The organism is Gottfriedia acidiceleris (assembly GCF_002128425.1).
Taxonomy (GTDB): domain Bacteria; phylum Bacillota; class Bacilli; order Bacillales; family Bacillaceae_G; genus Gottfriedia; species Gottfriedia acidiceleris.
The window spans coordinates 1-55,593 of the sequence record NZ_NESS01000019.1; the positions used below are offsets into that span (position 1 = coordinate 1).

The following is a 55,593-nucleotide window of genomic DNA, read 5'->3' on the forward strand; positions in this document are numbered from 1 at the left end:
CAAACGGAGAAACAGGAGCAACCGGAGCGACAGGCCCAACGGGAGCGACAGGCCCGACAGGAGGAACAGGGTCAACCGGAGTAACCGGGCCGACAGGAGCAACAGGAGAAACAGGAGCAACAGGAGTAACCGGGCCGACAGGAGCAACGGGAGCAACCGGAGTAACCGGGGTAACGGGAACAACCGGGCCGACAGGAGAAACAGGAGCAACAGGATCGACAGGAGAAACCGGAGCAACGGGAGCAACCGGCCCAACGGGAGCGACAGGAGTAACAGGAGCGACTGGCCCAACAGGAGCAACAGGCCCAACGGGAGCGACTGGCCCAACGGGAGCAACCGGCCCAACGGGAGCAACCGGAGCGATAGGGGTAACCGGAGCGACAGGCCCAACGGGAGCAACCGGAACGACAGGAGCAACGGGAGCGACAGGTGTAACTGGAGCGACTGGCCCAACGGGAGCAACCGGAACGACAGGAGCAACGGGAGCGACAGGTGTAACTGGAGCGACTGGCCCAACAGGAGCGATTGGCCCAACAGGAGCAACAGGCCCAACGGGAGCAACCGGAACGACAGGCCCAACGGGAGCAACCGGAACGACAGGAGCAACGGGAGCGACAGGAACAACAGGAACAACCGGAGTGACAGGAACAACCGGAGCAACAGGAGCAACAGGCCCAACGGGAGCGACAGGAACGACAGGAACGACGGGAGAAACTGGAGCGACAGGAGTAACCGGAGCAACAGGCCCAACGGGAGCAACCGGAACGACAGGCCCAACGGGAGTAACAGGTCTAACGGGAGCAACGGGAACGACAGGAGCAACAGGCCCAACGGGAGCAACCGGAGCAACAGGTCCAACAGGAGTCACCGGCCCGACGGGAGTAACAGGGTCAACCGGAGCAACGGGAGCGACAGGTGTAACTGGAGCAACCGGCCCAACGGGAGCAACCGGAACGACAGGAGTAACCGGAGCGACAGGGGTAACCGGAACGACAGGCCCAACAGGAGCAACCGGCCCAACGGGAGTAACAGGGTCAACCGGAGCAACGGGAGTAACAGGAGCGACAGGAAGAACCGGAGCAACTGGAACAACCGGGGCAACAGGTGTAACCGGTGTAACTGGTCCAACAGGTCAAAGACCAACTCTGACATTTGCAGAAAATGCAGGATCGATTGCGGTATTCCCTCCACTCAATACTGAAGTAACTCTTGTAAGTATCACTCAAGCCGTACTTGCAAATCAGCAGCTTAAAATTGACTATGCAACTGCAATCGAGTTAGTGGTAACTGCAAACTGGTCAGTGGTTTTTGAATTACGACTGTATAGAGATGCCACGCTTATAGATACTAGGTTAATTAATAGAAGCCAATCTACAGCAGGTACTCAAAGGTTTCAAATTGCAAGCACTCAAGTTAATATAGCACCTGCAAATGCAACTTCAACCTATAGTCTTAGAGTAATTTTTACCGCTGCATCGAATGTTACTTCAGCATCGGCTATTAATAGAGATATGAATATAATTACATTTACACCGTAGTAAGTGTGAATAGATTTTTAGACTAATCCCCCCATATAATAGACAGTTAGAATAGATTTATACTGTCTGTTATATGGGGTTTTTATATTTAATGATAATTTATAAATAGATAAAGAAATGGTGTACGAGTTTAATATTCAACTAAAAGCATTTTATTTATTTTCACATACTTTAATAAAAGCAGAATATTAAGGATGTGGAGAATTTGAATCGCTTTAATGGCCATCAAGTCGCTCAATTAAAATTCGATATTGAATATAGAACCCAATTTACTTTTATAGTAAATGATGATACTTTAAGTTGCATTTTAAGAGATATTGCTAACGATTCTGTAAATATTGTTGGGATTTTACAAACAAAAAGTGGTGAAAACAATAATTTCGTTAGACTTGTACCTGGTACAACCGAATCGGAGAATAAACGAGATCTAAAAGTAGTTAGAAAAGTACTTGCAATTTTTAATGTTAAATATAAAGAAGAAACAATTATCGCTATATTAAATATTCCACCTGGAATTCCTGGAGTATTTAGTAAATTTTACGCTAGCTTATGGTGTAAGGTTGGCGTGAAATCATTCTATATAGGAGAAAAAGATAGTATTTTTTTAAACGTATCAAATATAAAGAAAGCAACAGAAATTTTAAAGAATGATAACTTAGTACAATGTGAAAATCATTGTGAATAACTTTGTTACAGTTTTTTTGTAGTTTTAAAACAGGTGTGTTAAATAAAATAAGCTTATTCATTATTTAGAATAGTATATTTCTGCAATAATTTTTGACCTAATTTTATTCCATTTTCTGTTAAATAAACTGATTTTGCACGATTACTAAAAAATATGAGATTATTATCAGATAATTTATTCAGTGTATCGAAAGGATATCCTTTCCAACTTCTGAGTGTAGTTTCACCTAATACCGTATTTTCTTCAAATGATGTTAAATATAAAAGCAATAAAGTTAATTCATCTATCTGTTCTTGCATTTTAAATAGTTCCTTTCGAATTTATATTAAAAAAAATAAGAGGAAAATTTTATTAGTAAAAGTTTTCCTCTTATTTTTTTTAAATAAACTTATTATTAGTACAATTAGTTGTAAAAAAAGTAAATTAGTAATTTAATCATTTATGATAGTCATTCGATCTCTATACCCACAAACGGGACAAGTTACAAACCGTTCATTTACCTTACCGGTTTTAAATGCTAATGCAAAATTTAATTTAGATAATTTAAAACGACTGCTACAAAGAGGACAAACAAAATGAGTAGTTCTTGTGCGAATTTCTGAATATTTATAGACAAACACAAATACTAAAATTAATATAAGAATCGATTGAAAAAGACCAGAAAAAAATTGATTCATATTGTTATCCCCTCTTTCTTTTTTATTGATAAATCATACTCCTAAACCATAATGTTAAGCCATCATAGTAAATTTTAATATTATTTCTTATGTTTGCGATTTATAGAATGTTACCTTTGTAGTTTTTGATTTCAAGTAGTAACTATAAATTACAATCTAAAATAATAAGTTAAAAAAGAAAAATTAAATTGAAGGAAATTCCAAAAATAGGAAACAATAGAAACTAATTAATAAAATACATAAATAAAAACTGAACTACATACGAAAGGAGAATTTTATGAATATAAAATTCTTGTTTATATTAAATGATTATATACCTACAGAACCGGCTTATGTTGCCAATACTGGAAAATATATAGATGGGTCATTAAATATCTATTTAAATGATACTTTATTTTTTCATGATCCGAATTTAAATCTTACAGAGTTTGCAAGTCAATTAAGTGAATGGGTCCTAAAGGTACAAAATGGAGTAAGAGAAAACATGAATTATGAATCGATTAATCATAATGAAGATCTTATGAATTTTCTTTATAAAGGAGACGATAAATGGGGAATTTATTCAGTGTGGCAAATGTTTAAACCCACGGAATACATTAATACAGAGACATTAGTTAAATCTGTAAATAGTTTTCTTACTGCGTTAAATGATGGACTTATTGAAATTAATTATGATTTTACGCTCGATAAATTTAATCAGTAATTTTTATTATAAATAAATGCTTTTTGACTAAAAAGAGTTGCATGAGTAACTCTTTTTTTAGTACTTTTGGTTCCCTTCTAAGTAACGATTTACAGCAATAATAACCCATCATTTGTAAATTTAATCATAAAAATGCATCCCTAATATTAGACTGTGTCTAACATTTGGGGTGCACTTCATATTTGTCCTTTTGTTTTTTTATAAATCTAATTAAAAAATCACTTTTATCATGATGATAAAAGTGATGTGCACCTGTTTGCCAATGCCACCAAGAAAACAAGGTTAATACAGAGTATGTTATGAAATAGAAATAGTTCTTTTTTCTCATATGGTAATAATTTCCTTGTTAACTGAATGTGGAAACTGGTGAATATTTTTAAGGTTGAGGATTATGTTGGGCATTGAGATCATTATTTTTATCAAGTAAGTATCTAATTTTCTAACTTATCTGTTAAAATAATTAGTAAGATTAATCGCAAAAGGAGAAATCAACCTATGATGAAAGTATTTTCTAAAAAGATCATACTATTAGTCACCTCATTGATGATTTTATTAATGATTAGTGGAGCGTTAATTTCTTTAACTTATATACCTCAAAAAGTCAAAGAAAACCAAGAGAAAAAGAAATTTATAGAAAGTCACGGATATAAGTTAAAAGAAGACAAATCATTTTAAACTAAAAAGCTCTGATTCAGGGCTTTTTGTAATTTAGAAATTAAAATCATGTTACTAAGGACTTATTTAAATTGAAGCTGGAGGGAATTTATGGTGAGTCAAAAAAGAATAAGAGATTATGGTGTTAATATTGGGTCCCTTGAAACAGGGGAACTTAATTCTATTACGGATGTTGAAGGGGTTACAGTAGGTCATGTTACGATCAGCGATCATGACATCCAAACTGGTGTTACAGCAATATTTCCTCATCAAGGGAATCTATTTAAAGAAAAGTTAATTGCATCATCTCATGTCATTAATGGGTTTGGTAAGTCGATGGGAACGATTCAGATTAATGAATTAGGAACAATCGAAACGCCAATTATATTAACAAATACGCTAAGTATTGGGACAGCTGCAGACGCTTTAATTGAATATATGTTAGAACATAACCCAGAAATAGGTCGTACGACAGGAACTGTTAACCCAGTGATATGTGAGTGTAATGACATGCTTTTAAATGATGTAAGAGCTAGATTTATAACGAAGGATCATGTTTTTCAAGCATTAAGTAACGCTTCTTCAAATGTGAAAGAAGGTACTGTAGGAGCTGGAACGGGAATGCTTTGTTATTCTTTAAAAGGTGGAATCGGTACAGCTTCTCGAGTTATGAAAATAGAACATGGTACATATACAATGGGTGTTTTAGTATTATCTAACTTTGGAATTTTAAGCGATTTAAAGGTAGATGGAAAGCCTGTTGGAAAAGAATTGAGAGATTTTATTTTAAAGGAAAGAGACGAACAAGATAAAGGTTCAATTATTATGATTGTTGCAACCGACCTTCCCGTATCTGAAAGGCAGCTAAATCGGATCATTAAAAGAACAGTTACTGGTTTATCAAGAACAGGCTCAATTATTACAACGGGAAGTGGCGAAGTGGTTATTGGCTTTTCAACTGCAACAAAAATACCCAATGAAAAAACATCGCACTGCATTATGGTTCCGACTATACATGAAGAAGATATTGATCTAGCATTTAGAGCAGTAGGAGAAGCAACTGAAGAAGCGGTTTTAAATTCGTTAGTAACAGCAACACATGTTGTTGGGAGAGATGGGAACGAAAGACCAGCTTTTAAAGATTTGCTAAAGAAATATAATATTAGCTTAATATAGTTTATAGTTATAGAAAACTTGAAAGAATATAGTTATATAAAGTTCTATTATGGTAATAACTTTCATAAACTACTCTTAATCTTAAAGTTGGACAAGCATTAAGTTAGGAGGCTATTATGAAAAAATTTGTATTTCTGATTTCTACATTTGTTATTTGTTTAGGTGTTAATTTTATGGCTTTTTATCAAATTAGTTTAAAAAAGACTAACTCAACACTAAAAGAAACTCAAAATAAAGTCATAGCTGATAAAAATATAAATATATTGAATTTACCCCTGCCTCATACTGATCAAAGAAAATATAATGTGAAAAAATTACCGATCAATGGCAGTCAAAACGAAATTAAAAAATTAAATAATCTATTTTAATTACGTAATTGGTTATAGTGAAAATTAGTCAAAAAAATGACAGACCACAACACATTAATGGTCTGTCATTTTTTAATTAAATACTTTATTAAGATGCTTGGAATAAAATGGTTATATGCAGTACGGTTTTGATTACGTAACCTCTTTTGTTTCATTAAGGGAGGATTATTTAACATTCCTAATTCATCTATCGCATCTTACTCCCATAGTAGTTACACAAGGAATTATTTATTTATTTATTTATTAGGTCACCACCGATAGTAAAATGATGCTTTCCATCTAATTGATTTAAATAACCAACTAATTGATAACTTGGATCATCAATTGCTAAAGAAGTTTTATCTAGTCCTTCATATGGCATATATACATTTAATATTCTAACTTCTCCTGGTTGAATGTCTAACTTGTTTCCCTTTGCCTCTACTTTATAATCGTTGCCTTTGTGTGCGTTTTGAGTTATTTCTATTGGAAATGAAACATATACATTATTTTGTTTAATTATAAAATCACTCCCATTAATCAATTTAAGGGTATATAGTTTTCCTTCTTTTATAGTTTCTTCTTGTATTAATTCAACTTTTATTTTCTTTATATCACTGGTAGAAATCGTTAATTTAGTTTTACTACAACCTGGTACTAGAATAATCATTATTATAATTAAAGATAAAAATTTAATCCTCATATAACACCCTTCCTACTTTGTTATTTTTTTCCATTTTATCATTTAATTTAATTATTTGATTCTTAAATCAAACTTTTTTATCACTTACTGTTCAAAAATTTAATAAAAAAACCTGATTACTTAGCAACTCGTGATATTTATTGTATTAATTAAGAGGATAGTTTGGTTTTTATACTAGTCTGTGTACACAATTCATATACAGAAAATTTCAAATTATGCTATGTTTGCATTAACTAATATAAGGAGTTTAAAAAAATGAAAGAAAAGAGTATACATTTTAGAATGAATGAAAGTTTTTTAGAGCGATTTGAAGAAGCACTAAAGTATGAAGGATTAACAAAAACAGAGGTATTAACTCATGCGATTCAAAATTTTTGTGTAGCTGTAGAATCACAGAAGATGAATGATATTAAAAGACAATATGAGGTAAGTAGCCATTTACAAATCCGTATTGATACTCATGCAAAATATGAAGAAAAACGTGTAGATTTAGATAAGATGGTAATAGAAAAACTTCAATTAACAAAAAATGAAAAAATTCTCGATATAGGATGTGCAACGGGAGACTTTTTAATTTTTTTAAAGGAAAATGGTCATAATGGTCATCTGACTGGATATGATCAGTCTACCGAGATGATATATGATGCAATAAAAATTTCAAAACAAAAGAATTTAACTATCGAATGGTTTGTTGGAGACGCAAGAAAACTTCCTTTTACTACTAATGATTATGACTGGGTAGTTGCAAGGCATATGCTGTACCATGTACCAGAAGTAAAAAATACAATAAAAGGATTTAAGAAAGTTATCAAACCAGATGGTGGTTTCATAGCTACCACAAATTCATGTTTTTCATTACCACGAATACAAGAACTTTGTAATAATATGCTAATAGAATTTGGTTTTCCTGAAAGAACATCTCCAGCTTCTCCGTTTTGTATAGAAAACGCAAAAGATATTTTAAGTACTACTTTTGAAAATATAGTTGAAGTAATTATCTCTAATGCATTGATCTTTCATCATCCAGAACCAATCGTTAGATATATCACTAGTATGTTCCCATCTTTAGATATACCTGACGATAAGGAACTATATTTAGATATGCAAAAATGGCTACAAGTTGAGACTGAGAAGATAATATCTAATATAGGAGGAATATGGCGAGATCCAAAAAATGTAGGTATCTATCGATGTAACTAGGTACCAAACTAACGCTGTGCTTTAGTTGAACAACTTGATCGGCTGTTTAGTCGATTTTTTTTATTCAACAAAATGGCAGTATAGTTTTAATGAAATGACTAATATCGAATAAATATAATTCATAAAAAGGAAAAAATTATCTTTGAGTGGAATAGAAAGTAATGTATATAAAAACTAAAAGGAGATATTATGATTAAATTTTTAGTAATCAGCTTAATTTTTATTCCAATCGTCATCATCATTTGTAATCTGAATCCGGATAACTTGTGTGTTTGGATGTTGGTAATATTATCTTTACAAACCACTGTTTATACACTTTGGGACTATATTAAAAAAAGAAAAACTGATAAGACACAATACACTTAACACATGCGTTAGATCTAAAACTAAAATTAAAATATTAAGTATGATCGTGGTATGAATTTTTTTACAAGGGGGATTAGCATTGAATAAGAATTTAAGAAAGTCTTCAAAAGATAAATCGATATCAGGGGTATGCGGTGGTATTGCTGAATATTTCGATATCTCATCTTTTTTTATTAGAATTTTATTTATTCTTTTTTTACCTGCTAATTTAATTATATATATCATACTTGCTAATACTCTTCCTGATAGTCCTACATCTCTATGATTTTATTATTATCAATCAGTTTTCACAGGTGGAGTAGCTTACGTTTCTAATAGTGAATAGTAGAAGATAAGCAAAATAAAAAAGCCGCATAATGCAGCTCTTGTTCTTTAACTAATAGTTCAATAAGGAATTATTACAATTCAGGTGGAATTTTATATGTAACTTTTCCCTCTCCATCTAAAAATTCCATACGGGGAATATCATTTTCATCGACTACCATTCTGATTCTAGGTTTTCCTTTACGATCAGATAATTGAACTGTTACTTCTCCATTTGAATTCTTTCCCATAAAGGCACGGGGGGTATTTCCTTCCCATATATTTTCTAACTCTTTATTAATTTCTTTATCGGCTAGTTCAGCGTTTTGTATTTTATGTGTTCTTTCTACAAGATCTGGTAAAGGCGTATTAGGTCTATCATAAATTGAAATTCCGTAATTTCTTTGCCCGTTTTCATCAGTATAATGCATTTGTACGACTTGATCTTGTTTATACTGATCAAATGTTAATGATGCGTATGATTCATATTTTCCTAAATCATCTTTTTTACTTCCATATATAAGTCCTCCACACTCATCACCTTCTCCATTATAAAACATTAATCCAGCAATAGGATCTTTCTGCCTATGACCTGGAAGAAAATCTTTTCCATCCATAATTGCTGGTGGAATGTTATCATTATTAAAAATTCTCATTCGTACTGTTCCATCTTTATCAACAATATTTATATTTTCAACATTAATACTTTTGAATTCAGACATAAAAATTCCTCCTATATAGCTCTATAAAGGAGATTCTATATAAACCCATTATTTTCCTTTTACTAAACGTCTTTATAGAATCCATATGCAACTAATCTTTTAGTTAATGAAGATTAACAATCTACTTTAACAGAACCTATTTCTAAAAAAAGGTAGGATTATAATAAAACAAATAGAATAAGTATTTAAAAGGAATATAGAGTGTCGTGGAGGGAAAATAATGAAAATTGCTTTTCTTATTGTTGATATGCAAAAAATCTTTTTAGAGGATAAAAAAGAAACATTGAATGTAGAGGGTGCTTGTGAATATATTAACTATGTTGCTGACAGTATCCGATCTAAAAATCATTTAGTCATACATGTTCAAGATATTGAAGGAGCAGATGAAATAAACACTGAGTTACTTTCTTTTATCCCGGAAATTAAAGTAGAAGAACAAGATATTTGTGTTTCTAAAGAACATTCAAATGCATTTTGGAATACTGAATTAGAGCAAATTTTGAAAGGGAATGACGTTGAGTTAGTTATAATAGCAGGATTTGCAGCAGAACATTGTGTTCTATTTACTTATAATGGCGCTAGTGAAAGAGGATTCAAACCAGTCTTATTGCAAAATGGGATATTAAGCACAAAAAGTGATGTAATAACTCAAACATATCGTGATCGAAACATTATATCTTACAGCGTTCTCCCGTATATTATTTAGAAATAACTTTTAGATAAATGGATTAATATCATAAAAAAGGTCTCATAAGTCATAGTACTTTGAGGTCTTTTTATTAATTTTAAAAAAATATACAAAAAAACCACAAGGTAAAATTAATTATCTTATGGTTCTAATCTTATCTATTGGAAATTTAGTCAACTTTCTTCATATTCTTCTAATGGATACGGATTAGTTCATAAATATCAGAGTCATATCGAATTCTTGTATGCTTGGATTCAATACGTTCTATTTCTTCTATTTCTTCTCGTAACTCTCCAAACCACCAAAATTTGATTTCAGTTAATAGATTAGTAAGCATTTTATTCCCCCTAGTTTGAATAATGCCTTAACACTATTAGATTATAAATCCATTTTTTTAAGCCAAGATTAATCTGATGTAAAAGTTAGAAAAGTTTTTACTTAGTAGTGTTTTAGATTTAATTTTAAATAAAGTTGAATTAATGTGAAGGAAAATTATGGATGGATATAGAATAGTAATCTATACCTCAAAGATTTATCCTTTAAGAATAAATCCCAAAAAGGAGTTGGTAGGCATGTCTAAATTTAGATTAATTCCATACAAGCTGGAAGAAGTTAAAGATCGTACAAAGGAAGTACCACCTGGAGTTCTTTTAATTGAAGCTAAGTCTATTTGGGAAAAAGGGTGTCAAGGGGAAGACGTGGTTGTTGCAGTTATTGATACAGGCTGTCAGACAGACCACCCTGATTTACAAGAGCGAATTATTGGTGGATATAATTTTACTGAAGATTACGGCGGGGATCCTAACGTATTCTTAGATAATAATGGTCACGGTACACATGTTTGTGGAACGATTGCAGCTTCTGAAAATGGAGAAGGGGTAGTAGGAGTAGCTCCAAAAGCAAAACTTCTCGTTCTAAAAGTGCTATCTGGTGCTGGGGAAGGAAGCATTGAATCAATTGTACAAGCTATTGATTATGCGACAAATTGGAAAGGCTCTAATGGGGAAACTGTTCGAGTGATTTCAATGTCATTAGGTGGTCCAGAGGATGATTCTTCGTTACATGAAGCGATTCAAAGAGCGGTTGAGCAAAATATAGCCGTCGTATGCGCAGCTGGTAATGAAGGTGACGGGGATGGACGAACCAATGAATATAGTTATCCAGGTGCTTACGATGAAGTAATTGAAGTAGGTTCCGTAAATCTTGAAAAACGATTATCCAATTTTAGTAACACAAATAATGAAATTGATTTAGTTGCTCCGGGTGAAAAGATTCTTTCAACGTATCCGAAAAATCAATATGCTGTTCTTTCTGGTACATCAATGGCAACGCCGCATGTTTCAGGGGCAATTGCATTGTTAATTCAACAATATGAGTCTGAGAATAATGAGAAAATCACTGAATCAGACTTGTTCGAACTTCTAATAAGTCATACAGTACCACTCGGATACAGTACATTTGAAGAGGGGCATGGACTTTTAAATCTAGGCATAAATGTTCCCGCAAAATCTCAGAATATAATATAATAATAGGTAAAGTCCCGATCGTGTTGCTAAACTAATCGGGACTTTTTTTAGTGGGTAGAAAAAAGCTAAAAATAATAGAGGTGAAATTGATGTTTAAAAATCAAATAACTGAACTTTTAAATATAGAATATCCAATTATTCAAGCTCCTATGGCAGGTGGAATCACCACTTCAAATTTTGTAGCTCAAGTATCAAATTGTGGAGCTTTAGGTACAATCGGAGCAGGCTATATGACTCCTTCACAAATACGTGAACAAATCAGAGAAATAAAAAAGTTAACTAATAATAGCTTCGGAATTAATTTATTTGTCCCAAATGAATTTATAGTTAACGAGAATGAAATTTCAAAAGCCAATGATTTATTACAACCTTTTAATGAAGAACTAAATATAGAACAAAATGGTCTTATACAAGTTCAAAATTTTAAAAGTTTTAATGATACATTTCATGAACAATTAAAAGTGATCATTGAAGAAGGTGTTCCTATTTGTTCATTTACATTCGGTATACCTTCAAAGGAACTGATAGAAGAGTTAAAGCTTCATAATATTATTTTGATTGGAACAGCAACTACTGTAAATGAAGCGATTGAAATTGAAAAATCTGGAATGGATCTAGTTGTCGTTCAAGGTAGTGAAGCAGGTGGACATCGAGGTAATTTCTTAAGTGATAATGAAGAAAGTTTAATTGGATTAATGTCGCTAATTCCACAAGTAGTTGATCATGTAAGTATTCCTGTAATTGCGGCAGGAGGAATTATGGATGGACGAGGTTTAATGGCGTCTCTTTGTTTAGGGGCTAAAGCTGTTCAATTAGGTACCGCTTTTTTAACATGTATCGAAAGTGGGGCTCATGAAGTACATAAAAATGCTATTTTAAATTCTACCGAGGACCAGTTAGTTTTGACCCGTGCATTTTCAGGGAAATGGGCAAGAGGAATCGAAAATAAATTTATTGTGGAAATGAAAAAGCATGAGGATGATTTACCACAGTTTCCTGTTCAAAATACGATTACCCAAACGATGAGAAAAGCATCCTCCGTACAAAATAATAAAGAGTTTATGTCACTTTGGTCGGGACAAAGTCCTAGATTATCTAAAAAGGAATCTGTAGAAAACTTAATAAATGAAATAATGGAAGAAGCTAAAAAAACAATTCGCGAATTGTAGTAAAAAACTTATAAATTGTTTAAGAAAAAAGCTAATAACTAAAAATAGGAATGTAATATTTTAGTTGAACTCTAAATATTTAGGAGGATTTATGAATTACTGTGAAAGTATGAGAGAAAAGATTGGAAATGCTCCTTTAATTATTGTTCGTCCAAGCGTTGCCATCTTAAATTCTGAAGGTGAAATCTTACTTAATCGATACGGAGGAGGCAATTGGGGTATACCAGGCGGGATTTTACAATTAAACGAATCGGTTGAGGAATGCATTAAGCGATCTGTTTTCGAAGATATAGGGCTTAAGCTAAATTCATTATCAGTATTTGGTGTATATTCTGGTGCAGAATTAATAAATAAAGTTGAGGGAAGCGGAGATGAATATCATACAGTAGCAATTGGTTATATTTGTACAGATTTCGAAAACGAAATTAGTCCGGATCAAAATCAATCGATTAAAGCGCAATTCTTTCATTTAAATCAACTGCCTGAAGAAATTGATCCTTTTATAAAAAGTCAGTTAAAAAAATTAAAATTTTAGACAAGCAAAAAAGGTTCTAATAAGGTTTTTTTGAAACCTATAAGAACCTTTTATTTGTATAGTTAAATAAAAATTACTCAGTTACTTTAAAAGCATACGATCAATATACGATTTTATAGCTTCAATATTACCAGATACTTGTTCTTCTCTAAGTTCATCTTTTTTTATTTTATCTAATGATTTTTCCAAAATCGTTTTTGATTCCGATTGAGGGATTACAACTACTCCATCTGCATCACCAACAATGATATCACCAGGGTTAACCGATGTACCTCCACAGGATATTGGAACATTTATTTCGCCTACTCCAATTTTTCCACTTGCAGCTACAGTTGTTCCTTTACAGAATACTGGGAAATTTAATTTTTTCGTACCGCTTATATCACGGATTACCCCATCAACAACTATTGCACAAACACCCATTGTTTGAGCCATTCCAACAATAAAGTCTCCTGCAATTGCCCGGTATTGATCTCCTTTTGCATCAATTACGATGACATCGCCTGGATTTGCTTCACGTATTGCCTTCAATACTGCTAAGTTATCACCAACAGGGATTTTAACAGTCAGTGCTCTTCCAGCAAATCTATATTCTTCCTTTAAAGGCTTTATGGACGGATCCATATTATTTAGTCCATCCATTACATCTGAAATACAAGTTGTTGGTATATTTTTAAATTGATTAATAATAGAAATCACTCCCTTATAAATCATTTATTTAAAGATATTATATAAATAATTTGTTCACATGAGAATTTCGAAAAAATTATTAAGCTTGATAAAAAATAATTATTGAATTAGAAAGGTAGCAATCGATTAATATCGAATAAAATAAGTTGATAATAAAAAATAGTGTAATCTTTTAATATCTTGTAAATAACGATTTGATTTAAGTAATAATAAAGTTACTTTCATAAACAGTTTATGAAGACAATAAAAATTAATATTTTACATTAGAAAATTTATAGACTAGTCCTATTTCAATTAAGAGAAAATGTCAAACAATGTAACAAGATTGACTTTATTATTTAATACATAGATTTAGCCTTGTATAGTAACATTTAATTAAGGAGTTGAGGTGCTTGAGAAACAAAACTAAATATGTCTATTTAACTCACAAGGTTAAAATAGAATCCACTGAAAAACTGGAAAAGCTATCCCAACTTACAGGGAAAACTAGTGCAGAATTAATCGAAACAATGATAGAAGAGATGTATGACCTTCATATAAATCCAATAGGAAATGAAGAAGATCTTAATGAAGTTCTTAACGACGAAAATTTATTTGAAGAAATTACAGACCAAGAAATAAGAGATGCAGAGCAAAGATGGCGAAACTCAAAAGAAGGTATTAAAGATTTCAGTCAAAGAATGGAAGATTGGAAGAAGGAAGAAAAAAGGAAAAATGCTGAGAAAGCAAAAGAATATAAAAAGAAAATAGTTGATTGGGCTAGAGTCTGGGAAGAATATTTAAGAAATTACTCTACTTCTATTAAGAAAAATAAAAAACATAATTTCAAGTATTTCAATCCTAATGATAGTGCTGAAGAATGGAAGAAACAAATGAGGGAATATACAAAGCTTTGGCACCCCGATTATGCACCGGACCATGGAAATCCTCAAAAATTTGGAGAAATGAAAGCGGAATACGATATATTAAAAGGCAAAATTCCGACTGAAGAATATAGTCTATAAATTTATCGATAATACATAAAAAGTAAGTTCGGTTCGATCTGATAAAAATACTAAATGTAGTGGAACTAATTTCGTTCCACTACTCACTTTATCTACTGTATCTATTCTTCTTTTGCACTATCCTCAGCAATCACTCTTAGTTCTTGATAAAAAAGGTCATGATTACATTCTGGATTTTCAGCTTGTTTATATTTGTCCACTATTTCAAGTAATTCACCAGTATCACCTTTTGCATTGATAATTTCTAATATTTGATTCATATCATCAGTATATTCATCTTCTTTTTTCATAATTTACCCTCCATTCGCAATTAGATGGTAATTATTATTCGCAAGCTTTATGAAAAAAATAGATTAATTTTTGAAATATATTTCTTTAATAAAGGATACTTTGAATGTTTATCCTTAAATTTCAATTATTTGTAGTTTCTAATATTCTTTTAATAGCTCTTAAATCTTTCATATTTGCTCTTTTCATCATCATGGACATAAAAGGGGTAACAACTTTAGAGAATCCTTTTGGAATTCCTTTGTTTCTCAAAGTCATTAGAGTAGAATAATCGTTTACCTTTGACCATGTGTATGTGGTTTCCATTGGAAAAGGACCAGTAGCTGTTTTCATTACTAGTTTTTGCCCTGAAGCATATTCAATGATCTCATATATATATTCTAGTTCTTTACTTAAAAACTGTGCTTTAAAAGCAATCTTTGAACCGACTCGTAAAGGTTTTTCCGTTTTCCATTCTACTAAATTAATATTTACATACCATTTTGAAGCGTTGTCTGGATTCGATGCATACTCGGATACTTTTTCTAAAGGGCAATTAATTGTAATTTCAGTTTGTACATCTACCATTCTTTATGTTAACCTTGATGCCAAACAGCAGGATTTTTACCTTCAACATATTGTTTTAAAATATACATTAAAGTACCCCACGTGGTATTAATCATTGCATAAGGACCTTCCATTGATTCAAATCCAGAATGATTAAAATTTAATACTGTTGCACCATTTTCATTCATATTTAATTCAAAACGAATTTTTGTGCCTTTCCAAGCAGGCATATCATGTTTTGCGCTCCACTCTAATAATTTCCCAGGTTCAAAATGATCAACTTGTAATTGGAACACAGCTTGACGATTATAAAAAGCGACTTCGGTAGTACTGCCTAATTGTGGCTCAGCCTTCGCATCCGTTGACCACCAAGATTTGATACCTTCAGTTGTTGTAATTGCTTCAAATACTTTCTCTGGAATTTCATTAATTGTAATTTGATGTGGCATATTTACCATTTTATATTCCTCTTTTCATTTTTGTTTATTATTTAAAAAACTCGTAAGCTTCTCCTCTAAGAAACTTGTCCAACCATGTGTATGATTTTTTGCCTCTTCTTCATTCGGAAGATTTGTATGAGTTACGATTACTTCAGTTTTTCCATCTTTCTCAAGAAAATCGACAGTTACATTTGTAACAGGAAAATCAGCTTGTTGTTCCCATTGCCATGTGAAAACTAATTTTTCATTTGATAAAATTTCTACATATTGTCCATATACAATATGTTCAATTCCATTTGGTGATTTCATAATGAATTTATAATTACCGTGTACTTCAACATTCATTTCTACTATTTTTGTTGTATAGTCTTGTGGACCCCACCATTTTTCTAATAGCTCTGGTTTAGTCCATGCTGCAAATACTTTTTCTTTCTTTACAGGATAAACATGATTAAGTTTTAAAGTGAAGTTTTGTGGATTATTCATCGTGATCATCATCATTACCTCCATTTTCTTCAGATAATAAAAATTGCTCCAAACTTGATAGCTGTTGCTCCCATAAGGACTTTAATTCATTTAGCCAATTAGATGCAGATGAAATTGCACTTGGATGAAGATAATAATACTTAAATCTCCCAACTTTCTTAAAAGAAACCAAACCAGCATTTTCTAAAACCTTCATATGCTTTGAAAAAGCAGGCAAAGACATATCAAATGGTTCAGCTAATTTTTTAACTGTATTCTCTCCTTTAGATAGCTCTTGGATGATTGCTCTCCGTGTTGGATCTGATAAAACTGAAAATACTTGATCAAGATTGTCATTATAATAGTTAACCATGTGGTTAACTATAAAATAAAAATTTATTAAAATCAAGCACTTGTATTATTCATTTTTTTCCAATTGATTATTAATGATTTAGTTGCTTCGTACATTAAAAGTCTTATTTTTAATTGAATTTTCTAGCGGAATAGTATAATTTGGATATAAATTATGTTTACGAAAATACTATTGATTAACTATATACCAGAATATAAATAGTAAAATCTTAAGCGTAAATGATCGAAAATGGTGGGGGAATTAAAATGAACTTTAACTTTTCTGAAGAACATAATAGAAAAAATACTAATAGTACTAAGTGGGATTCACTTAATCGAGTATTTGGATGTACGGATGTACTACCTTTATGGGTTGCCGATATGGACTTTGCTTGTGCGCCTGGGATTATAGAGGCTATAACGAAACGAGCACAACATCCTATTTATGGATATGGACATATTCCAGAAGAATTTTTTACATCTGCAATGAATTGGGCAAGTAAACGTTATAATACATCGATAAAAAGAGAATGGTTAACAAATGTACCGGGTGTGGTCCCAGCCTTGAATTTAGCAATTGATGCATTCACAAAACCTGGTGATGATATCATCATCCAGCCACCAGTATACTTTCCTTTTTTCAGTACAATTAAAAATAATGGAAGAAATATAATTGAAAATTCTTTAATTGAAGAAGATGGTTATTATTATATGGATTTAGAAGATTTAGAAAATAAAATTACTTCTAAAACTAAAATGATAATTCTTTGTAGCCCTGCAAATCCTGTAGGAAGAGTCTGGACGAAAGAAGAATTATCAGGTTTGATGGAAATATGTAAAAAGAATAAAATTGTTGTAATCGCAGATGAAATTCATGCTGATTTAGTTTACAAGAAAGGTACTCACACACCTTTTTATTCTATAAGTGAAGATGCAGCAAATATGAGTATTACATTTATGTCGCCAAGTAAAACATTCAATATCGCAGGCTTATTTTCGTCACTTGCTGTTATTCCAAATCAGGATTTGTTTACAGAGTTTTCTCATGCGATTGCACGTTCGAGTTTAGAAAACTTAAATATTTTTGGAATTGAGGCAGTTATAGCAGCTTATAATGAAGGTGAAAAATGGCTTGATGAATTATTAATTTATTTAAAAGGAAACGCGGAGTTTATACATAATTACTTAAAAACAAATATTCCGGAAGTAAAAATGAGAGTTACAGAAGCGACCTACTTAGGATGGCTTGATTTTAGAGATTTAGGCTTAAGAGGTGACCAATTAAACGAATTTATGATTAATGATGCGAAATTAGGTTTAAATGAAGGTCGCGGTTTTGGGATCGATGGAGATGGTTTTATGAGATTGAATTACGCATGCACACGTAAAACATTAGAAGAAGCCATGTCACGTTTAGAGAAGGCTGTAAAAGCTATTAAGAAATAGATAAGGGAGATGGCATTTATGACGTTAAAAATTACACCATGTATTGTTATGAGTGGGAATGCTAAAGAAGCAGTTCATTTTTATGAAAGAGAACTTGAAGCAGAGGTTCTTAATTTACAAACATACAAAGAAATGCCAATTCCTTGTCCTGAAGCATTAAAAAATAGTGTTGCAAATGCAATTTTAAAAATCGGAGAAAGTGATCTTATGTTATTTGATGCGCCAATTCAATCGAATCCGAACAAAGACTTTCAACAAAATACACCTAATTATGAAAATAAAAAAGTAGAGGTCACGATTAATCTTTCGATCGATAGCATAGAACAAACAAAGCGCATTTTTAGCTCATTACAACAAGATGGACATGTCATCGCACCATTAGAAGCGGTGCCATTTAGTCCTGCCTTTGGAACTGTTACAGATAAGTTCGGCGTTACGTTTATATTGATTACCGAAAAGTAAAATACAAATAATTTATTAGTTTGATAGCAAAAATTAGGGAGATTAAATGGATAAAATAAATGTTGAATTAGTAAAACAATTAATTATTGAACAATTTCCAATTTGGTCTGACTTAGAAATAAAGCCTGTAAAATTAAGTGGTAATGATAACAGAACGTTCCATTTAGGGGATAATATGAGTGTAAGATTACCAAGTGCGGAATGCTATGTTCCTCAAGTTGAAAAAGAGCATAAATGGTTACCCATATTAGCTAATAAACTAAGTTTACCAGTTTCTAAACCGATAGCAAAGGGAAGTCCTAATAAATACTATCCATGGCCGTGGACGATCAATGAATGGATTGATGGAGAGTCATCAAGTAAAGAAAATATAAGTGATTTAAGTCAATTTGCAAAAGATTTAGGGCAGTTTTTAAAAGAGTTCCAGTCAATTAATGTTAGCGGTGGGCCGCTTGCAGGAAAGCATAATTTCTTTAGAGGTGGGGACTTAACAGTCTACGACAAAGAAACTAGAGATTCAATAAATCAAACGAAAGAGTTTTTTAACAAGGATTTACTTACAGATATTTGGCAACTAGCTCTTAGTTCCAAATGGGAGCGAGAACCAGTATGGGTACATGGCGACATTGCTCCAGGAAACTTACTTGTTAAAAATGGAAAGCTATGTGCAGTCATTGATTTTGGAATCCTTGGAGTAGGTGATCCATCATGTGATGCTGCAATGGCATGGACATTTTTCGATACCAATAGTAGAAACGTTTTTAAAAATGTTTTAAACTTTGATGAAAATACTTGGCATAGAGCAAGAGGCTGGGCTTTATGGAAGGCTTTAATTACATTTAATGCGAATAAAGAATATGATACAAAGATAAGAGAAGAATCGTTTAATACGATTAATGTAATCATGAACGATTTCAAATCTTAAAATAAATAAAAAATTTACGAGTTGCTTACTTGCGGCTCGTATTTTTTGTATTTTAGTACTTTAGTGAGAGTGCAAATAACAAAACCGCAATTTTAAAAGTGAAATCCGCAATTAAAAAAGTGTATTCCACAAATAAGGCTACCAATTATGAATAAATAGAGTGAAAAACACAAAAATAATAATAACAAAATAGATTTTAAAATCGATCAGAACAATCAAATATACAAAAAAATAGCTTAGAGAAGCCTAGAAGTCCTTCTCTATTTTTATGTAGTTAAAAAAATATCAAAAAATAAAATAGCACTTGTGATTGATTTATTAGGGAAAAACATGAAAGTACTGAATCTTGTTCATACTAATGTTGGGAGGAATCCAACTATGTTTCAAAAATTACTAGCTAGTTTTTTATTATTGACACAATCGGTTGAACTACCAGATAGCTTAACTGTTAATCAACAAGGTCACCCGATTGCCGTAGTTAATCGCGAAGATTTTACTATATCACTTCCGGGTACACCAATGATAAACGAAAAAAAATTTAATCAATTTATTGAAAAACTTGATCAACAAATTTACCGTAATCCAATAAATGCGACAATCAATGAACAAGGTAGGATTGTACCAGGTCAAGTAGGTTACAGGCTTTATAAAAAAGAGTTCAAGGATAAATTTACTACTTATTTTTATAGTAAAGGTCCATCTAAAATTGAAGTACCAGAGTTGGATATTTATCCAAAAGTTGATAGTGAATTATTAGCTCACATTAGAATTCAACAAATTGGACAATATGTAACCTACTTTAATTCAAATAATAAAAGTCGAGTACATAATATTTCACTCGCAGCAAAAGCAATTGATAATTACGTAGTTTTTCCAAATGAAGTTTTTTCCTTTAATAAGGTAGTAGGAGAGAGAAGTGGGGCAAAGGGATATAAACGTGCACCGATCATTGTAAGGGGGGAATTGTCTGAAGGAGTTGGAGGAGGAATATGTCAAGTCTCTTCTACACTATTTAATGCAGTAGATCGAGCTGGTCTAAAAATTATTGAAAGATATTCCCATAGTAGACGAGTACCATATGTACCAGCAGGACGAGATGCTACTGTTAGTTGGTATGGTCCAGACTTCCGTTTTCAAAATAAATATAATCAGCCAATTTTAATTCGAGCAAAACAATATGGTGGAAGTATGATTGTCACGCTTCATTCTTCTGATGTAATCAATTATGAAGTGAAAAATGTCCCTATAGCGCCAACTCGTTTACCAGAAGAAATAAATACAGAAGATGACAAACATTCTTCAAACCCTTCTAGAAAAGGAAAAATTGTACCACCCCATAAGACTGTAGGGGATTAAATAATACATACAAAGTAAACCCCACAAGGAAAATAATGATCCTTGTGGGGTTTTTTGTGTTTTTCATGAATTAGGATCATTATGAAACAATTTCTAAAAAATAATCAAAGTCTAATCTTTTCAGCACTAGACTTATAGAAACTAAGGATTTAGAATTATAAGAAAGATTTGAAGACAAAGGAGAATTGCATGACAAAAACAACTGTTTTATTTGATTCGAAGGATATGGAACGCAATACATTACCTTATTACTACGATTACGGAAAGATCATTTCAACTATTCAAAATAAGCTATTTGAGTCATTTGGGGTAGATTTCCAAATGTACTCAGATGAAGATACTACAAATGAAATCTGGGAAATTCTAGAAGAAGATCTGAAAGAAGAATCGATTGAGGTCCAATTAATCAGCCATATTTATAATGAGCTTGAAACAAAAACTATTTCTTCGAATCACACTGATAAAAAAATGGAACTCATCATTAAACCAAGGGTTGAAAATGGATTATATTATTATCCGAATTATGGAGTAGCTTTATCTAAAGCGATGATATTTGAAGCGGATAATCAATATAATAGAGACCTGATTTTTGCTAAAAATGATTCATGTCTTTCATCCTTTTTTCAATACGTACTGAAAAGAAAACGAGATTATATTAAAAATTATGTAACAGTCTATACAGATACTGATGACGGTGTCGAAACATCAATTGAAAATATAACAAAAATGGTTAATAGAGAAGATGTATTTTTAGAGGAATCATTAAAAAGAGAAATTTATCGATCAATTGACCATTTCTTTAATGAAGGTCGAGATTTTTTTAAAACATATGATATCCCATATAAACGTGGATTTTTATTATATGGAAATCCGGGAAATGGTAAAACAACATTAGTAAAATCAATTGCAAGTAGTATTAACGCACCGGTTGCATATTGGCAAATTACTGAATATACATCAAGTTACACAATTAAAGAAGTCTTTAGTTCAGTATTAAAATTAACACCAATGGTATTAGTTATCGAGGATATTGACAGTATGCCTGCTTCAGTTCGCTCAGTATTCCTAAATACAATAGATGGTGCAACTTCTAAAGAAGGTTTATTTTTAATTGGAACGACTAATTATCCTGAAAGAATCGATCCGGCTTTAATGAATCGCTCTGGTCGATTTGATCGTGCATATGAAATTAAGCAACCAACAAAAGAAATGCGTTCTGACTATTTACTGAAGAAAAGATTAAATCGAATTTTAAATAATCAAGAATTACAACTTTTAATCGATTCAACAAATGACTTCTCCTATGCTCAATTAAATGAGTTATATATTTCAATCATAATTGAGTGGGATTGTGAACAAAAAGTAGATATCATTCGACTATGTGACGAAATGAGATCAATTTTACGTAAACAAAAAAAGCAAAAGTGGGAAAAGGAACAAACTGTGGGATTTTCTTTTGAATAATTGAGTTTATTTTTTCATGTACTAGTTATGAGTAAGTTACTTTCAAACTTTTGGTAGTTTAGATCCTAAAGAGCTAGATAGAATATCCATCATTATAGCTCTGAAAAGATAGAAGCAAGGGCTTCTATCTTTTTTCTTTTTGGCTCTGTTAAAATAGATTGTTGAGTTCCTTATTCAAGTAAATGGCTGAATAGTGCAATAATGAATAAGTAAAAAACAGTAGACAAATAAGACAGAAAAGTTATAATAATATAAAAATAAATTAAAAAACTTTGAAGAGAAGAGTAAATAGAATTCATTCATCTTAGAGAACTCCAGTTGCTGAAAAGGAGTATGAATGATCCATTGAAGCAAGACTCTGAGTTTCATATCGGAACCAATAATGGCGATGGTATGACAGGCGCTCCTGTTATAGAGCATGAGTATATTTAAAATGTACTTAATGAGGTTAATGTGATGACATATTAACAAACTGGGGTGGCACCACGAAACGATAGGTAAACTCGTCCCCAAGACTACGGTCTTGGAGGGCGAGTTTTTTTATTTGTACAAATTAAAAATATTAATTTCGAGGTGTAAAATGAAAAAAAATAAGATGTATATTACTTGGAAAAACCCTTTGCTTTTACTATTTGGAATAGGCGTTTCAAATATTGGAGATTGGATTTATTTAATCGCACTAAATCTAATTATTTTTGATATGACGAAATCTGTTTTGGCTGTATCCACTCTTTATGTCTTGAAACCTCTTGCAACACTCCTTACTAACTTATGGGCAGGTAGTTTAATTGACAGATTTAACAAAAGGAATTTAATGGTACTTTTGGATTTTTTGAGAGGATTATTAATATTCTTATTACCAAGTATATCATCCGTCTATCTGATCTTTGTCATCGTATTTATCGTTAATATGGGAAGTTCAATGTTTTATCCAACATCAACAACTTATTTAACTAAATTAATTCCACAGAATCAGAGGATTCGCTTTAATGCTTTGCGTAGTTTAGTTCAATCTGGAGGATTCCTAACTGGACCGGCGATTGCAGGTCTACTTTTTATGATTGGCACACCTATGTTCGCTATTAATATTAATGCGATCTCGTTTATTATTTCAGGAGTTGTAACAGCTTGTTTGCCTAATTTGGATAAGGTAGCAGTGCGAAATGTAAAATATGAGAAGCTCTCTATCAAACTAATTAAGAAAGATTTTACAGAGGTTTTAAAATTCAGCCGTAAATCAAGTTACGTTATAATAATTTATTTTTTGTTTAATAGTATATTAGTTTTAACGGCTGCTGTTGATTCATTAGAAGCAGTATTTTCAAAGAGCGTACTTCATTTGAGTAATACAGAATATGGTGTTCTAGTAAGTATTGCTGGTGCAGGAATTGGTATAGGTGCAATTATTAATACAATTTTTGCAAAAAGACTACATCCTTCTTGGCTTATGGGGATTGGAACAATTTTTCTATCATTAGGATATATCGTATATTCATTTTCTAATTCTTTTTCAATGGCTGGGTTCGGATTTTTCTTATTATCATTTGCGTTGTCTTTTGCAAATACGGGATTTGATACATTTTACCAATCCAACATAGATGTTAAGATAATGGGAAGAGTTGGAAGTATCTATGGTTTTGTTGAGGCAATATTAGTGATAGTTTCAACTATGCTAATCGGATTTTCTACTCACTATGTATCGGTTAAAATGTCAGTGATTGCTGGTAGTTTTATTATGCTATTTTTAGCGCTATTTTTAAGTGTATTTATTATCCGACCTTCAAGCGAAAACTATTTCAGAAGCATTGGATATAAATAAAATTTTTAGAATTTAGTAAAATATTTTCGTTCTTTTTTCAACCAACGCAATGTAATGCGTTAGTTTAAGATCTTGAGTCGCTAAATGTGGCTCGTTTTTATTCAACATAATGACTGGATAGTTCAATAAAATGAATTTTATGCCTAAAAAGGGTTAATCACTCTAAACATTTAATATCTTTATACTAGGACTAATGTTGGAAGGTGTGTTCATAATTATGGCTGTAATTGAAAAGAAAAAGGGAACCAGTTTTACAGTTCTTTTCATATCTATAATTTTTATTATTGGGATTATAGCTGTATGTTTTCCTACAATTCAAAATACATATAACAAAATTAGGATTAAAAAGACAAAGATAGAGACCAGCGTTACTAAAACACTAACTAAAGATGAGATTTATAAACTCGAACGGAAGCAAAGAAAATCAGCTAATAAATACAAGAAAAATAACGAATGGTTATGTAAAGAAATCAAAAAAGGAGCAACGATGATAGAGTTAATATGTAGGTGAAATCTATGGAAAGAACGCACGAAACAGAAACGCCTGAAAACAATGTTTGCACGAATAAACAGAAAGTATTTTCACCAATAGAGGATCTTCAAAAAATGGAAGGCACTAAACCTTTTAATAGAGGCAGTTTAGACGTAAGTAGAAAGCCAAAATTAATAAGAAGTTAGGATATTTTTTTATAGCATTTATCGTAATTACAATGGTATTTGGTTTAGCTGCAAGTTTCTATGACTAAATAAATATTAAATTTAGGGAGATGCAAAATGAAAAATCTTATTTTTGGTGCAATAGGCGTTTTAGCTAGTATTCTCTTGTTTGGATCAACACTCATTTCAGCATCAATTTATACATTTTATTTATCTAAACCAGGCGGAGCTGGATGGGATTCGAATTTAGGAGTTTTTGGAACAGCTTTATTTAACATTGGAACCATCCCATTACTAATTAGTCTAGTATTCTTCTTCGTTGGTGCAAGTTACGTATATAAAGGGATGAAAGATTAACAAACATAAGAAGGAGTTAAATTGGAAAACCTATTGTTATTTACCCCAATAATTGTTTGGTTACTAATCTTTGCTACTATGGTCTATGGAGTCTACTTTTTTGCAAAAAAAATATTGAAAATGTAAGCTGTTTTTACTTTGAAAAGTTTTTTGGAGGGCTTCATATATGTTCATAGGAATATTACTCCTGATATTTGGAGTTTTTCTAATAGTGAATCCTGAAGCATTTTGGGTTGTGACAGAAAGCTGGATATCCGATGGTCAACAGAACCATCTTCTTTTTATAAATGGAGCAAACGCTTTGGAGGAACAATGTGCGTTTAGTTGGCACTACTAGTATCATCGTGTCAACGCTATAATACAAGCAGTACAGATCACAAATATTGTGGTCTTTTTTGTGCAAATAAAAAAGAATGAGGTTTTAATCCTCATTCTAGAAAAATAGGAATCTATTAGTTCTGATTTCCCTTTAGACATATGTATTGGTATGATCCAAAGTTATTTAAACTTATTACTTTGGATTAAAAAAAATTTTGATATTTCATCGTAAAATAATAAACAAAAGTTAAGAGAGCTAAAATCGAAAAGTTATAAAAGCTAAACCTTATAAGGTACATTTTACTATTTTGTGGATCTCTCTTTATAAAAAGTTTAAATGAAATTACACTTGCGAGGGAAGCAACAATCGTACCAAGTCCACCTAAATTCACACCTACTAATAAAGGCTGCCAATTCGCGGAGAATTTTGATAAAAAGATCGCAGCGGGTACATTGCTTATCAATTGGCTTAAAATTATGGAACTGAAAAAGATTGATGTGGGACCTTTGAGATTTTCGCTGGCAAATGTGTGTACTACCTTTAATTCCGATATGTTTCCTATAAATATAAAAAAACATATAAAAGTAATAAGCAATAAATAATCAATTTTCTTCAATAATTTTATATCAAGTATACTTGCGGTTCCTAATGCAATGATAAACGCAAGTTTGTAGTTTAAAACCCCTAGTATGGATGCAGATATGATGCCAAATAGTATTCCCCATACTGTTGCACTTTTTTTATTTTTTATAGGAATATACGGAAGTTCCATTTCCAATGTTTTACTATTCAATCTTTGATTAAAAAAGAACAACAGAACAATTCCCAAAACCACTAATAGAAGAATTGTTGTGAAAAATTGTATAGGCCTTATTCCGTAATTAGTAAATATGAAAAGATTTTGTGGATTTCCCATTGGAGTTAGGCTGCTTCCAATGTTAGCTGCAATTGTCTCTAGTATAATAGTATCTAACATAGAAGTTTGTATAATCTTACTAATTATAAGTGTTAATGGTACAAATGTTATTAATGCCACATCATTCGTTACAAGCATGGAACTAAAAAAGCATAATAAAATTAGGATTGCTGAAACGCTTTTACTATTATGACATTTACTCAGTATAGCAATGGCGAACTTATCCAATAGTTTAAGATCTTCCAGAGCCTTAACTACGAGCATAAGATTAAATAAACTGACTAATACTTTAAAATTTATATAATCTAGTTTCGGTGCATGGAATAAACAGCTTCCTATTGCTAACAAGAGTGATATGGTAAGTACAATGTCTTTTTTTAAAATTCCAAATTTCAATTTGATTTTTTTTTCGTTTTCCACATAAATATATTCTTTCATCAATTCCCCTCCAGTACTTTCTATTCTACAACACACCTCTGATTCTTGCATTTGAAACTTCAATGCACTAAAAAATACCATAATCCCATTAAATCACAGAAAAAATGGCGTTTTTTCGTTATGAGGGTAATGATTTGTCTTAACTTGATAGGTATATGGCGCTATCAATTAACTAGTTGAATAAGTGTTCAAAAATCAACATTTTAATTTACAGAGCCTTCTTTTTATTTAATCTGCTCCCAATAATTTTCTTGTATATTACGGATTCCACTTAGCTTTTTAATTTCAATCAATTAATTAAGTGAAGGTAATAAATCAAAAATTTTAATACTTTTAATTCCATTTTTGAATAAAGTTAAACGAGGAAAATAGTTAATTTTCAGAAAAAACAATTGAAAAACGACACTAGTGTCGTTATAATGAAATAAAAACGACATCAGTGTCGGTTTTAAGGGGGTTAAGCAAGATGAAGGGTCTAAGGAATAATAAAGGTTTTTTTACATTAATGGTTGCACAAGCGATTTCAAATATTGGTGATTGGCTAAGTATTGTCGCAATCATTACGCTAGTAGGGATAAAATGGAATGCGTCGCCAATTGAAGTATCATTTATTATTTTATGTCTTGCGGTTCCGATGGCTTTATTAGGTCCTGTTGCAGGGACGATAGCAGATCGGTTCAGTAGAAAGCAATTGATGGTTTTATCTGACATTGTTCGTGCTGGTTTATTTGTTTTGCTTGCATTAGCAAATACTTTATGGATGGTCTATATTTGTTTGTTTACGATTGGACTGTTTTCTGCTGTTTTTAATCCTTCAAAAAATGGCAAGTTAAAAGAACTAGTTCCGAATGATGAAATCAAGAGCGCTATGTCAATTACAACTATGATTGACTCAGCTACAAAAATTTTTGGACCGATTTTGAGTGGGATCCTAGTATCGGCAGCTGGAACAACGCCAGTATTTTATATTAATTCAGTATCATTTATTATCTCTGCGATCTTAATTTTCTTATTACCAAAAGTTGCAGAGCAAATTAAAGAAGAAAAAGTGAAAGATAAAGCTAAATCTTCCTATAAAACTGAATTTATGGAAGGCGTTACATTTATTAAATCCAATACTCAAATTTTAGTAGGTATGTTATTTTTAGGTTTTAGTCTCTTAATCTTGCAGTTATCAGATTCGCAAATTATAGTTTTAATAAGGGAACTTAAACATGCATCACCAGGTTTATTTGGCTATTTAGTAACTGGATCTGGAGTAGGAATGTTTTTTTCAAGTTTAATATTAGCTAAAAAAACTAATTATCGTGCCTATAATTTAATGCTAATTGGAGTTTGTGGAATTGGAATTGGTTTTGGTATGATGGCTTTATTCACACATATGAATCTTGATGTTTCAATTGTTTGGGCACCATTATTAGGGTTGTTTGCAGGATTTGCAGCAGGCTTAGTATTTGTTCCATTCCAGGCATCTGTTCAAGTCGAAACGCCTGTTGAATTAACTGGTAGAGTATTTGGTGTAATAGGAAGCGTTACCACAACTGCAACGATTATCGGACCTTTATTAGGTGGATGGCTATCAACAGTAATAGGTGTTATTCCAACATTTATTATATCTGCATCACTTTTAGTATTTGTATCACTTATAGGATTCCTAACAAAAAATAGAGTAGAGCGGGGGAAGAAAGATGTCTCCGAAAGTCAGCAAGGAGCACCAACAGCAACGTCGAACTAAAATATTAGAAGCAGCAAAACAAGTGTTTATCGAAAATGGGTATGAGAGAACGACAATGAAGCATGTGATGGACGCATCGAATGTTAGTAGAGGTGGCTTATATCAATATTTTGCTAATAAAGAAGAAGTGTTTGAAGCACTTTTATCTGAATCGCTATCGAGAGTGTCTCATGAAACAAGTGAATTATTGAATCAAAATGTTGATTCGTATTGGGAATTACTTTTATTAAGGATGTTCGGTGAAAAAAGAGTGCCAAACGATCGAATGGATCCTTTGGCACCAGTTACTTTAGAGTTTTTCATTACAGGTAGGAACGATGACAGAAGAAAAAAGTATGGAAAAGAACGGTATTATTATGGTATTAAAATCTTTTCTGATGTTATTAAAGAAGGTCAAAAAAACAAAGAATTTAGTAATAAGTATGATAGTGAAATTTTAGCAAGAATGATTGTTTCTTTTATTGATGGACTTGCATTAGACTATGCAATACTTTCAGGAAAAGAAATAATGATAAAAGAACAATCGATTTTGTTCGTACAGTTTTTAAAATTTGCTCTAGAGGTTGAATAAGAATTCCGGATTGTTATGGAATGAACAACACGATTAAATAAGCTGATTATTTATTTAACATATTCCAAGTCTTTTCTCCAACAATCCCGTCCGGTGTTAAACCATTATTTTGTTGAAATAGTTTTACGGCATTTGCAGTCTGAGTACCGAAATGACCGTCTGGCGTAATGGCTAAAAGTTGTTGAATGGTAATGACATAAATGTTTGAATCTCCCAGTTTAATAACATGACCAGGGTATTTTAATGAGTGATACAATAAATGCCCTACATTTGTTTTGAAATGATCAAAAATCTCCCTATATTTTACAAACGGGTATGGACACGGTTTTCTAGTAACATCATAATGGCGTACGACATCTTTTGGATTTAAATTAAACATTGAACACAAATCATTCACAACCATTACTGTTCGAATAATCGTCGTATATGAAATACGATTATTCTTTTCAACACACATTTCAACTGAAATTGATAACAAATTGGCATTTGGCTTTAATGCTTCAACTCCACGAAATGGCACATCATTCACATAAGTATACTTTTCATTTGCATGAAATGTGACCTCATTTAAAGGTATAATACAAATAGCCTCTTTTGGATCCACAAAAATATGTGCCGATGCATAAGTTGGTTTACGCCACTGACTAACTGCTTCCGAATTTTTTAGCGGGCAGAACCTCACTGAAATATTGGTAATGACCGTTAGCAGTCGCAACCGGGATTTGCAGTCCAATGTATGACGATTTTTTAACTCCATTTAATTTTTGCCCTGATCTTGTATATTGATTAATCGGTATGAATTTATTCTTCCAGCTTGCCATGAAACAACCTCCTTTTAAGAACAAATTAAGGAGTTGTTTAAGGTGTTAAATACCATAAATCACTAATATAAAATTATGACTCTTAAAATTTTTCATGTGGAGAATAAATAAATTATTTGGGAGTTTGGAATGAGTTCTCGGTACGAGCCTTGGAAGGTTATGAAATTGGATTCTTTACATGACATAAAATTGAAAACTAATAATATGGCTATACTAGTACTGAACAAAGGAGTGATTATATGAATTTTCGAACGAAGGAACAAATTTTAACGGAACAGCCATCAATAGAAAGAAAAATAGAATTTAGAGGGAATAAATACAAATTAGTTGATACAGTTCATGATGTTTCACACGGTGGGTTTAATGACCTTACATGTTATACATACCGAAATGAAACAGAAAACGCAGAATTATTCCTTTATGTACAAAAAGGAAAAATCGTAATTGTTGGACCTTAAGAATAAGTTTAAAGACTGTCTTATACTACAGGCAGTTTTTATTTATTTTAAGATAATATGAAGAAATTAAGAGATATGTAGCAAAATAAAGCGATAGATTTCAAAAAATGAGGTGGCATATGGATTGAAAAAAATTATTCTTTTATTCTCAATTATTTTCTTAACTGCTTGTTCGCATAACGGTGCAGTTGAATCATTAAAAAAAGAATATCCAAAAACTATAAAACAAGTAGTAGATCAATTACCTAAAGATGTCCAAAATGAACTAGTTGTACCAGAAAAGATACCGTTTAGAGCAAATGAGGTCTCGATGGATATAAAAAAAAATCAAGGAAATGGAACTATTAATGCTACCTCGTTTAATTACTCAAATGAAGAAAGAGAGGTAGAGATGTTTGTCATCACTTATCATAATAAAAAACCCACCTTCTCTGATGTTCAACAACCATTAAAAACAACCAAATTAAATGATGGTACAAAAGTCTTGATTGTTGCTGATGATGATAATACGAAAACAATTCGCTGGAAGAAAGATGGGCTTTATCATTCAATCTCAATCCTTTTTTCAGAGGAAACTGGTAAACAATACTCTATTAGAGATTTAGTAAAAACTGCAAATTCGATGAGTAAATAACATTTTTATTGTTAATAAAAAATGAGACCGTCAAAAAGATGACGGTCATTTTTGGCATATGAAAGTATAAATTGGCGGAGAAGAAATTTCAAACTTCCTCAAAGCCTTGCCAATTGGAGAGTTTTCTTTATTGATTTTTAACTTCATTAAGAGCTTCAGTATTTGATTTACTTGGAGCAAAATAACCTTCTGAATTAACTGCAGCAGGTATAGGTTGCCCTTTATTTTTGTTTTTCTTTTTAACATGTGGATTTTGATTATGACCCATCAATATCACCTCCAAATTTAGTATGTGCTACAATTCAAACTTACTTTCGAAATTGTTATTAACAATAAGTGGGAAGAATTTTGCTATGCAATTTTCTTCTCTTTTTGGCTATTCCTTTTAGACCGGTTTAGAATTAGTAAAGCTAAAATTGAAAAGAAGATTGGACCTGCTATCATCCAGATTGTTGAGTTATAATCACCTTCAATAGCCGGTTGAATAATCGTAAAAAAGTTTGCAAATCCAACTACTAAAATAACGAGAATGCTCGCAAATAAAGCAGATGAATTTGACTTTAAAATTTGAAATGGCTTATCGACTTGATCATTTCTTTTAAACATTGGATACGCAATACCTAAAAATATATAAGGTAAAGTCATTGAAACATTCGTCATTAAAGTTATTTTATTAAAAAATGATGATGCTCCTTCACCGCCGAATGACGTTAGGACAATAATGATTGAAACAATTGAGAATTGTACCCACATTGCATTTACAGGCATACCTTTTTCATTTGTGTCTGAGAATTTAGTCGGCCATAAGTATTTTGGTGTGCCTTTAATGATTGTTTTTAATGGTGCATAAATTAATGTGAAAAATGCTCCTGTGTAAGCAAGAAACATTGATAAACCAGTAATTCTTGCAAACCAAATACCTATTTGATCGGCAGTATGTGCCGATGAATTAAAAGCTTTTCCAAGCTCTAATCCTAAATTGTACATAAGTACATATGTTATGTTCCCTAAATTAGTTGTGCTAGCACTTAAATCATTTGACCAGTTAATAAAAATACCTACTAAAAAAATACCTAACGAATAGCCTACTGAAATAATAATTGCTGAAATTGTAATTCCCTTTGGAAAGTTTCGTTCAGCGTTTTCTGTTTGATCTACTAACCCGCCGATTGCTTCTAATCCGCCATATGCAAAGATTGCGAATACAACAAATGACAATATTGCAAGGGTAGTAAGATAATTTGGATTTGGTGAGTGAGCAAATGCTGATGAAAAACTTTTAATTGGCTGTGCAAATTTTCCTCCATTAAATATAAAAATAATGATACTGGTAATTAGTAACACTATATTTAATGAGAAAACAGTAACCCCTCCAATGGTTGTAACTTTGCTAATACTTTCAATTCCCTTTGAAGCAAAATATGTCACGACTAACATCCAAAGTAATGCTAATAAACCAATCGATTGAGTAGAAGAAAGTCCAAATAATGAAAGGGATTGTGTTTTATCTCTACCAAAAATAAATGTTGATAGTGGAATCCAAACCTTTGAAGAGACACTAACCATATAAATTACATAGGATGAGAACCACATAAATGTACCGATGAAAGCGAATTTAGGTCCAACTGAATCGGCCATCCATGTATAAATTCCACCTTCAGAATGCTTATAGGCAGCTCCGAACTCAGCCATCATAAAAGCAAAAGGAATAAAAAACGTAATAGCTGAGAGTAAATACCATGGAATCGCACTATATCCCATTAAATAAAAAGCGGTAGGTATATTTCCGAAACCATATACAGTTGTAAATACCATTAATATTAATCCAACAAGTGAAAGTTTTTTACTCAAAATCACACCTCATTAAATAGTCGATTATATATGAATATAAATATTTTCTTCAATAATCGCCGAAATTATTAGGGCATAACAAACGGTCTTTAGTTTTACTAATTTTTTAGAAATAATATGGAATAGTTTCATTCAATTTTTCAAACGCTAAGTTGATTATTAAATACTAAAAAATGGTTTGCTTGAAAGAGAAAGGATGAAATAAATGAGCTTTAATGAAGTAGCATTAAGAGTTATATGCTCATTTTTTGTTTTATTTATATTAACGAGATTAATGGGGAAGAAGGAGATTAGTCAATTAGATGTTTTTACATTTATAACGGCCATTACAATAGGGAATATAGCCGCATCAATTTCGGCAGATAAAACATTAGATATTGAGGATGGGATTATTGGATTAGTTGGCTGGGCAGTTTTAACGATTATAATGGGGTATTTAAGTTTAAAATCTAAGACTGCACGAAAGATTATACTTGGGGAACCAATTATTTTAATTAGACAAGGAAAAATTATGGAAAATGCCTTAAAAAAAGCTAGATTAGATACAGAGCAATTTCAAGGAATGCTTCGTAATGAAAATATCTATTCGTTGAAAGATGTAGAATATGCTATTTTTGAAATTGATGGCAGCCTATCTATAATGGAAACAAAAGATGTTAAAACGAAAAAAAATAAAACATGGAAAAAAACTTTATTATTTCCAACTTCAACAGCAGTGGTATCTGACGGGGAAGTAAATGAAGATGCATTATCAAATTTAAACTTAGATAAAAAATGGTTAATGGCTCAACTCGAAAAGGTAGGTATAAAATCAATTTCTGATGTGTTTTTTGTTGAAGTACAAACCGATGGGACATTATATATCGATCTCCAAGATGATCATTTCAATGAAGAAGAAAGTTAATTGACTCACATCCTAAAGTGGATATGAATCAATTAACTTTTTTTAAAAATTATTCGTAAATAGGTACCCAGCCCTCTGTAGTAACAAACAATCGAACTGCTACTACTTTACGATCCTCTGCTAATGTGAAGTAGTGGCGTACATTAGGTGGTACAGAAATTAAATCACCAGGATTCAAATTAACATGGAAAAAGCCTTCATTTCCTTCGATAATAAACGTACCGTGACCACTAACTATGAAGCGAACTTCGTCATCTGTATGGTGATGCTCACGGTTGAAGTTTTTAAGTAATTCATCAAGATTTGGAGTTGCTTCTGAAAGAGTAATAATATCACTCGCTAAATAGCCACGTCTTGATGAAATACTGTCGATTTCAGCTTTAAATGTTTCAAGAATCGCTGCTTTTTCATCATCTGATAAAATAAATTTTTCTTGCAACGAACTATGTAATTGTTCGATATTCCAATTTTCATAAATTACACCTTGTTCTTCTAAATATGCTTTTACTTCAGCATCACTTGTAATATGAAAATCCTTTTTTTCTACCCAAATTGTTGCCATTCTCAATTCCTCCTAATTAATTTTTTATAAATAAATTTTTTGGTATACTTTGTAATGCGTATTGAAATAGAAACTCATAAGCTTCTAAATGTTTTTTAGCCTCAAACGCTGATTCGGCCCATACTGTTATACCATGATTATGAATTAAAACAGCACCATGATCATTCTTAATATGTGGAAGAAATTCGTTTGCAAGTGTAGGGATATGCGCATGATTTTTTATGATTGGAATTGTAATTTCTGCATCTTCTTCCCATAGCCCTAGAGCTTTTATAATTTCAATACCTGAAAAAGATAACTCATCCTCGTATGGAAAATCCTTTGTAATAAAGTTATTTGCTAAAGTGTGGACGTGAAGAACGCATTTTGCATTTGTGTGTTGATAAATTAGACGATGTAAAATGGCTTCAGCTGATGGTTTTTTTGATTCATCCCAGACAGATTGGTCAAATTCATTAACGAGTAAAAAATCGTCATAAGTATGTTTCGTTTTATCTTTACCACTTGTTGTAACTAAAAAGTTTAAAGGTTCATCATTTACTTTAATTGATAAATTTCCGCTAGTTCCTAAAAACCAATCACGATCAGCAAGTACTTTTTTTACTTCACGGATTTCATCATAATGTTTGAAAAAGTCCTTCATACTAGCACCTCCTTCTCTAATGAAGCTCGAATATCATAGAAATTTTCAAAAGGAATGTAAGGTAAAGATAGTTCTTCGCATTTATCTTTTAAGAAATCTCGAGCAAAAATTAAGTTGGCTTCTTTTGCAATTTGTAAGTCAGTAATTGAATCGCCAATGACAATAATAAAATCATTTGCTTCACTAAACTTTCTTTTAACTGATGGCTTACACATTCCACAATCATTCGTACAGTTTTCATCACAAGAGTGATCCCAATGAATTTTTACAGTTTGACCTGTAAAGTCAGTACGATTACATAAAATATCTGCAGGTGGTAAGTAATCTGCTAATATAGGATGAACGAAAAAATCTAGTCCGCCACTTACAACTTTTAACTCATATTGTTGACCACTTACAAATTGAATAAAATCGCTAAAACCTTCTCGAATGACAGTACGATCGATGACAAAATCGGTCATTTCCTGTTTTTTCGTTGAAAGAATTGTAGCAAACATTTTCTCTACACCTTCTCGAATTGATATCTTGCCGTTTAATACGTCACTTGTTAATTCACTTACTGAAGGAGGAGCAAATTCTTTAATTAAATTAACGATATTGTCTCCCTCGGTAATTGTTCCATCAAAATCACAAAAAATCTTTATTGCCATTGTTGTTTACCCCCAAAGTTGTAGTGCTTTTTGTAGTGATGTATTTGGAAGTGCGTAGTCATTTAGCTCAACTCCAGACAATGTTGCTGAAATTGCTTCTCTAAATGCATTACCTCCACCAATTGGTCCATCCGGATGACCATGAACACCACCGCCAGCGTTGATGACTTGCTCAATTCCAAAATCTTGAATTAGTTGAGGCACTAGTCCTGGATGAATTCCAGCAGAAGGTACTGGGAATGTCTCTTTTAATCCATTTGATACGGTTAAATTTTCAGCGATTTTTAAAGTTGTCTCTTTTTGTAATGCAACTGAACCATATGGTGAAGGGAAAAGACTAAAATCTGCACCCGCAATTCGTAAAAGTTTACCTAGTAATAATCCTGCGTCAATTCCATAAATTGGAGAGGATGTAAATGCACCCGAAACAGCAGGATGAGCCATAATTGGAACATTAATTGATGGGTCTTCTACCAAACCTTGTAGTACATCAATTCCATAAGAAAACACATTTAATAAAAATACATCAGCACCAGCTTCAGCAGCACGTAATGCTTTTTCTTTTAACTCATATGTACGGCCAGTTAAATTCACGGCGTATAATGTTTTGTGTCCTGTTTTCTCATAAACTTGGTTCAAAATATTTTTTCCGTGAGTAACACGATCTGTAATAGATGTAATCGTGTCAAAAAGAATCTCGTCATCTTTTATTAAATCGACCCCACCTAAAGCTTGCTTTTTTAATTCCTCTGAAATGTATTGAATATCTCTGCCGATAATTGATTTAAAAATGCTCATTAATAAAGGTCGATCATATACATCCAATTTCTCTCGAATGCCTTTAATACCAAATTTTGGACCGGCAAATAGAGCTAAAATGTCATCTGTAAAGTTTAAATCGATTAGTTTAATTTCACCATCAAGTGATAGCTTTCCAAAGACAGTTGTTAAAATAGCTGGAAGATCAGCTGAAAAATTTAAGCTAGGATAATAGATTTCAATAATCCCTTTTGTTGGTTTATACTCTAAAAAGTTAACGATATTTTCTTCACATTCTATTTCACGAACTGAAAGAACTTTGCCCTTATGCTTTTGTAATTGAATTTGATCATTTTGCGGTAAAGATGTCCATGAACCAACCGTTAAACCTAGAGCAATTGACTCTGCTTTTTTTTCTAAATGATGATTTTTATCATAAACTTGGTAAGTTGCTATTACTCCACTCATTTAAAAAACCTCCAATAGTTTTAATCAAACAAAAAACCTCTCCACTAAGGAGAGGTTTACCTACACCTTATCTGTCAGCAAAATGCTGCGAGAATTAGCACCGTACTAGTTAACTAGCCGGTTGCCGGGTTTCATCGGGCTCGGTCCCTCCACCTACTCTGAATAAAGTTAATATTTAATTTTGAATAGTTAATATAATCGCATTATTTCATGAACAATCACAATTGTCAAACATTAAATTTAGAAAATATTTCAATCTCTTTTAATCTAGCGACAGCTTCTTTGAGTCTATCAGTACCTGACAATAGGCCGACTCTTACATAACCTTCACCATGCTCTCCAAATCCATTTCCAGGAGCGACTGCAATATGTGCTTTTTCTAGTAATAGATCAGCAAATTCCTGAGATGTAAATCCTGCTGGAATTTTCAACCATGCAAAAAAAGAACCTGCAGGTGCAGTTACGTCCCATCCGATTTCGTGACAACCGCTAATAAATACATTTCTACGCTCTTCATATAGTGCTAATAATTGTTTTACACTTTCTTGGGATTTGGTTAATGCAACAGCGGCAGCTTCTTGAACAGCAGGGAAGATGCTAACGTAAAGATGATCCTGTAATAGATTAATTGCTGCAATGGCTTCTTTATTTCCAACTGCAAAACCGATTCTCCAACCAGCCATATTATAAGTTTTAGAAAGGGTATAAATTTCAATACCGCATTCCTTTGCTCCAGGCGTTTGAAGATAACTTAAAGGTTTTTTGCCATCAAAACCAAATGCGCCGTAAGCAAAATCATGACAAACTGTAATATCATTATTTTTTGCAAGCTCAACAGTTTCTTTAAAAAATTCTTCTGTTGCTACAGCCCCTGTAGGATTATTTGGATAATTAATAAATAATATTTTACTAGCATCCAATACATCTTGAGGAATTAATTTATAATCTGGTAAAAACTGATTTTGTTCAAGTAAAGGGAGCGTATATGGTATTGTTTTTGAAAGGGATATACCAGATAAATAGTCTGGATATCCTGGGTCTGGAACTAAAATTGTATCTCCCGCGTCACATAAACAAAGTGGTAGCTCAACTAATCCAGCTTTTCCACCGAATAAAATTGCTACTTCTTCCTCTGCGTCTAAATCAACATCATACTCTCGTTTATAAAATTCTACAACTGCATTTTTTAAAGAGCTCATCCCTCTAAACGGAGAATAACGATGAGTTAAAGGGTTTTCAACAGATTGTTGTAATGCTTTTATAATATGGTCGGGTGTAGGCTGATCTGGATTTCCTTGACCAAGATTAATAACATCATGACCATCACCTATCGACTGATTCACTTTTTGAACTAGTGAAGCAAAAAATTGTTTTGGTAGATTGTTTAATAGTTTACTATGATTCAAGTTAATCACTCCAAAAATATAATGAATTTAAGTTGATTAGATCGTTTCTTATTCGAATGATTTTTATGAACGACTGTTGCAATAACTTTCACCATCATATATGCTCGATTTAAAAATGTCTATAAAATTTAGAATAGGGTGAATAAATTGTGATTAAAATTGCGTGTATTCAATCAGACGTTATTTTAGGTGAATCTAAGTCTAATTTAGAGAAAATGAAAGCTCAAATAAACAAAGCTGTCAAAGAAAATATTCATGTAATCGTATTACCGGAGTTATGGACAACAGGTTATTGTTTAGAAGAAATTGGCTTGCACACTGGTGAACAAGAAGCGGTTATTTCTGAACTTCAGTCGATCGCAAAATCAAATAACGTAACTTTAATTGCTGGTTCATTCCCAATCGCAAGAGAAAATGGTGTTACGAATACGTTAATTGTTATTAGCAATACTGGCGAATTAGTAAAAACTTATGATAAAGTGCATTTGTTCCAGCTAATGAACGAACATCACTATCTTCAAGCAGGGGAAACAGATGGACTTTTTGAAATCGATGGATTAACTGCTGCAGGTTTTGTTTGCTATGATTTGCGTTTTCCTGAATGGATTGGTGCTCATTCTCAAAAAAATGCAAAAGTTTTATTTTTTGTTGCCCAGTGGCCAATTCAAAGAATGAATCACTGGGAAATCTTATTAAAAGCAAGAGCTATTGAAAATCAATGTTATGTTGTTGCTTGTAATCGAGTAGGGAAGGATTTAGCTAATACATTTGGTGGTGGATCATTGATCATTGACCCTTGGGGTGAAGTAATTTCGAAAGGCAGCACAAATGAAGAAATCGTGATTGGCGAAATTGATCCGAAAAAAGTTGATGAAATACGTGGTACGATCCCTATTTTTGAAGACAGAAAAGAAGAAATTTACAAAAAATTTTAAAAAAGTAATTGACAAATTAAAAATCTATAAACTAAAATACGATTATAAAATCAAATATGCGAACTCTTATTTTGAGTAGGCGGAGGGATTTGGCCCGACGATGCCCAGCAACCGACCGTAATACCATTGTGAAATGGGGCGTATTGTACGCCTGAGCTTAAATGCTCAGTAAGGCACGGTGCTAATTCCAACAGAAAAGAAATTTTCTGGTAGATAAGAGACGAAAGCCAATTAGTATTGCCTCTTTTCGTCTCGGAAAAGAGGCTTTTTATTTTGTGAAAAATCAAGGGAGATGAATAGAATGACTGTTATTGAACGAAAAGAATATAGACCATTAACAGAAGCAACTGCCATTACATATATACAAAAACTTGGATATTTTAAGAATGAACTATGTGAATGTGTAGAAATCGGGGATGGAAATTTAAATTTAGTGTTTAAAATTAATCCAGTGGGAAGCGAGAAGGGGTTAATTATAAAACAGGCTCTACCATATGCAAAAGTTGTCGGTGAAAGCTGGCCACTTACATTAAATCGAGCAACGATCGAGAGTAATGCGACAAAAATATACAATGAGTTAATCCCATTACATTCGCCAAAAATTTTAGAACATGACGAAGATCAAGCTGTAACTGTAATGGAGGATCTTTCTCACTTACAAATATTACGAAAAGGTCTCATAGAGAAAAAAAGTTATCCGTTTTTAGCTGAGCATATTGGTGAATTTTTAGCAAAATCATTATTCTTCACTTCGGACTTTGGAACTTCACCAGCTAAGAAAAAAGAGTTAGAGTATCTTTTTAATAATCCAGACTTATGTGATATAACAGAAAATCTTGTTTATACAGATCCATTTTTTAACAGTGAAACAAATAGTTTTGAAGAAGAATTAACAGATGAAATTCAAGAGCTTTGGAATGATGCAGATCTACAAATTGAGGTTGCGAAACTAAAATTAGATTTTTTATCGAAAAAAGAAGCTTTATTACACGGTGATTTACATACGGGAAGTATTTTCGTATCTGCAACAGAAACAAAAATAATTGACCCAGAATTTGCATTTGTAGGACCAATCGGATTTGATTTAGGTCAAATTCAGGCAAATTTACTTTTTCAACTTTTCAGCCGTACTGAACTAAAAGACGAAATTATCGAACACATTTTAAACGTTGAAAAAGTTTTTAATGAAACATTTATTCGACTATGGGAAGAACACAGTGTTAGACCGTTTAATCAATTAGCACTAATTAAAGAAAAACTAGAAGGCTATTGGGTGGATGCTATTGGGGTTATAGGATGTGAATTAATCCGTAGAAGTATCGGTCTTGCTCATGTTGAAGATATTGATGCACTGGAACATAACCAAAAAATTGAAGCGAAGAAAAAAGTCTTAAAATTCGGAGTTTATTGTATAAAAAATAGATTTACTATTGGGAATATTGGGAATTTAATTAGTGGATTGGAGTAATAATCGATGACTACATTACAGCAAATACCTGAATCATTACAATGGAACGGTGAAAGTTTAAAAATTTTAGACCAAACTAAATTACCAACTGAAATACACTATTTTGTTGCAACGACATTAGTAGATGTACGTGAAGCAATCGTAAAATTACAAGTAAGAGGAGCACCAGCGATTGGTCTAGCAGCTGCATATGGACTTTATTTAGGTGTTCGAGAAATTGAAACCAAACAGATTGACGAATTTCATCATCAAGCAAGAATCTTAGCGGATGAACTAATTAGTGCTAGACCCACTGCAGTAAATTTAGCATGGGCAGTACAAAAGCTAATTACTTCTAGTAAAGAAGCAAAGACAGTAACCGAAGCTAAATTAATTATCATGGAAGAAGCGATTAAATTACATGTAGCAGATGAATCAACTTGCAAAGAAATCGGTGAAAACGCCTTAACATTATTACACGATGGTGCTGCCATATTAACTCATTGCAATGCAGGTAGTATTGCAACAAGTCGATACGGAACAGCATTAGCTCCACTTCACTTAGCAAAAGAAAAAGGCTGGGAAATTTCAGCTTATGCAACAGAAACAAGACCAGTATTTCAAGGTGCAAGACTAACATCTTGGGAATTAAACCAAAGTGGTATCCCGGTTACATTATTAACTGATAATATGGTCGGTTACTTATTACAAAACAAAAAAGTTGATGCAGTTATTGTTGGAGCCGATCGCATTACTGCAAATGGGGACACTGCAAATAAAATTGGAACATTGCAATTAGCGATTTTAGCTAACTTTTATCAAATTCCATTCTATGTAGCTGCTCCTTTATCAACAATCGACTTATCAATCGAATCAGGAAATGAAATTGTAATTGAACAACGCGATCGTTCTGAAGTAACGCATATCGGAAATGTTCAAATTGCCCCTGAAGGAATCGATGTACTAAACCCAGCGTTTGACGTGACGCCGAATGAATTAATAACGGCGATTATTACAGAAAAAGGAATTGTTTCTAGTGATTTTAAAGAAACGTTTGAAAGTTGGGGGCAAGAGTAATTGAATTGAACTAAAATAAACATTCTTCTATAGCAAAAGTCCCTCAATAAAAAGTTGAGGGACTTTTAGTTGAAAAAGTTTACTTCTTCCCTAGGAAATAGTTAAAAAGAGCAATTTTTCTTATACGATTTTAAAAAGTAAGTTGAGGGTCTATGTACTCGCTTTCCAGTTTTGAAATATTCGTTTAAGTAAATCGTAACCTACTATTAATATAGAAATAAATAAAAATGAGCTTCTCGTCATTTACTTGAATTAAAATATATGAAAACTTGTTTAGTTATAATATTTTTGAAAAGATTGAAAGCAAATGAGTTAATAATAGAAGAAAAAACATCTTGTAGGAAAATATAGGATGTTTTTTTATACTTTTCAAATACATAACAACATAGCATTATATCAAAGAAATAATAAAGGAATTACATCAAAGTTTTGATATAAAGGAGCTAAGCAAATGGGGAAGAAAGTGTTATTCTTCGGCGATGTAGGAATTGATGATGCGATTGCTTTGGTTTATGCACGATTAACAGAAGAGATTGATATAATTGGGATTGTGGCGGATTATGGGAATGTATCTAAAAAAGAAACGACTAGGAATGTTCGGTTTTTACTTAAAAGATCAGGAAAAGAATATATTAAAGTCTATGGAGGTGCCGAGAAGCCAATGACGGGAGAAATCCCAACCTATTACCTCGATATACATGGTCCGTTCGGTTTAGGTCCAATCGATCCAGGTTTAAAGTTAGAGAACTTAGAAAATTTTTGTGATGTGATCAATTTGATTGAGCAATATAAGGATGAACTAATTATTGTGAATACTGGGAGGTTAACCTCGCTAGCCACCTTGTTTATCTTATACGAGGATCTGATGAAAAGTGTGAATTCTTACTATATTATGGGCGGGGCCTTTTTATATCCTGGAAATGTTACACCAATTGCAGAAGCGAATTTTCATGGAGATCCGATCGCAGCTAATATCGTAATGAAGTATGTAAAAGGTGCATATATTTTTCCGTTAAATGTAACGCAAAATGGCATAGTTACTCCTGCAATGGCCAATTATATTCACTCTAAAGGGAAAACCGATCTTGTAAAACCATTATTAGATTACTATTATTTCAACTTTTATCAAAAGAAGGTACCGGGCATACAAGGGAGTCCAGTACATGATGCGGTAACACTCATGGCAGTCATTCGAAGCGATTTATTTACATTCTATCAATCTGCTGTTGTAATTGATTCAACCGATGTGGCTAGAGGTCAAAGTATTGCAGATTTTCGAGTAACAGATACTCCTGAGAAATTTGATGGGAGACCACAACAACATATCGCAATAGGCTTAAATTATGAAGGTTTTTATAAGGATTTTATGTCAATTATGACTGGTGAGAAATTTTAGATTAAAATGTATTAGAGAAAATATTCGAAATACGATTCATACTTTAGTGGTTAAAGCAATCGTTTAATTTAAATTTAGAGTTAAGATCGGATGGGACAGATATAATATATGAAGTGATTAATCAAAATAAGGACAAAAATGGTAAGAAAATGAAAAATACTTTGCTTCTATGTAATAAAATAGGTGTTTCCATTTTGAACGTTAATTGAATACAAACTGTCATAATCTCCAAACTAAGGGAGATTATTTTTTTTTAATAAACATAGTAGAATTTTAACTAATATTGCATAGAATAAAAAACAAATATTTTCATGTTAGATTTTCTAACATCGTATTGACAGATTATCTAACATGAAATAAAATACTTATAGATGAACGAAAGGAGCATTGCTATGAATGATCAAGTAAGACGCTCAACGCCACTTTTCCCAATCGGAATAGTCATTTCGTTAACTGAATTATCTGCAAGACAAATTCGATATTATGAAGAGCATGATCTAATTCGACCAGCTCGTACAGAAGGTAATCGACGATTATTTTCTTTCAATGATGTCGATCGCTTATTAGAGATAAAAACTTTTATAGAACAAGGCTTAAATTTAGCAGGAATCAAAGAAGTACTCAATTTAAAATCGTCAGAAAAATCCAAAGAAACAATTGTTCAACAAGTCATTGTTGAAAAATCAATATCAGATGAACAGCTTCGAAAAATGCTTCGTCAAGAGTTATATCAAAATGGTAAGTTAGGTAAAACTTCTTTACGCCAAGGAGATATGTCTCGATTCTTTCATTAAGTTATTGATTAAATCCGGATTATTCTAGCTTTTATATTTATATGGGGGGAAATATAAATGAAAAAGGAAACGATTTTAAATAGTGTAAAAGAACACTGTCTAGAGTTTGTACAGTTATTTTTTACAGATGTAGAAGGGGTATTCAAACATTTAGAACTACCAATCACACAAATTGAAAAAATACTTAATAATGAAACTATGTTTGATGGCTCTAGTATTAACGGTTTCACAAAAATTGAAGCAAGTGATATGATGCTTTTCCCAGATTTGAATACTTGGAAAGTCGACACTAACGAAAAAGTTGGACTCTTCATTTGCGATGTTTATTATCCAAATGGCACACCTTTTGAAGGTGATCCAAGAAATGTGCTTAAACGAGCAATTGAAAAAGCGACTGACAAGGGATTTACTTCATTTAATGTAGGACCTGAACCTGAATTCTTCCTATTTACTAAAGAAGGAAATCAGCTAGTTCCAAATGACAATGGTGGATATTTTGATGTAGCCCCCCTAGATAAAACAGTTACAATTAGACGTGAAATTACGAAAGCACTTCAGGCGTTAGGGTTAGAAGTTGAGGCCCTGCATCACGAAGTTGCGATCGGTCAACATGAGATTGATTGGAAATACGCACCAGGATTACAAACAGCTGATAATATTCAATTATTTAAATATACAGTTAAAACAATTGCTGAAAAAAATGGTTTAGTTGCTACATTTATGCCAAAACCAATTTTTGGAGAAAATGGCTCAGGTATGCATTGTCATATGAGTCTAGGAAATGATAATGGTAATGCCTTTTATGATCAGCATGATTCAATTGGATTATCTGAAACAGCACGACAATTTATTGCAGGTGTTTTAACACATGCTCGTGCAAATGCTTCAGTTACAAATCCGACAGTTAATTCATATAAGCGTTTAGTTCCAGGCTATGAGGCACCAGTTTATGTAGCTTGGTCACAAAGTAATCGTACTTGTACAATTCGTATACCGGCTGCAAGAGGTGCTGGTACAAGAATCGAAATACGAAATCCAGACCCATCTGCAAATCCTTATTTAGCTTTAGCTGTATTATTATCTGCAGGCTTGGATGGTATTGAAAGAAAATTAACACCACCGGTCGAACGTAGTGAAAACCTGTATTTGATGGATGATGTAACTAGAAAAGCAGAAGGCATTGAAACATTGCCTGGAAGCTTACTTGAAGCAGTTACAGAACTTGAAAACAGTGAATTTTTACAGCAAGTTTTAGGGAAACACGTATTTTATTCATTCCTTCAAAACAAAAAAGAAGAATGGGATGCATATCGATTACGTGTATCAGAATGGGAGAAAGAAACATATTTAAACTGCTAATCACTAAATTTAAAATAAAAAAATAGAAAAGTGGAGTGGAATAGTTCTACTTTTCTATTTTAAAGTGTGTTAGACTAATTTTGTTTGTTGCATACGAAAGGGGAACTTTTATAATGGCTAAGTTTACTAAAGAAGATATTTTCCGTATTTCAAAAGAACAAAACGTAAAGTACATACGTCTACAATTTACGGATTTACTAGGAATTATCAAAAACGTTGAAATTCCAGTAAGTCAGCTTGAAAAAGCTTTAGACAATAAAATGATGTTTGACGGTTCTTCAATTGAAGGATTCGTTCGTATCGAAGAATCAGATATGTACTTATTCCCTGATTTAGACACTTGGGTAGTATTCCCATGGACTGCTGAAAAAGGAAAAGTAGCTCGTTTAATCTGTGATATTTACAATGCAGATGGTACTCCATTTGAAGGAGATCCTCGTAATAACTTAAAACGTATGTTAAAAGAAATGGAAGCTTTAGGCTTCACAGATTTCAACTTAGGACCTGAGCCAGAATTCTTCTTATTTAAATTAGATGAAAAAGGCGAACCAACACTTGAATTAAACGATAAAGGTGGTTACTTCGACTTAGCACCTACTGATTTAGGTGAAAACTGCCGTCGTGATATCGTACTTGAATTAGAAGAAATGGGCTTTGAAATTGAAGCTTCTCACCACGAAGTAGCTCCAGGACAACATGAAATTGATTTCAAATATGCTGGTGCAATCAAAGCTTGTGATGACATTCAAACATTTAAATTAGTTGTAAAAACAATCGCTCGTAAACACGGTTTACACGCAACATTCATGCCAAAACCATTATTTGGTGTAAACGGTTCTGGAATGCACTGTAACTTATCATTATTTACAAATGGTAAAAACGCATTTTACGATGAGACTGGAGAGTTAGGTTTAAGCGAAACTGCACGTCACTTTATCGCAGGTATCTTAAAACACGCACCAAGCTTTACAGCTGTAACAAACCCAACTGTAAACTCGTACAAGCGTTTAGTACCAGGCTATGAAGCTCCATGTTACGTTGCTTGGTCTGCAAGAAACCGTAGTCCACTAATTCGTATTCCTGCATCTCGTGGCTTAAGCACACGTGTAGAAGTACGTTCAGTTGACCCAGCTGCAAACCCATACTTAGCATTATCAGTACTATTAGCAGCAGGCTTAGACGGAATCAAAAACAAATTAGAAGCTCCAGCTCCAGTAGACCGTAACATCTATGTTATGTCTAAAGAAGAGCGCGAAGAAGTTGGAATCATCGATTTACCAGCAACTTTAGCAGCTGCACTTGACTTATTAAAAACTGACGAAGTAATCGTAGGTGCTTTAGGATCACACTTATTCGAACACTTCGTTGAAGCAAAAGAAATTGAATGGGATATCTTCCGTACTCAAGTTCACCCTTGGGAAAGAGATCAATACATGTCAGTATATTAATCAAATCAACCCTTGACGCTATTTGCGTTGAGGGTTTTTTATTTATCGGGCATTTTTCGTATAATTTAAGATTTCTAAAAATGCCCGATAAATGCCCGGTAAATTATTAAAAATTAAAGTGAATTTTTTAAGTGCTCCTCAAATTTATTCATTGAATCTATATCAATTTTTTTACTAACATGAGAGTAGACATCAGATCCAATTTCATTTTTATTAAAAAGTCCTGTCGTTTTTGTCAAAGAAACGCTGCTAAAGGACAGATGCAAAGTGTGTAATTCCAAAAAAGAAATGATACTAAATCATCTGAAATTTATAACAACATTAAATTTTAATTTTGTACTTGATTCATTTAGGACAAAGGTGTATATTAATTGACATATCAATGATTGACCTATCAATTATTGATATATCAATGATTATTAACAGTTAATAATCATTAATCTTATTTTTTGGAGGTAGCGCGTGCCCAAAACAAAAGAAACAGAAGTATTATCACTATTAAAAGAATTAAAAGTTCAAATAGAAACAACATTTGAAAAATGTATGGGTATTAGTCAATCACGATTAGAAATTTTAAATCAATTGTTTGAGTACGGTGAAATTAGTCAATCTCAACTTCAAAAAACTTTAAAGATTGATAGTGCTGCAATTACTAGACATTTAAAACAACTTGAGTTAAATGGAAAAATCACTAGAAGAAAGTGTGAGACTGATAACAGAATAACCTTAGTTAGATTAACACAAATGGGACAAGATCAAATGTCTTGTTTATGGAAAGAAAAAGTAGAGTTTGTCGAGAACATGCTTATTGGCTTTTCAAATGAAGAAATTGACTTAACACTTGAATATTTAAACCGTATACAAATAAATATGAACCATATCAATTCAAATCGAGATAATCTAAAAGATAATTAAAAATTAGTAAAGAGGAGAATACAACAATGACTACGACAATATTAACTAATAATTTTAACGATATTTTAAAAGGAAGACGCTCAATCCGTAAATATGATACAAATCTTAAAATCCCAGTGGAGGAAATGCATGAAATAATAGAAACAGCTACTTTAGCTCCTTCTTCAGTAAACATGCAACCATGGAGATTTTTAGTAATTGAAAGTGATGAAGCAAAAGCTATATTAGCTCCATTAGCTCGATTTAATCAATCACAAGTTGAAACTTCTTCTGCGATGATTGCCCTATTTGGGGACTTAAATAATTTTGACTATGCTGAAGAAATATATGGTCGTGCAGTTGAATTAGGTTATATGCCAGCAGACGTTAAAGAGAAGCAACTAGAAACACTTAGTGGTTTCTTTGCAAACAGTACAACAGAGCAAATGAAAGATACTGTTTTAATTGATGGTGGATTGGTAGCAATGCAATTTATGCTAACTGCTCGTGCTTATGGTTATGACACTTGTCCAATCGGTGGCTTCGAAAAAGACAAAATTGCAGAAGCATTCGGTATGGATAAAAACCGATATGTTCCTGTTATGTTGATATCAATTGGTAAAGCAGTTGATGCAGGATATCAATCTGTGCGTTTACCAGTTGAACGTGTAGCAGAGTGGAAATAAAAAATAAAAATAATATATAAAAAACACAATGAAAAGAAGGTAAATATCATGATTATTATCCATGCGAAAATGACGATTGATACAGCAAAAGAAACGTTATTTTTAGAGGGAATGACCTCGCTATTAGAATTATCAAGAGCAGAAGAAGGTAATCTTTCATACGATTTGACAAAACAAACGGATAGGGAAAATGAATACATCATGGTCGAAATTTGGCAAGATTTAAATGCTGTAACTGCACATAATACAAGTGCTCATTTTACAGCGTTTGCAAAAAAAGCTAAAGATTACCTTACAGCGCCTATTCAAATAAATATTTATGAAGCAAATAAAATAAAGTAATTTATCAAAAATAAAATTGTGTTAGAAAATATACAAGAAGAGAAAAATCTAGTTAAAACGTATAATTAATCTATAAGAGCCAGTAATAAATTAGGGTCGTAATGTAAATTAAACCTATCTTAAGTCTAGAGTGTTAATGACTAAACACTCTCTTTTTCAATCTTTTTTTAACAACATGTGCACCTATACCAACGTTTTATCGCTACCCTGGCTCATCTTTCTTGAATTTGAAAATGAGGAAACTATTACCTTCTCTTTTGAAACTTCAAAGCCTTTCTAAAGATTTAAATTATCATCATAAAAATTAAACACGGCCCCAAAAATAAAGAGGGTTCCCCTATTTTTAGGACACCCTCCTATCTCTTTTTAGTAATTCGTAGTTTTCGCTAATTCTGAATGATTGGGTCAGCAACACGAGTTAAAAAGAAAATACCAAAATAACAAATATAATAATTAGATTAAATACACCTAAATGACCTGTAAGGAGTATATGACGAAAGACGTCAACGAAGCGTTTATTACGATTATTAAAAATGAAGGTGCAATGATCTATGCAGCTGAAGCGTATCTTAAAGTTATGCAGAAGCAAGGGCGTTATCAACGTGATGTGTATGAATATAAAAAGGTTTTATAAATATGGTATTTTGTAAAAAAGTAACCCTTCATTCCGGATGGTATTAAAGGTTACTTTTTTTATATTATTAGCCGAAATATATTGGTTAACTGACCATAAACTACTGTTTTGATTCTAAAGTAAAAAATTAAATGTTTTTTCACATATTCAATCAACAACAAATCACATTTTTCAGTGCATATCTTAAATAAAAAAAGAATAAAAGTAAAACTGTAGAAATAAATAAATGTACGATTTGGGTAGCACATCATTTACTTTTTATAAGAGGAGAACGTTTTTAATTAAGGGGGGAGAAAAGTTGAGTTATATAGATTCATTAATAGATCGACAAGTATTTGTACTTTTATCTGGAGATATTGCTTTTGAAGGTATTTTAACAGATGCAGGACAAGACATACTTGTATTATATAATGGACAAAAATATTATTATATTCCTTGGATTCATGTTCATCGAGTACATTTATGTCAACATGTTAAAAATAAGGTAAATACCCCTAATGAACCTTCAATTGCAAATGAAATTGAATCAATATCCTACAGAAAAATTTTAACAAATGCTAGAGGGATCTTCTCAGAAATATATGTTACGGGTAATTTAACATTTCATGGTTATATTACAAATGTTCTAAGTGACTATATCGTTTTTTATTCTCCTGTATTTAAAACGATGTATATCTCATTAGCTCATTTAAAGTGGCTCTCACCTTACCACGATAATGTGACACCATATTCAATTGATAATGCAAACTTTCCAATTAATCCATCGAATATATCCCCTGTGCGCTCATTTGAATCTCAATTAAAAAAAGCAGAAGGAAAGCTCGTTATTTTTGATGGTGGGAATGATCCAATGAAAATTGGTTTGCTTAATACGATTGAAAATAGTGTAATTGAACTATCAGTTGCAAGTGGAGAAATCGTCTATTTAAGACTTAACCATGTAAAGTCCGTTCATTTACCTTAACTAAAAAATATCAACGATTTGATCCAGAATGATTCAATGATATATGGATTTTACTGACATCTTTAAAGAGATGCTCTTTTCCTAGAGCTTCTCTTTTTTTATTTAATCGTCAAAGCATAATATAAACTAAATAAAAAATTACTAGTTTAAACGACTAAAACTCAATGTCTTGCTCAATTAAGTTAACTCAAAAGTTGGTGGTATATCTTCTAATTACGATATTTGATGTACCCTTACTAAGGGCAATTGTCATTATAGTCATTTATCTCTATGGGACATTTGTATTATATAGGTAAAACACCCATCTTTCATATTTTAATGAAATAACCTAAAACATGATTGTTATATTTGAATAATAATATAACAAATGGACAAGTTTCATTGGAAAATATTTTATAAGAAGGTGAGTTTTATTGAATTTCGAGATTCTAATAAGTGCTAGTGTTTTTCTATTAACAATGGCGGTTATTTTTTGGAGACCAAAAGGTTTAAATGAAGCATGGCCTGCTGCAGTTGGAGCAGCCATTATTTTAGTAACTGGGATCGTAACAAAAACTAATTTAATTGATATTGTGCACAAAATTGGTGAAGCTTCTATTACAATTATCGCAACGATTGTAATGGCGATTATTTTAGAAAGTTTTGGGTTTTTCCATTGGTCTGCAGCTAGGCTAGCAAGTTTAGCAAAAGGGTCAGGGCGCAGATTATACTGGTATATTCAGCTTTTGTGCTTTTTGATGACACTGCTGTTTAATAATGATGGTAGTATCTTAATTACAACTCCGATTTTAATTCTCCTATTAAAAAATTTACGGTTAAAACCACATCAACAAATCCCATATCTTCTCAGCGGAGCATTAATTGCTACAGCTTCCAGTGCACCGATCGGTGTAAGTAATATCGTAAACTTAATCGCATTAAAAATTGTTCATATGACTCTTTATATGCACACGGCTATGATGTTTGTCCCTGCAAGTACAGGATTACTTTTTATGTCATGGCTAATGTACATGGTATTAAAAAATAAATTACCAGAACGATTGCCAGTGTCTACAGATGATATTGAAGAGTCATTTTTTATTAAAAACTTTCATCCTTTAAAAGGAAAAATGTCAGTAGAAACAAAACAAAAAAGAACAAAATTTATGTTAAAGGTACTAGGATTTGTTTTCCTAATGCGCTGCTTATTATTCGTCGCTTCATTTCTTGGAATACCGATTCAATATGTAGCAGTTTTAGGTTCGCTCGCCTTATTAACTTGGAGATGGTATCACTTACGGACAAGCCCTGTTGATATATTGAAAAAGACGCCTTGGCATATTTTAGTCTTTGCATTTTCGATGTATGTGATTATATATGGTCTCCATAACGCTGGTTTAACTGCAGCCTTAGTAGAATTCTGTGAACCAATCGTTAATCAAGGGTTATTACAAGCAAGTTTTATTATGGGTGGATTAGTTTCAATCCTATCTAATTTGTTTAATAATCATCCTGCTCTAATGGTTGGAACCATTACATTGACAGAAATGGGGCTTGATCCAATTACATTAAAGACGATTTATCTAGCTAATATAATCGGTAGTGACATTGGATCACTATTACTTCCTGTAGGTACTTTAGCATCCCTAATTTGGATGCACATCTTAAAACAAAATAAAATTAAAGTAAAATGGAGGGATTATCTAAATGTATCATTAATCGTCATCCCATTAACAACAATCGTAACGCTATTTCTACTATTTTATTGGGTGCAATTAATTTTCGCCTAATAAACAATATCAATCTACTAGAAAGAGGAGATGCAGGTGAGTGATGTACAATCATTACTTGGAGAAAAAATTTATGTGCAATTATCAGGTGGGAATTATTTTGAAGGGATTCTAACTGATTATGGTAAAGACGTCTTAGTTTTATACAATGGGCAAAAATATTATTATATTCCATGGTTTCACGTCCATAGGGTTAATCTTAGTAACAACTTTAAAGATAAAATAGATGAGCCTATTACACCTTCAATTGCAGAAGATATTGGGACAGTATCTTATCGAAAAATATTAATGAATGCAAAAGGAATTTTTGCTGAAATTTATGTTTCTGGGAACATCACATTTCATGGGTATATTACAAACGTATTAAGTGACTATATCGTGTTTTATTCACCAGTTTTTAAAATGTTATATATCCCATTAGCGCATTTAAAATGGCTAACACCATACGATCATAATGCACATCCCTATAACTTAGAAATCGAATTATTACCAGTAAATCCATCTAATATGCCATTTTCACGTTTAATTGATTCACAATTAAAAAAAGAAGAGGGGAAATTTATCGTATTTGATGGAGGGCTTGATCCAATGAAAATTGGATTGCTCAAGAGAGTGGAGGATGGTGTAATTGAATTAGTAGCTGCAAATGGAGAGATAACATTATTGAGACTTAATCATATTAAATCTTATCACATACCATAGCCGATGAATTTCGTAAAAAGATTTTTTATCTTCCACTTCATTGCCAATCTTCTTCCATTAATTACACTGATGTTTCTTCCGGTTTTCATTATCACAAATGATGTGGATCTATTTGAAAAACTAATTTTTAGGAGAGTATATATGTCAGTATAGTAATTAAATCGACCTTTGACGTTTTGGCGTTGAGGGTTTTTCTATTATCGGGCATGGTCCCGCTTGAATCAGAAATTGATTTACATTTTATTTAAGAAAATAGCCTTGAATTAGATAAATGTACAACGGGAATTATGTTACGAAAAGAGGCTGTTTTGGCCATAACATGAGACGAAAATTATGAAACAAGGCTGGGCAAGTTATTGGCATATAAGAATAATGCGTGAATTAAATCTTGATTCAAATGAAGCAATCGAATACGCAAAACTAAATGCAGGAGTAGTTCAACCTTCTAAAACAAGTATTAACCCGTATTATTTAGGACTAAGAATGTTTGAAGATATTGAAGAGCGATATAATGATCCCACGAAAGAAATGAGAGAATTAGGTGTTAAACCTGGCAGCGGTAGAGAAAAAATGTTTGAAGTACGTGAGTTAGAGTCTGATAGTTCCTTTATACGAAACTACTTAACGAAAGACCTTGTCATGCGTGAAGATATGTATCTATTCCAGCGACAAGGTAAGGAGTATAAAAGTTACTGATAAGGCATGGGAGAATGTACGAGATCAACTTGTAGTTAGTAGAGTAAATGGAGGATTCCCTTATATTGTATTTCAAGAAGGGGAGTATTTAAAAAATGGTGAGCTTTATTTGAAGCATTCCTATGAAACTATGGAGCTTGAGGTGAAGTACGTTGAGAAGGTAATGCCTTATATTCATCAGTTGTGGGGTAGAGGGGTTCATTTAGAGACGAATATTGAGAATAAGTCTGTGTTGTTTAGTTATGATGGAAAGAATATTCATCGGAAGTATATTTGAGACCACCTTTTATAGGTGGTTTTCTTTATGGATTAGAAAGTATAGAATTCTTTTTCGGTAAGTGAACCTTATGTAACTACCATGAAAAAACCTTACGGTATCCATGTGAAAAATTGCATAACTAAAGAAGACGTCTTAAAAGGCGTCTAGCAGTAAAAAATATATTAGTGGTTGATGGATTAAGAGACTTCTTCGATCGATACAGAATACCCTAATTTTTCGAGTCTTCGAACTGAATAACGGACCATTGATGCTTCTTTTTGTTTGTCAAAATAATCTTCTCCTAAGTCTCTGTACATTTCTTTCCTGGTCAGAAGATAATAGGCGATTCTTAACATGGCATGTGCTACTACTATTCCTGCTCTTTTCCTACCTTTTCGTGCTGCTGTTCTTCGATACATTGCTCCAAGGTAGTTTTTGGATGCACCCACAGAATGTGCGGCTTCAGTTAAGGCTGCTTTAAAATACTTGTTGCCTTTTTTGGATTTAGTTGATTTCCTTTTACCAGCGCTTTCATTATGTCCAGGAACTAATGCTGCCCAGGAACATAATCGGGGTGCACTCCCAAACTGGTTCTCTAGATCTGTTCCAATTTCGGCGAGTATCTGTTCAGCCATACGTGTAGCGATACCTGGAATTGAGTCCAGTCGTTCTATGTCTTCTTGATAAGAGCTTACTCTTTGGGTTACTTCTAAATCGAGTTTTTCAATTTGTTCAGTTAGAAAATCAATGTGAGTTAATATTGTTTTCAGCATCATACGTTGATGAGGATTAACATAACCTCGTAGAGCGAGCTCAAGTTCATCCTTTTTTCGTTTTAATGAGCGACGAGCCATACTTGCTAGTTTCGTAGGATCTTCTTCTCCATCTGCAATAGCGTAAAGCATTTCTTTAGATGAAACACCCATAATATCTGAAACAACAGAGCCCAGTTTAATATTCGCACCTTCCAGTACTTTTTGAATTCTATTAAGTTGTCTAGAGCGTTCTTCAATTATACTTCTACGATATCGAACTAGTTCTCTTAATTCGCGTTGTTGTCGATTGGGAATGAAGCTGGCTGTTAGTAACCCATGACGGAGAAGTTGGGCAATCCATTCTGCATCTTTTACGTCAGTTTTTCGTCCAGGAGCTTTCATATGTTGTGCATTGACGACAAAAACTTCTAAATCTTCAGCTTCAACTAAATTAACAATGGGTTTCCAATACACACCTGTACTTTCCATTGCGACATGGGTACACCCATGTGATTTTATCCAATCCATCAATTTTATTAAAAATATTGTTTTCGTTGAAAACGTTTGAATCTCCTTTCCTTCTGGTGTCATAATACAGGCAGTAATGTTGTCCTTGTGAACATCCATTCCGCAAACTCGTTCAATGATAACTTCCATTGAATTCATCCTTCCTTTGGCTTTAAAAGTAGGGGCTGGTGCAAAAATCAGAATAGGATTAATCTACCATGAGTGCTTCCCGTAAGGGAGCGACAGACTGTGATGCACCGTGATCGTTGGAGTCAGACTAAATGATGGGCTCTAATGGCACCATAGTTGATCGACCTTCCTCACCCAGCCATAGAAGCAGTATTGACGATTTTTATTCTTTTTCATTCGCTGTGGTGCAGCGCTTGCGCTGCATGGGTGGCTAAATGGCAGATTAGTTGTGCGAAATGTTTCTAGCTTAAATAGAGAATGGTTACATTACTCTGGTAAAGGCTAGACAGTTCCTTTCGGAATTGAAGGATTATATCGAAGAATCAAATGATTGGGTAACGCC

At 32.6% G+C, this 55,593-nt stretch carries 64 protein-coding genes, 1 pseudogene, 2 riboswitches and 1 other annotated feature; of the genes and pseudogenes, 43 read left to right on the top strand and 22 right to left on the bottom strand.

What is annotated here, in order from left to right; translation table 11 throughout:
* A partial coding sequence (locus B6K90_RS21110) for a collagen-like triple helix repeat-containing protein (RefSeq protein WP_139840777.1) occupies positions 1-1,538 on the top strand: 1,538 nt, incomplete at its 5' end.
* A 205-nt stretch (positions 1,539-1,743) separates the two neighbouring features.
* On the top strand, positions 1,744-2,223 hold the full coding sequence (locus B6K90_RS21115; protein WP_088014699.1) for a hypothetical protein: 480 nt from the start codon (positions 1,744-1,746) through the stop codon (positions 2,221-2,223).
* A 53-nt stretch (positions 2,224-2,276) separates the two neighbouring features.
* Here the strand turns inward: B6K90_RS21115 and B6K90_RS21120 are convergent, their stop codons facing one another.
* The gene (locus tag B6K90_RS21120; protein WP_088014700.1) at positions 2,277-2,522 is read right to left on the bottom strand and encodes a DUF6429 family protein; all 246 of its coding nucleotides are present in this window, start codon (positions 2,520-2,522) and stop codon (positions 2,277-2,279) included.
* Positions 2,523-2,654: 132 nt separating this feature from the next.
* Positions 2,655-2,900 carry a hypothetical protein gene (locus B6K90_RS21125; RefSeq protein WP_088014701.1) on the bottom strand — a complete coding sequence of 82 codons (246 nt, stop codon included), beginning with the start codon at positions 2,898-2,900 and terminating at the stop codon, positions 2,655-2,657.
* 277 nt (positions 2,901-3,177) lie between these two features.
* Between B6K90_RS21125 and B6K90_RS21130 the strand changes: the two genes are divergently transcribed.
* The 4 genes from B6K90_RS21130 (at position 3,178) to B6K90_RS21145 (ending at position 5,801) form a co-directional block, all read left to right on the top strand.
* Positions 3,178-3,603 (top strand): DUF7878 domain-containing protein, encoded by a 426-nt coding sequence (locus B6K90_RS21130; RefSeq protein ID WP_088014702.1) that lies wholly within the window; start codon positions 3,178-3,180, stop codon positions 3,601-3,603.
* A gap of 495 nt (positions 3,604-4,098) precedes the next feature.
* Positions 4,099-4,278, top strand: coding sequence for a hypothetical protein (locus tag B6K90_RS21135; RefSeq protein WP_088014703.1), 180 nt, complete (start codon positions 4,099-4,101; stop codon positions 4,276-4,278).
* A gap of 90 nt (positions 4,279-4,368) precedes the next feature.
* Entirely contained in the window at positions 4,369-5,433 is a 1,065-nt protein-coding gene (locus B6K90_RS21140) for a DmpA family aminopeptidase (RefSeq protein ID WP_088014704.1), read from the top strand.
* Between the two features lie 116 nt (positions 5,434-5,549).
* Positions 5,550-5,801 (top strand): hypothetical protein, encoded by a 252-nt coding sequence (locus B6K90_RS21145; protein ID WP_088014705.1) that lies wholly within the window; start codon positions 5,550-5,552, stop codon positions 5,799-5,801.
* Between the two features lie 232 nt (positions 5,802-6,033).
* Here the strand turns inward: B6K90_RS21145 and B6K90_RS21150 are convergent, their stop codons facing one another.
* Positions 6,034-6,483 carry a hypothetical protein gene (locus tag B6K90_RS21150; RefSeq protein ID WP_088014706.1) on the bottom strand — a complete coding sequence of 150 codons (450 nt, stop codon included), beginning with the start codon at positions 6,481-6,483 and terminating at the stop codon, positions 6,034-6,036.
* A 255-nt stretch (positions 6,484-6,738) separates the two neighbouring features.
* Between B6K90_RS21150 and B6K90_RS21155 the strand changes: the two genes are divergently transcribed.
* Both B6K90_RS21155 and B6K90_RS21160 read left to right on the top strand, forming a co-directional pair.
* Positions 6,739-7,683 carry a class I SAM-dependent methyltransferase gene (locus B6K90_RS21155; protein ID WP_088014707.1) on the top strand — a complete coding sequence of 315 codons (945 nt, stop codon included), beginning with the start codon at positions 6,739-6,741 and terminating at the stop codon, positions 7,681-7,683.
* A gap of 445 nt (positions 7,684-8,128) precedes the next feature.
* Positions 8,129-8,314: a PspC domain-containing protein gene (locus B6K90_RS21160; RefSeq protein ID WP_088014708.1), complete on the top strand. Its 186-nt coding sequence runs from the start codon at positions 8,129-8,131 to the stop codon at positions 8,312-8,314.
* Between the two features lie 133 nt (positions 8,315-8,447).
* Here the strand turns inward: B6K90_RS21160 and B6K90_RS21165 are convergent, their stop codons facing one another.
* On the bottom strand, positions 8,448-9,074 hold the full coding sequence (locus tag B6K90_RS21165) for a hypothetical protein (RefSeq protein WP_088014709.1): 627 nt from the start codon (positions 9,072-9,074) through the stop codon (positions 8,448-8,450).
* A gap of 220 nt (positions 9,075-9,294) precedes the next feature.
* On the opposite strand from B6K90_RS21165, the gene B6K90_RS21170 reads away from it, so the two are divergent.
* Positions 9,295-9,780 carry an isochorismatase family cysteine hydrolase gene (locus tag B6K90_RS21170; RefSeq protein ID WP_088014710.1) on the top strand — a complete coding sequence of 162 codons (486 nt, stop codon included), beginning with the start codon at positions 9,295-9,297 and terminating at the stop codon, positions 9,778-9,780.
* Between the two features lie 175 nt (positions 9,781-9,955).
* Here the strand turns inward: B6K90_RS21170 and B6K90_RS23870 are convergent, their stop codons facing one another.
* On the bottom strand, positions 9,956-10,099 hold the full coding sequence (locus tag B6K90_RS23870; protein WP_167555454.1) for a hypothetical protein: 144 nt from the start codon (positions 10,097-10,099) through the stop codon (positions 9,956-9,958).
* Positions 10,100-10,334: 235 nt separating this feature from the next.
* On the opposite strand from B6K90_RS23870, the gene B6K90_RS21175 reads away from it, so the two are divergent.
* From B6K90_RS21175 to B6K90_RS21185, 3 genes are all read left to right on the top strand, one after another.
* Positions 10,335-11,288, top strand: coding sequence for a S8 family peptidase (locus B6K90_RS21175; protein ID WP_088014711.1), 954 nt, complete (start codon positions 10,335-10,337; stop codon positions 11,286-11,288).
* A gap of 89 nt (positions 11,289-11,377) precedes the next feature.
* On the top strand, positions 11,378-12,457 hold the full coding sequence (locus B6K90_RS21180; RefSeq protein ID WP_088014712.1) for an NAD(P)H-dependent flavin oxidoreductase: 1,080 nt from the start codon (positions 11,378-11,380) through the stop codon (positions 12,455-12,457).
* Positions 12,458-12,548: 91 nt separating this feature from the next.
* Positions 12,549-12,992 (top strand): NUDIX domain-containing protein, encoded by a 444-nt coding sequence (locus B6K90_RS21185; RefSeq protein WP_088014713.1) that lies wholly within the window; start codon positions 12,549-12,551, stop codon positions 12,990-12,992.
* 81 nt (positions 12,993-13,073) lie between these two features.
* Here the strand turns inward: B6K90_RS21185 and B6K90_RS21190 are convergent, their stop codons facing one another.
* Positions 13,074-13,691, bottom strand: coding sequence for an RraA family protein (locus tag B6K90_RS21190; protein WP_268876054.1), 618 nt, complete (start codon positions 13,689-13,691; stop codon positions 13,074-13,076).
* 383 nt (positions 13,692-14,074) lie between these two features.
* Between B6K90_RS21190 and B6K90_RS21195 the strand changes: the two genes are divergently transcribed.
* Positions 14,075-14,686, top strand: a complete 612-nt coding sequence (locus tag B6K90_RS21195) for a hypothetical protein (protein ID WP_088014715.1) — start codon at positions 14,075-14,077, stop codon at positions 14,684-14,686.
* Positions 14,687-14,787: 101 nt separating this feature from the next.
* On the opposite strand, the gene B6K90_RS21200 is transcribed toward B6K90_RS21195, so the two are convergent.
* From B6K90_RS21200 to B6K90_RS21220, 5 genes are all read right to left on the bottom strand, one after another.
* Positions 14,788-14,976, bottom strand: a complete 189-nt coding sequence (locus tag B6K90_RS21200; protein WP_088014716.1) for a hypothetical protein — start codon at positions 14,974-14,976, stop codon at positions 14,788-14,790.
* 121 nt (positions 14,977-15,097) lie between these two features.
* Positions 15,098-15,541 (bottom strand): SRPBCC family protein, encoded by a 444-nt coding sequence (locus tag B6K90_RS21205; RefSeq protein WP_088014717.1) that lies wholly within the window; start codon positions 15,539-15,541, stop codon positions 15,098-15,100.
* 8 nt (positions 15,542-15,549) lie between these two features.
* Positions 15,550-15,978, bottom strand: a complete 429-nt coding sequence (locus B6K90_RS21210; RefSeq protein ID WP_088014718.1) for an SRPBCC family protein — start codon at positions 15,976-15,978, stop codon at positions 15,550-15,552.
* A gap of 15 nt (positions 15,979-15,993) precedes the next feature.
* Positions 15,994-16,458, bottom strand: coding sequence for an SRPBCC family protein (locus B6K90_RS21215; RefSeq protein WP_167555455.1), 465 nt, complete (start codon positions 16,456-16,458; stop codon positions 15,994-15,996).
* Positions 16,439-16,798: an ArsR/SmtB family transcription factor gene (locus B6K90_RS21220; protein ID WP_088014720.1), complete on the bottom strand. Its 360-nt coding sequence runs from the start codon at positions 16,796-16,798 to the stop codon at positions 16,439-16,441. Before B6K90_RS21220 ends, B6K90_RS21215 begins: the two co-directional genes overlap by 20 nt.
* Positions 16,799-17,043: 245 nt before the next feature.
* On the opposite strand from B6K90_RS21220, the gene B6K90_RS21225 reads away from it, so the two are divergent.
* The 10 genes from B6K90_RS21225 to B6K90_RS23880 all read left to right on the top strand — a co-directional run bounded on the left by B6K90_RS21225 (position 17,044) and on the right by B6K90_RS23880 (position 25,599).
* Positions 17,044-18,222, top strand: a complete 1,179-nt coding sequence (locus B6K90_RS21225) for a MalY/PatB family protein (RefSeq protein ID WP_088014721.1) — start codon at positions 17,044-17,046, stop codon at positions 18,220-18,222.
* Positions 18,223-18,240: 18 nt separating this feature from the next.
* Positions 18,241-18,684: a VOC family protein gene (locus B6K90_RS21230; protein WP_088014722.1), complete on the top strand. Its 444-nt coding sequence runs from the start codon at positions 18,241-18,243 to the stop codon at positions 18,682-18,684.
* A gap of 46 nt (positions 18,685-18,730) precedes the next feature.
* Entirely contained in the window at positions 18,731-19,609 is an 879-nt protein-coding gene (locus tag B6K90_RS21235; RefSeq protein ID WP_088014723.1) for an aminoglycoside phosphotransferase family protein, read from the top strand.
* 378 nt (positions 19,610-19,987) lie between these two features.
* Entirely contained in the window at positions 19,988-20,965 is a 978-nt protein-coding gene (locus B6K90_RS21240; RefSeq protein WP_088014724.1) for a VanW family protein, read from the top strand.
* A 189-nt stretch (positions 20,966-21,154) separates the two neighbouring features.
* Positions 21,155-22,429, top strand: coding sequence for an ATP-binding protein (locus tag B6K90_RS21245; RefSeq protein WP_235821881.1), 1,275 nt, complete (start codon positions 21,155-21,157; stop codon positions 22,427-22,429).
* Positions 22,430-22,692: 263 nt separating this feature from the next.
* Positions 22,693-22,943 (top strand) — a binding site (T-box leader).
* A 66-nt stretch (positions 22,944-23,009) separates the two neighbouring features.
* Complete coding sequence (locus tag B6K90_RS21250) at positions 23,010-24,248, top strand: MFS transporter (RefSeq protein ID WP_088014725.1); 1,239 nt, start codon at positions 23,010-23,012, stop codon at positions 24,246-24,248.
* 217 nt (positions 24,249-24,465) lie between these two features.
* Positions 24,466-24,759 (top strand): hypothetical protein, encoded by a 294-nt coding sequence (locus tag B6K90_RS21255; RefSeq protein ID WP_088014726.1) that lies wholly within the window; start codon positions 24,466-24,468, stop codon positions 24,757-24,759.
* A gap of 5 nt (positions 24,760-24,764) precedes the next feature.
* Complete coding sequence (locus tag B6K90_RS23875) at positions 24,765-24,926, top strand: hypothetical protein (RefSeq protein WP_167555456.1); 162 nt, start codon at positions 24,765-24,767, stop codon at positions 24,924-24,926.
* Between the two features lie 96 nt (positions 24,927-25,022).
* Positions 25,023-25,262 carry a hypothetical protein gene (locus tag B6K90_RS21260; RefSeq protein WP_088014727.1) on the top strand — a complete coding sequence of 80 codons (240 nt, stop codon included), beginning with the start codon at positions 25,023-25,025 and terminating at the stop codon, positions 25,260-25,262.
* A 166-nt stretch (positions 25,263-25,428) separates the two neighbouring features.
* Positions 25,429-25,599, top strand: a complete 171-nt coding sequence (locus tag B6K90_RS23880) for a DUF6199 family natural product biosynthesis protein (protein ID WP_167555457.1) — start codon at positions 25,429-25,431, stop codon at positions 25,597-25,599.
* A gap of 184 nt (positions 25,600-25,783) precedes the next feature.
* Here B6K90_RS23880 and B6K90_RS21265 read toward each other — a convergent pair whose 3' ends face one another.
* A complete protein-coding gene (locus B6K90_RS21265) occupies positions 25,784-26,935 on the bottom strand; it encodes an SLC13 family permease (RefSeq protein ID WP_088014728.1) in 1,152 nt (383 codons plus the stop codon).
* A gap of 466 nt (positions 26,936-27,401) precedes the next feature.
* On the opposite strand from B6K90_RS21265, the gene B6K90_RS21270 reads away from it, so the two are divergent.
* A complete protein-coding gene (locus B6K90_RS21270; RefSeq protein ID WP_088014729.1) occupies positions 27,402-28,670 on the top strand; it encodes an MFS transporter in 1,269 nt (422 codons plus the stop codon).
* A complete protein-coding gene (locus tag B6K90_RS21275) occupies positions 28,624-29,241 on the top strand; it encodes a TetR/AcrR family transcriptional regulator (RefSeq protein WP_088014730.1) in 618 nt (205 codons plus the stop codon). Before B6K90_RS21270 ends, B6K90_RS21275 begins: the two co-directional genes overlap by 47 nt.
* A gap of 46 nt (positions 29,242-29,287) precedes the next feature.
* Here B6K90_RS21275 and B6K90_RS24475 read toward each other — a convergent pair whose 3' ends face one another.
* Positions 29,288-29,845 (bottom strand): peptidoglycan recognition protein family protein, encoded by a 558-nt coding sequence (locus B6K90_RS24475; protein WP_328588126.1) that lies wholly within the window; start codon positions 29,843-29,845, stop codon positions 29,288-29,290.
* Between the two features lie 40 nt (positions 29,846-29,885).
* Complete coding sequence (locus B6K90_RS23885; protein WP_167555458.1) at positions 29,886-30,062, bottom strand: hypothetical protein; 177 nt, start codon at positions 30,060-30,062, stop codon at positions 29,886-29,888.
* 239 nt (positions 30,063-30,301) lie between these two features.
* On the opposite strand from B6K90_RS23885, the gene B6K90_RS21285 reads away from it, so the two are divergent.
* Together B6K90_RS21285 and B6K90_RS21290 are read left to right on the top strand one after the other, a co-directional pair.
* Complete coding sequence (locus B6K90_RS21285) at positions 30,302-30,520, top strand: hypothetical protein (protein ID WP_088014732.1); 219 nt, start codon at positions 30,302-30,304, stop codon at positions 30,518-30,520.
* Positions 30,521-30,644: 124 nt separating this feature from the next.
* Positions 30,645-31,154, top strand: coding sequence for a hypothetical protein (locus tag B6K90_RS21290; RefSeq protein WP_088014733.1), 510 nt, complete (start codon positions 30,645-30,647; stop codon positions 31,152-31,154).
* Positions 31,155-31,281: 127 nt separating this feature from the next.
* Here the strand turns inward: B6K90_RS21290 and B6K90_RS23890 are convergent, their stop codons facing one another.
* Both B6K90_RS23890 and yjeM read right to left on the bottom strand, forming a co-directional pair.
* Entirely contained in the window at positions 31,282-31,422 is a 141-nt protein-coding gene (locus B6K90_RS23890) for a hypothetical protein (RefSeq protein ID WP_167555459.1), read from the bottom strand.
* Positions 31,423-31,505: 83 nt separating this feature from the next.
* Entirely contained in the window at positions 31,506-33,005 is a 1,500-nt protein-coding gene (gene yjeM / locus B6K90_RS21295; protein WP_235821882.1) for a glutamate/gamma-aminobutyrate family transporter YjeM, read from the bottom strand.
* A 205-nt stretch (positions 33,006-33,210) separates the two neighbouring features.
* Between yjeM and B6K90_RS21300 the strand changes: the two genes are divergently transcribed.
* Positions 33,211-33,909 (top strand): DUF421 domain-containing protein, encoded by a 699-nt coding sequence (locus tag B6K90_RS21300; RefSeq protein WP_088014734.1) that lies wholly within the window; start codon positions 33,211-33,213, stop codon positions 33,907-33,909.
* A 49-nt stretch (positions 33,910-33,958) separates the two neighbouring features.
* Here the strand turns inward: B6K90_RS21300 and B6K90_RS21305 are convergent, their stop codons facing one another.
* The 5 genes from B6K90_RS21305 to B6K90_RS21325 all read right to left on the bottom strand — a co-directional run bounded on the left by B6K90_RS21305 (position 33,959) and on the right by B6K90_RS21325 (position 38,406).
* Complete coding sequence (locus tag B6K90_RS21305; protein WP_088014735.1) at positions 33,959-34,471, bottom strand: cupin domain-containing protein; 513 nt, start codon at positions 34,469-34,471, stop codon at positions 33,959-33,961.
* 16 nt (positions 34,472-34,487) lie between these two features.
* The gene (locus B6K90_RS21310) at positions 34,488-35,114 is read right to left on the bottom strand and encodes a methylthioribulose 1-phosphate dehydratase (RefSeq protein WP_088014736.1); all 627 of its coding nucleotides are present in this window, start codon (positions 35,112-35,114) and stop codon (positions 34,488-34,490) included.
* Complete coding sequence (locus tag B6K90_RS21315; protein ID WP_088014737.1) at positions 35,111-35,764, bottom strand: 2-hydroxy-3-keto-5-methylthiopentenyl-1-phosphate phosphatase; 654 nt, start codon at positions 35,762-35,764, stop codon at positions 35,111-35,113. The genes B6K90_RS21310 and B6K90_RS21315 overlap by 4 nt, the downstream gene beginning before the upstream one ends.
* 6 nt (positions 35,765-35,770) lie before the next feature.
* The gene (locus B6K90_RS21320; RefSeq protein WP_088014738.1) at positions 35,771-36,991 is read right to left on the bottom strand and encodes a 2,3-diketo-5-methylthiopentyl-1-phosphate enolase; all 1,221 of its coding nucleotides are present in this window, start codon (positions 36,989-36,991) and stop codon (positions 35,771-35,773) included.
* 64 nt (positions 36,992-37,055) lie between these two features.
* Positions 37,056-37,160, bottom strand: a riboswitch (SAM riboswitch).
* A gap of 58 nt (positions 37,161-37,218) precedes the next feature.
* Positions 37,219-38,406, bottom strand: coding sequence for a pyridoxal phosphate-dependent aminotransferase (locus tag B6K90_RS21325; protein ID WP_088014739.1), 1,188 nt, complete (start codon positions 38,404-38,406; stop codon positions 37,219-37,221).
* A gap of 143 nt (positions 38,407-38,549) precedes the next feature.
* On the opposite strand from B6K90_RS21325, the gene B6K90_RS21330 reads away from it, so the two are divergent.
* The 15 genes and pseudogenes from B6K90_RS21330 to B6K90_RS21395 form a co-directional block, all read left to right on the top strand.
* The gene (locus tag B6K90_RS21330) at positions 38,550-39,332 is read left to right on the top strand and encodes a carbon-nitrogen family hydrolase (protein ID WP_139840779.1); all 783 of its coding nucleotides are present in this window, start codon (positions 38,550-38,552) and stop codon (positions 39,330-39,332) included.
* 63 nt (positions 39,333-39,395) lie between these two features.
* Positions 39,396-39,552: riboswitch (SAM riboswitch) on the top strand.
* Positions 39,553-39,633: 81 nt separating this feature from the next.
* The gene (gene mtnK, locus B6K90_RS21335; protein WP_088014740.1) at positions 39,634-40,800 is read left to right on the top strand and encodes an S-methyl-5-thioribose kinase; all 1,167 of its coding nucleotides are present in this window, start codon (positions 39,634-39,636) and stop codon (positions 40,798-40,800) included.
* Between the two features lie 6 nt (positions 40,801-40,806).
* A complete protein-coding gene (gene mtnA, locus B6K90_RS21340; protein ID WP_088014741.1) occupies positions 40,807-41,856 on the top strand; it encodes an S-methyl-5-thioribose-1-phosphate isomerase in 1,050 nt (349 codons plus the stop codon).
* Positions 41,857-42,307: 451 nt separating this feature from the next.
* Positions 42,308-43,252 carry a nucleoside hydrolase gene (locus tag B6K90_RS21345; RefSeq protein ID WP_088014742.1) on the top strand — a complete coding sequence of 315 codons (945 nt, stop codon included), beginning with the start codon at positions 42,308-42,310 and terminating at the stop codon, positions 43,250-43,252.
* A 392-nt stretch (positions 43,253-43,644) separates the two neighbouring features.
* Positions 43,645-44,046: a MerR family transcriptional regulator gene (locus tag B6K90_RS21350; protein WP_088014743.1), complete on the top strand. Its 402-nt coding sequence runs from the start codon at positions 43,645-43,647 to the stop codon at positions 44,044-44,046.
* Between the two features lie 57 nt (positions 44,047-44,103).
* On the top strand, positions 44,104-45,405 hold the full coding sequence (locus tag B6K90_RS21355; RefSeq protein WP_167555460.1) for a glutamine synthetase family protein: 1,302 nt from the start codon (positions 44,104-44,106) through the stop codon (positions 45,403-45,405).
* 113 nt (positions 45,406-45,518) lie between these two features.
* A complete protein-coding gene (glnA, locus tag B6K90_RS21360) occupies positions 45,519-46,853 on the top strand; it encodes a type I glutamate--ammonia ligase (RefSeq protein WP_088014744.1) in 1,335 nt (444 codons plus the stop codon).
* Positions 46,854-47,315: 462 nt separating this feature from the next.
* Positions 47,316-47,768 carry a MarR family winged helix-turn-helix transcriptional regulator gene (locus B6K90_RS21365; RefSeq protein ID WP_235821885.1) on the top strand — a complete coding sequence of 151 codons (453 nt, stop codon included), beginning with the start codon at positions 47,316-47,318 and terminating at the stop codon, positions 47,766-47,768.
* A gap of 26 nt (positions 47,769-47,794) precedes the next feature.
* Positions 47,795-48,433 carry a nitroreductase family protein gene (locus B6K90_RS21370; protein ID WP_088014745.1) on the top strand — a complete coding sequence of 213 codons (639 nt, stop codon included), beginning with the start codon at positions 47,795-47,797 and terminating at the stop codon, positions 48,431-48,433.
* Positions 48,434-48,481: 48 nt separating this feature from the next.
* Positions 48,482-48,775 carry a putative quinol monooxygenase gene (locus tag B6K90_RS21375; RefSeq protein WP_088014746.1) on the top strand — a complete coding sequence of 98 codons (294 nt, stop codon included), beginning with the start codon at positions 48,482-48,484 and terminating at the stop codon, positions 48,773-48,775.
* A gap of 490 nt (positions 48,776-49,265) precedes the next feature.
* Positions 49,266-49,409 (top strand): hypothetical protein, encoded by a 144-nt coding sequence (locus B6K90_RS23895; protein ID WP_167555461.1) that lies wholly within the window; start codon positions 49,266-49,268, stop codon positions 49,407-49,409.
* 298 nt (positions 49,410-49,707) lie between these two features.
* Positions 49,708-50,373 carry a DUF2642 domain-containing protein gene (locus B6K90_RS21380; RefSeq protein WP_088014747.1) on the top strand — a complete coding sequence of 222 codons (666 nt, stop codon included), beginning with the start codon at positions 49,708-49,710 and terminating at the stop codon, positions 50,371-50,373.
* 413 nt (positions 50,374-50,786) lie between these two features.
* Positions 50,787-52,142, top strand: a complete 1,356-nt coding sequence (locus tag B6K90_RS21385; protein WP_088014748.1) for an arsenic transporter — start codon at positions 50,787-50,789, stop codon at positions 52,140-52,142.
* Between the two features lie 36 nt (positions 52,143-52,178).
* Positions 52,179-52,844, top strand: coding sequence for a DUF2642 domain-containing protein (locus B6K90_RS21390; RefSeq protein WP_088014749.1), 666 nt, complete (start codon positions 52,179-52,181; stop codon positions 52,842-52,844).
* Positions 52,845-53,165: 321 nt separating this feature from the next.
* A pseudogene (locus B6K90_RS21395) lies at positions 53,166-53,817 on the top strand (SpoVR family protein); the annotation flags it as partial.
* Between the two features lie 179 nt (positions 53,818-53,996).
* Here the strand turns inward: B6K90_RS21395 and B6K90_RS21400 are convergent.
* Positions 53,997-55,211, bottom strand: a complete 1,215-nt coding sequence (locus B6K90_RS21400; protein ID WP_088014750.1) for an IS110 family RNA-guided transposase — start codon at positions 55,209-55,211, stop codon at positions 53,997-53,999.
* Positions 55,212-55,593: the final 382 nt, after the last annotated feature.

What these genes read in the sequence shown, in the direction of transcription:
- B6K90_RS21120 (WP_088014700.1), bottom strand. Translation starts at nt 2,522, where the DNA reads ATGCAAGAACAGATAGATGAATTAACTTTATTGCTTTTATATTTAACA.
- B6K90_RS21125 (WP_088014701.1), bottom strand. Translation starts at nt 2,900, where the DNA reads ATGAATCAATTTTTTTCTGGTCTTTTTCAATCGATTCTTATATTAATT.
- B6K90_RS21130 (WP_088014702.1), top strand. Translation starts at nt 3,178, where the DNA reads ATGAATATAAAATTCTTGTTTATATTAAATGATTATATACCTACAGAA.
- B6K90_RS21135 (WP_088014703.1), top strand. Translation starts at nt 4,099, where the DNA reads ATGATGAAAGTATTTTCTAAAAAGATCATACTATTAGTCACCTCATTG.
- B6K90_RS21140 (WP_088014704.1), top strand. Translation starts at nt 4,369, where the DNA reads ATGGTGAGTCAAAAAAGAATAAGAGATTATGGTGTTAATATTGGGTCC.
- B6K90_RS21145 (WP_088014705.1), top strand. Translation starts at nt 5,550, where the DNA reads ATGAAAAAATTTGTATTTCTGATTTCTACATTTGTTATTTGTTTAGGT.
- B6K90_RS21150 (WP_088014706.1), bottom strand. Translation starts at nt 6,483, where the DNA reads ATGAGGATTAAATTTTTATCTTTAATTATAATAATGATTATTCTAGTA.
- B6K90_RS21155 (WP_088014707.1), top strand. Translation starts at nt 6,739, where the DNA reads ATGAAAGAAAAGAGTATACATTTTAGAATGAATGAAAGTTTTTTAGAG.
- B6K90_RS21165 (WP_088014709.1), bottom strand. Translation starts at nt 9,074, where the DNA reads ATGTCTGAATTCAAAAGTATTAATGTTGAAAATATAAATATTGTTGAT.
- B6K90_RS21170 (WP_088014710.1), top strand. Translation starts at nt 9,295, where the DNA reads ATGAAAATTGCTTTTCTTATTGTTGATATGCAAAAAATCTTTTTAGAG.
- B6K90_RS23870 (WP_167555454.1), bottom strand. Translation starts at nt 10,099, where the DNA reads ATGCTTACTAATCTATTAACTGAAATCAAATTTTGGTGGTTTGGAGAG.
- B6K90_RS21175 (WP_088014711.1), top strand. Translation starts at nt 10,335, where the DNA reads ATGTCTAAATTTAGATTAATTCCATACAAGCTGGAAGAAGTTAAAGAT.
- B6K90_RS21180 (WP_088014712.1), top strand. Translation starts at nt 11,378, where the DNA reads ATGTTTAAAAATCAAATAACTGAACTTTTAAATATAGAATATCCAATT.
- B6K90_RS21185 (WP_088014713.1), top strand. Translation starts at nt 12,549, where the DNA reads ATGAATTACTGTGAAAGTATGAGAGAAAAGATTGGAAATGCTCCTTTA.
- B6K90_RS21200 (WP_088014716.1), bottom strand. Translation starts at nt 14,976, where the DNA reads ATGAAAAAAGAAGATGAATATACTGATGATATGAATCAAATATTAGAA.
- B6K90_RS21205 (WP_088014717.1), bottom strand. Translation starts at nt 15,541, where the DNA reads ATGGTAGATGTACAAACTGAAATTACAATTAATTGCCCTTTAGAAAAA.
- B6K90_RS21210 (WP_088014718.1), bottom strand. Translation starts at nt 15,978, where the DNA reads ATGGTAAATATGCCACATCAAATTACAATTAATGAAATTCCAGAGAAA.
- B6K90_RS21215 (WP_167555455.1), bottom strand. Translation starts at nt 16,458, where the DNA reads ATGATGATCACGATGAATAATCCACAAAACTTCACTTTAAAACTTAAT.
- B6K90_RS21220 (WP_088014720.1), bottom strand. Translation starts at nt 16,798, where the DNA reads ATGGTTAACTATTATAATGACAATCTTGATCAAGTATTTTCAGTTTTA.
- B6K90_RS21225 (WP_088014721.1), top strand. Translation starts at nt 17,044, where the DNA reads ATGAACTTTAACTTTTCTGAAGAACATAATAGAAAAAATACTAATAGT.
- B6K90_RS21230 (WP_088014722.1), top strand. Translation starts at nt 18,241, where the DNA reads ATGACGTTAAAAATTACACCATGTATTGTTATGAGTGGGAATGCTAAA.
- B6K90_RS21235 (WP_088014723.1), top strand. Translation starts at nt 18,731, where the DNA reads ATGGATAAAATAAATGTTGAATTAGTAAAACAATTAATTATTGAACAA.
- B6K90_RS21240 (WP_088014724.1), top strand. Translation starts at nt 19,988, where the DNA reads ATGTTTCAAAAATTACTAGCTAGTTTTTTATTATTGACACAATCGGTT.
- B6K90_RS21245 (WP_235821881.1), top strand. Translation starts at nt 21,155, where the DNA reads ATGACAAAAACAACTGTTTTATTTGATTCGAAGGATATGGAACGCAAT.
- B6K90_RS21250 (WP_088014725.1), top strand. Translation starts at nt 23,010, where the DNA reads ATGAAAAAAAATAAGATGTATATTACTTGGAAAAACCCTTTGCTTTTA.
- B6K90_RS21255 (WP_088014726.1), top strand. Translation starts at nt 24,466, where the DNA reads ATGGCTGTAATTGAAAAGAAAAAGGGAACCAGTTTTACAGTTCTTTTC.
- B6K90_RS23875 (WP_167555456.1), top strand. Translation starts at nt 24,765, where the DNA reads ATGGAAAGAACGCACGAAACAGAAACGCCTGAAAACAATGTTTGCACG.
- B6K90_RS21260 (WP_088014727.1), top strand. Translation starts at nt 25,023, where the DNA reads ATGAAAAATCTTATTTTTGGTGCAATAGGCGTTTTAGCTAGTATTCTC.
- B6K90_RS23880 (WP_167555457.1), top strand. Translation starts at nt 25,429, where the DNA reads ATGTTCATAGGAATATTACTCCTGATATTTGGAGTTTTTCTAATAGTG.
- B6K90_RS21265 (WP_088014728.1), bottom strand. Translation starts at nt 26,935, where the DNA reads ATGAAAGAATATATTTATGTGGAAAACGAAAAAAAAATCAAATTGAAA.
- B6K90_RS21270 (WP_088014729.1), top strand. Translation starts at nt 27,402, where the DNA reads ATGAAGGGTCTAAGGAATAATAAAGGTTTTTTTACATTAATGGTTGCA.
- B6K90_RS21275 (WP_088014730.1), top strand. Translation starts at nt 28,624, where the DNA reads ATGTCTCCGAAAGTCAGCAAGGAGCACCAACAGCAACGTCGAACTAAA.
- B6K90_RS23885 (WP_167555458.1), bottom strand. Translation starts at nt 30,062, where the DNA reads ATGGCAAGCTGGAAGAATAAATTCATACCGATTAATCAATATACAAGA.
- B6K90_RS21285 (WP_088014732.1), top strand. Translation starts at nt 30,302, where the DNA reads ATGAATTTTCGAACGAAGGAACAAATTTTAACGGAACAGCCATCAATA.
- B6K90_RS23890 (WP_167555459.1), bottom strand. Translation starts at nt 31,422, where the DNA reads ATGGGTCATAATCAAAATCCACATGTTAAAAAGAAAAACAAAAATAAA.
- B6K90_RS21300 (WP_088014734.1), top strand. Translation starts at nt 33,211, where the DNA reads ATGAGCTTTAATGAAGTAGCATTAAGAGTTATATGCTCATTTTTTGTT.
- B6K90_RS21305 (WP_088014735.1), bottom strand. Translation starts at nt 34,471, where the DNA reads ATGGCAACAATTTGGGTAGAAAAAAAGGATTTTCATATTACAAGTGAT.
- B6K90_RS21310 (WP_088014736.1), bottom strand. Translation starts at nt 35,114, where the DNA reads ATGAAGGACTTTTTCAAACATTATGATGAAATCCGTGAAGTAAAAAAA.
- B6K90_RS21315 (WP_088014737.1), bottom strand. Translation starts at nt 35,764, where the DNA reads ATGGCAATAAAGATTTTTTGTGATTTTGATGGAACAATTACCGAGGGA.
- B6K90_RS21320 (WP_088014738.1), bottom strand. Translation starts at nt 36,991, where the DNA reads ATGAGTGGAGTAATAGCAACTTACCAAGTTTATGATAAAAATCATCAT.
- mtnK (WP_088014740.1), top strand. Translation starts at nt 39,634, where the DNA reads ATGACTGTTATTGAACGAAAAGAATATAGACCATTAACAGAAGCAACT.
- mtnA (WP_088014741.1), top strand. Translation starts at nt 40,807, where the DNA reads ATGACTACATTACAGCAAATACCTGAATCATTACAATGGAACGGTGAA.
- B6K90_RS21345 (WP_088014742.1), top strand. Translation starts at nt 42,308, where the DNA reads ATGGGGAAGAAAGTGTTATTCTTCGGCGATGTAGGAATTGATGATGCG.
- B6K90_RS21350 (WP_088014743.1), top strand. Translation starts at nt 43,645, where the DNA reads ATGAATGATCAAGTAAGACGCTCAACGCCACTTTTCCCAATCGGAATA.
- B6K90_RS21355 (WP_167555460.1), top strand. Translation starts at nt 44,104, where the DNA reads ATGAAAAAGGAAACGATTTTAAATAGTGTAAAAGAACACTGTCTAGAG.
- glnA (WP_088014744.1), top strand. Translation starts at nt 45,519, where the DNA reads ATGGCTAAGTTTACTAAAGAAGATATTTTCCGTATTTCAAAAGAACAA.
- B6K90_RS21370 (WP_088014745.1), top strand. Translation starts at nt 47,795, where the DNA reads ATGACTACGACAATATTAACTAATAATTTTAACGATATTTTAAAAGGA.
- B6K90_RS21375 (WP_088014746.1), top strand. Translation starts at nt 48,482, where the DNA reads ATGATTATTATCCATGCGAAAATGACGATTGATACAGCAAAAGAAACG.
- B6K90_RS23895 (WP_167555461.1), top strand. Translation starts at nt 49,266, where the DNA reads ATGACGAAAGACGTCAACGAAGCGTTTATTACGATTATTAAAAATGAA.
- B6K90_RS21400 (WP_088014750.1), bottom strand. Translation starts at nt 55,211, where the DNA reads ATGGAAGTTATCATTGAACGAGTTTGCGGAATGGATGTTCACAAGGAC.